Here is a 54,998-nt window from a genome sequence, read left to right on the forward strand (position 1 = left end):
TTGCTCACACAAAAAAACCGCTCATCTCAGAGCGGTTTTTTTTGGCCTGCATTTCTACAGGCCCCAGCGTACCAAAAGGCCGATTCAGCCGATCAGTCCACCTTCTCGAACTTCAAATCCCACACCCCATGCCCCAGCCGCTCGCCGCGGCGTTCGAACTTGGTGATCGGGCGCTCTTCGGGGCGCGGTACGTAGGTACCGTCTGCTGCGCGGTTGCGGTAGCCCGGAGCAGCGCTCATCACTTCCAGCATGTACTCGGCATACGGCTCCCAGTCGGTGGCCATGTGGAACACGCCACCGGGCTTGAGCTTGCGCCGTACCAGCTCGGCGAACTCCAGCTGCACGATACGGCGCTTGTGGTGGCGCGCCTTGTGCCAAGGGTCGGGGAAGAACAGCATCAGGCGGTCGAGGCTGTTGTCGGCCACGCAGCGGTTCAACACTTCGATGGCATCGCAGTCATACACCCGCAGGTTCTTCAAACCCTGGGTCAGCACACCATTGAGCAGCGCACCAACACCGGGGCGGTGTACTTCCACACCAATGAAGTCCTGCTCCGGCGCGGCGGCGGCCATTTCCAGCAGGGAATGCCCCATACCGAAGCCGATCTCCAGGGTACGCGGCGCACAACGGCCGAATACCTGGTCGTAGTCCACCGGGCTGTCGGCCAACGGCAGGATGTACAGCGGGCCGCCTTGGTCCAGGCCGCGTTGCTGGCCTTCGGTCATACGCCCGGCACGCATCACGAAACTCTTGATGCGGCGGTGTGGGCGCTGGTCGCCGTCGGCGGCGATCGGCGTATCTTGCGAATCAGTCATCTGGGGCTCTTACTTGATCAGACCATCCAGCGGCGAAGAGGCGCTGGCATAGAGTTTTTTCGGCATCCGGCCGGCCAGGTAGGCCATGCGACCGGCGACGATGGCGTGCTTCATGGCTTCGGCCATCAACACCGGCTGCTGGGCGTGGGCAATGGCCGAGTTCATCAGCACCGCCTCGCAGCCCATTTCCATGGCGATGGTGGCGTCGGAAGCGGTGCCCACGCCGGCATCGACCAGCACCGGGACTTTCGATTCTTCCAGGATGATCTGCAGGTTGTACGGGTTGCAGATACCCAGGCCCGTGCCGATCAGGCCGGCCAACGGCATCACCGCGATGCAGCCCGCCTCAGCCAGCTGGCGGGCTATGATCGGGTCATCGCTGGTGTAGACCATCACGTCGAAACCATCCTTGACCAGCACTTCGGCGGCCTTGAGGGTTTCGATCACGTTGGGGAACAGGGTCTTCTGGTCCGCCAGCACTTCGAGCTTGACCAAGGTCCGCGACTCGTGGGACTTGTAGCCTTCCAGCAGCTCGCGGGCCAGGCGGCAGGTACGCACGGCCTCGGTGGCGTCGAAGCAGCCTGCGGTATTGGGCAGGATGGTGTACTTGTCGGGCGACAACACGTCGAGCAGGTTCGGCTCACCCGCGTTCTGGCCAAGGTTGGTCCGGCGCACGGCCACGGTGACGATCTCGGCACCCGAGGCCTCGGTGGCCAGGCGGGTCTCTTCCATGTCACGGTATTTGCCGGTGCCGACCAGCAGGCGCGACTGGAACGTGCGCCCGGCCAGAATGAAGGGCTTGTCGCTGCGAACGTTGCTCATCGTTGTTCCTCGGGAAAAGGTTGCAGGGCTTGCTTGTGAACCACCAGGCTGCTGTCAGCCGCCACCGATCGCGTGGACCACTTCGACCTGGTCGCCGTCGTTCAGCAGGGTGCTCTCGTGCTGGCTACGCGGCACGATATCCAGGTTCAGTTCCACGGCAATGCGGCGCCCACTGAGCTCCAGGCGCGTCAGCAGGGCTGCAACGCTCTCGCCGGCAGGCAGTTCGTAAGGTTCACCGTTCAGTTGAATGCGCATGCGCACGGCCACCATTATTCTTTGGGGCCCGCATTCTAGCGCCGAACCGCCCCGCAACCCAAGGGCGGTACGCGCCATGAGTCGCGATTGTGGACCAGCTGGTCAGCCCAGCCGCCAGGCCGCCAACCCAAGGCATAGCCAGCCGGCCAGGAAACACAGGCCGCCAATCGGGGTGATGATGCCCAGCTTGGTCAGGCCGCTGAGGGCCAGCAGGTACAGGCTGCCGGAGAACAGCGCGATACCCGCCGCAAACAGCCCACCGGCCCAGCCCACCAGGCGCCCAGGCAGGTGCGCCGAGAGCACGGCAACCGCAAGAATCGCCAGCGCATGCACCAGTTGGTAGGTCACGCCGGTGTGGAACACCGCCAGGTAGTCGGCCGTCAGCCGGTTTTTCAGGCCGTGGGCGGCGAAGGCACCCAGTGCGACTCCGGTAAAGCCGAAAAAGGCGGCAAGCATCAGGAAGCTGCGAAGCATGGGACGACTCCTTGGATCGGGTCTGTATAATGGCCCCTTCCACCCGTACGGCCAAGCCATCGTCATGCTGCCATCCCTTATTCGCCGCCTCTTCCGTGCCCTGCTCTGGTTCGCTGCCGGCAGCATCGTGCTGGTGCTGGTGTTCCGCTGGGTGCCCCCGCCCGGCACGGCGCTGATGGTCGAGCGCAAGGTGCAATCCTGGGTCAATGGCGAACCCATCGACCTGCAGCGCGAATGGGAGCCGTGGCAGAACATTTCCGATGAACTCAAGGTCGCGGTCATTGCCGGCGAGGACCAGAAATTTGCCAGCCACTGGGGCTTCGACATCCCGGCAATCCAGGCTGCGCTGGCCTACAACGAACGCGGTGGCAGCATCCGTGGCGCCAGCACCCTGACCCAGCAAGTGGCCAAGAACCTGTTCCTGTGGTCGGGGCGCAGCTGGTTCCGCAAAGGGCTGGAAGCCTGGTTCACGGCACTGATCGAACTGCTCTGGTCCAAGGAACGCATTCTCGAGGTTTACCTAAACAGCGCCGAGTGGGGCAAAGGCGTATTCGGGGCTCAGGCGGCGGCGCGCTATCACTTTGGTGTCGATGCCAGCCAGCTCACCCGCCAGCAGGCAGCGCAACTGGCCGCAGTATTGCCCAGCCCGATCAAGTGGAGTGCCAGCCGGCCGAGCGCCTACGTGGCAAGCCGTGCCGGGTGGATTCGCCGGCAAATGAGCCAGCTGGGTGGCCCCAGCTACCTAATGCAGCTCGACTCATCCAGAAAGCTTTGAATGCAGTGCCGACACAAATGAAAAAGCCGCTCGCTCCGTCGGAGCCAGCGGCTTTTCTGTACAACAAAGGCCCGATCAGGCTGCGATCAGTGCCTTGACCTTGTTCATCGCATTCTTCTCCAGCTGGCGAATCCGCTCAGCCGAAACGCTGTACTTGTCTGCCAGCTCATGCAGGGTGGCCTTCTCTTCAGCCAACCAGCGCTGGTAGAGAATGTCGCGGCTGCGCTCGTCCAGCCCTTGCAGCGCTTCGTGCAGGTTGCTGGTGGAGTTGTCGCTCCAGTCGGCATCCTCCAGTTGCACCGCCGGGTCGTACCGGTGGTCTTCCAGGTAATGCGCAGGGGACTGGAACGCGCTGTCGTCGTCAGCTTCCGCTGCCGGGTCGAACGCCATGTCCTGCCCGCTGAGGCGGCTTTCCATCTCGCGCACTTCACGCGGCTCGACGCCAAGGCTCTCCGCCACGCGTTGCACTTCGTCGTTGTTCAACCAGGCCAGGCGCTTCTTCTGGCTGCGCAGGTTGAAGAACAGCTTACGCTGGGCCTTGGTGGTGGCCACCTTGACGATGCGCCAGTTGCGCAGGATGAACTCGTGGATCTCGGCCTTGATCCAGTGCACGGCGAACGACACCAGGCGCACGCCCATTTCAGGGTTGAAGCGTTTGACGGCCTTCATCAGGCCAACGTTGCCTTCCTGAATCAGGTCAGCCTGGGCCAGCCCATAGCCAGCATAGCTACGGGCGATATGTACGACGAAACGCAGGTGGGCCATCACCATTTGACGAGCGGCCTCGACATCCTGCTGATAATAGAGACGCTCGCCCAGATCACGCTCCTGCTCGACCGTCAGCAGCGGGATGCTGTTGACCGTGTGCACATAGGCTTCCAGGTTTGCACCGGGTACCAAGGCATAGGCAGGTTGCAACGATGTGGTCATTCAAGAACCTCCGACTTACTAGACTCGCGCTTTTTGGGCGCTGCCAACATTGACCTGGGACGACGGTACAAGTTCCATCGTGAACAAAATGTCAATGCTGGCCTGTAAAAACTATCGCGGTGCCAGCTCGTTCAAGTGGCGGGCGACTGCAATCCATGCACCGATATACCCCAACAACACCGCTCCGATCAAGAGCGACAGCCCGTCGGACCCCGGCACGCCGCCCAGGGCGAAGTCACTGCCGTATAGCCCGGAAAGCCCTACCACCGCCTCGTTCAGCCAGTTCAGGCCAAACGCCAGGATCCCCCACGCCAGCAGCCCTGCACCCAGGCCATACAATGCGCCCATGTACAGGAAAGGCCGCCGTACGTAGGCGTCAGTGCCGCCGACCAGCTTGATCACTTCGATCTCGATGCGGCGGTTTTCGATATGTAGACGAATTGTGTTACCGATTACTAACAGCAGCGCGGAAATAAGCATCACCGCCAGACCGAAGACGAACCGGTCACCCAGCTTGAGGATCGCCGCCAGCCGCTCGACCCAGACCAGGTCCAGTTGCGCCACATCTACCCGCGGCAGCTCCGCAAGGCGCTGACGCAAGGCTTCAAGCGCGGGCTTGTCGACCTCGGTCGGGGTGACTACCACCACACCTGGCAGCGGGTTTTCCGGCAGTTCGCGCAAGGCCTCGCCCAGGCCGGACTGCTGCTGGAATTCCTCCAGCGCCTGCTCGCGGCTGACATACTGCGCGTCTGCCACGCCGGGCATGCCCTTGATCTCGTCACGCAGCGCCTCGCCATCACGGCTGCCGGCATCCAGCTTGAGGTACAGCGAAATCTGCGCCGCGCGCTGCCACGAACCGCCCAATTGCTCGACGTTCTTCAGCAACAACGACAGCCCCATCGGCATGCTCAGCGCGACGGCCATTACCAGGCAGGTGAAGAAGCTGCCGATCGGCTGCTTGCCCAGCCGGCGCAGGCTGTCAGCCAGGCTGGCACGGTGGCTTTCCAGCCAGGCATGCAACAACGTGCGCAAATCCGGGCCGTCATCGTCTTCGCCGCGTTTTTTCTTCGCCGGCTGCGGGTCGGCTGGCTTCGGCGCAACGCGCTCGGAAACCTTTGGCGTACGTGTAGTGCTCATTGCCCGGCCTCCCCATCGCCGATCAAGCGGCCGCGCTGCAAGGTCAGCATGCGGTGGCGCATGCGCGCAATCAGTGCCAGGTCGTGACTGGCGATCAAAACCGTAGTACCCAGGCGATTGATGTCCTCGAATACCCCCATGATCTCTGCGGCCAGCCGCGGGTCGAGGTTACCGGTGGGTTCATCGGCCAACAGCAGCGCTGGCTGGTGGACGATCGCCCGGGCAATCCCGACCCGCTGCTGCTGCCCGGTGGACAGGTCAGCCGGGAACAGCTCGCCCTTGTCGGCCAGGGACACGCGCTCCAGGGCGGAATCGACGCGCTTGGCGATCTCGGCCTTGGACAAGCCCAGAATCTGCAGCGGCAGGGCAATGTTGTTGAACACCGTGCGGTCGAACAACAGCTGGTGGTTCTGGAACACCACGCCGATCTGCCGGCGCAGGAACGGGATCTGGGCGTTACTTATCTGGCCCAGGTCCTGCCCGGCCAGCATCAGCTTGCCGCTGGTCGGGCGCTCCATGGCCAGCAGCAGGCGCAGCAAGGTGCTCTTGCCGGCCCCCGAGTGGCCGGTGACGAACAGGAATTCGCCCCGGCGCGCCCGGAAACTCAGCTCATGCAAACCGACATGACCATTGGGATAGCGCTTGGCAACCTGTTCGAATCGGATCATGGTCAGTCTCGCTCGGCGAACAGAGCCTTGACGAAAGGCTCCGCTTCGAAGGTGCGCAGGTCGTCGATGCCTTCGCCGACACCGATGAAGCGGATCGGCAACTTGAACTGCTTGGCCAAGGCGAAGATCACCCCGCCCTTGGCGGTGCCATCGAGCTTGGTCAGGGCCAGGCCGGTCAATTCGACACTCTGGTTGAAGTACTTGGCCTGACTGATGGCGTTCTGCCCGGTACCGGCGTCGAGCACCAGCAGCACCTCGTGCGGCGCCTCGGCGTCGAGCTTGCCGATCACCCGGCGCACCTTCTTCAGCTCCTCCATCAGGTTGTCCTTGGTGTGCAGGCGGCCGGCGGTGTCGGCGATCAGCACGTCCACGCCGCGGGCCTTGGCGGCCTGCACGGCGTCGAAAATGACCGATGCGGAGTCGGCGCCGGTGTGCTGGGCGATGACCGGAATCTGGTTACGCTCACCCCACACCTGCAACTGCTCGACCGCTGCGGCGCGGAAGGTATCGCCGGCGGCCAGCATCACCTTCTTGCCTTCCTGTTGCAGTTTTTTCGCCAGTTTGCCGATGGTGGTGGTCTTGCCGGCGCCGTTCACGCCTACCACCAGGATCACGTAGGGTTTGTTCTGCGCCTGCACTTTCAATGGCTGCTCGACCGGACGCAACAATGCCGCCAGCTCTTCCTGCAGCGACTTGTAAAGAGCGTCGGCATCGGCCAGTTGCTTGCGGGCGACTTTCTGGGTCAGGTTCTGGACGATGGTCGAGGTGGCCTCCACGCCCACATCGGCGGTCAGCAGGCGCGTTTCGATCTCGTCGAGCAAGTCGTCGTCGATGACTTTCTTGCCCAGGAACAGGCTGGCCATCCCCTCGCCAATGGAGGCGCTGGTCTTCGACAGGCCCTGCTTGAGGCGGGCAAAGAAGCCAGGCTTGGCCTGTTCGGCCGGCGCCGCCGGCGGCTCTGGCGCGACCTCGACGGCTGTAGCGGCCACGGCCGGTGGGGCCACCACCTCAGGTGCCGGGCGCTCGGGGATTACCGGTGGCGCTTTGGGTTCCAGGTCCGGCACCAGCGCTACCGGCTCTTCAGCCACCGGCAGTACCAGGTTGCTGACCGGCGCAGGCTCGGTAGGGGCGACGTCCACCAAAGCGGCCGGCACCGGCGCAGGTGCGACGGGTTGCGGAGCGGGCGCTACCGGCGGCGGGGAAACCAGCGGCTCGGGTTCAGCGACCGGCAACGGCTGCGCAGCGACCGGCGCCGGCGCTTCGGCTGCCGGGGCAGGCGCGAGCGCGTCAGGCTGCGGCGTTTCAGCAGCGGGGGCCTCGACCGGAGCGGCTACAGGTTGCTCGACAGCGGGGGCTTCACTGGCGGGAACGCCAGCGTCCACAGGTTGTTGCGGCTTCTTGCGAAACCAGCTGAACAGGCCTTTCTTTTCACCAGCCTCGGCCGGCGCTTTCTTGTCGTCGTTGGAACCAAACATGGAAGACGGCTATCTCAGGGTAGCGATGCGCCAGCTACGGCGGATCGGGAATTCTCTCTACGCAGAACAGACTATCTTGAAGCCGGCTGGTTCATGCGCAATGTTTTGTCTTAGTGTCCTGTGGGCCAGAACGGCGACAGGCATGGTCGCCAGGCAACCGGATCAGTATCCTAGCACCTCCTGGCCCGTCGACGCTAAACCCAGCGGGCCGCCGAACAGGTTAAACACCGTATGAATGCTCTAGCCCGCCGCGCCGCTGGCCTGTTGCTCGGCACGCTCTGCCTGCCGCTCGCGGCCTTCGCCGCCGATGTGCAACCCACCCACGAATTCATCCTCGACAACGGCCTCAAGGTCGTGGTTCGCGAAGACCACCGCGCCCCGGTGGTGGTCTCGCAGATCTGGTACAAGGTCGGTTCCAGCTACGAAACCCCGGGCCAGACCGGCCTGTCGCACGCCCTGGAGCACATGATGTTCAAGGGGAGCGCCAAGCTCGGCCCCGGCGAAGCCTCACGCGTGCTGCGCGACCTGGGGGCTGAAGAGAATGCCTTCACCAGCGACGACTACACCGCCTATTACCAGGTGCTGGCGCGTGACCGCCTGCCCGTAGCCCTGGAACTGGAGGCCGACCGCCTGGCCAGCCTGCGCTTGCCAGCCGACGAATTCAGCAAGGAAATCGAGGTCATCAAGGAAGAGCGCCGCCTGCGTACCGACGATCAGCCCACTGCAAAGGCCTTCGAGCTGTTCCGCGCCATGGCCTACCCTGCCAGCGGCTACCATACCCCGACCATCGGCTGGATGGCCGACCTGGAGCGCATGAAGGTCGAGGAACTGCGCCACTGGTACGAGTCCTGGTATGCCCCCAACAATGCCACCCTGGTGGTGGTCGGCGATGTCACCCCCGACGAGGTCAAAGGCCTGGCGCAGAAGTACTTCGGCAGCATCCCGAAGCGCACCGTGCCACCGGCCAAGCTGCCACTGGAACTCGCAGAACCCGGCCAGCGCCAGCTGACCCTGCACGTGCGCACCCAACTGCCGAGCCTGATCTACGGTTTCAACGTGCCCGGCCTGGCCACTGCCAAGGACCCCCGCACCGTACACGCCCTGCGCCTGATCTCGGCGCTGCTCGACGGCGGCTACAGCGCCCGCATGCCGGCGCGCCTGGAGCGTGGCCAGGAGCTGGTGGCCGGTGCTTCGTCCAGCTACAACGCCTTTACCCGTGGCGACAGCCTGTTCCTGATTTCGGCCACGCCGAACGTTCAGAAGCAGAAAACCCTGGCCGACGTCGAGAAGGGCGTGTGGCAACTGCTGGACGAACTCAAAACCACCCCGCCCAGCGCCGAAGAACTGGAGCGCGTACGCGCCCAGGTTATCGCCGGCCTGGTCTATGACCGCGACTCCATCAGCAGCCAGGCCACCACCATTGGCCAACTGGAAACCGTCGGCCTGTCCTGGAAGCTGATCGACAGCGAACTGGACGAGCTCAAGCGCGTTACCCCGCAGGACGTCCAGAACGCCGCGCGCACCTATTTCACCCGCGAACGCCTGAGCGTTGCCCATGTACTGCCCGAGGAGTCCGCTCATGAGTGATCGTCGCGCACCACGCCCAACCCTGTTGGCCACCGGTATCCGCGCCCTGGCGCTGGCAGCGGTGCTGGCTGCCCCGGCCCTGGCCGACAACGCCGCCAAGGCCGACAACACTGCGGCCCGGCCGGCCAACACCCTGCAGTCGCTGGCCGAGCTGGACGGCAAGGCGCCGAGCCGGCGCCAGCTGAACATCCAGCACTGGAACACCGCCGAAGGGGCCCGGGTGCTGTTCGTCGAGGCGCGCGAGCTGCCGATGTTCGACCTGCGCGTGACCTTTGCCGCCGGCAGCAGCCAGGACGGCGGCACGCCAGGCCTGGCTGCCTTGACCAACGCCATGCTCAACGAAGGCGTGGCCGGCAAGGACGTGACCGCCATCGCCGAAGGCTTCGAGAGCCTGGGTGCAGACTTTGGCAACGGCTCCTACCGTGACATGGCCGTGGCCTCGTTGCGCAGCCTCAGCGCCAAGGACAAGCGCGAGCCGGCGCTCAAGCTGTTCACCGAGGTCGCCGGCAAGCCGAGCTTCCCTGAAGACGCGCTCAAGCGCATCAAGAACCAGATGCTGGCCGGCTTCGAGTACGAGAAGCAGAACCCTGGCAAAATCGCTGGCAAAGCGCTGTTCGCCAACCTCTATGGCGACCACCCCTACGCCCACCCCAGCGACGGCACTGCCGAAAGCATCAACGGCATCGGCCTGGCCCAACTGCGTGCTTTCCATGCCAAGGCCTACACCGGTGGCAACGCCGTGATCGCCCTGGTCGGCGACCTCAGCCGCGCCGAAGCCGAAGCCATCGCCGCCCAGGTGTCCGCCGGGCTACCCAAAGGCCCGGCGCTGCCCGCGCCGGCGCAGCCGGCCGAAGCCAAGCCCGGCCTGACCCACATCGATTTCCCGTCCAAGCAGACCCACCTGATGCTGGCCGAGCTTGGTATCGACCGCCAGGACCCGGACTGGCCTGCACTGTCGCTGGGTAACCAGATCCTCGGCGGCGGTGCTTTCGGTACCCGGCTGATGAGCGAGGTGCGGGAAAAACGCGGCCTGACGTACGGCGTTTACTCGGTATTCAGCCCGATGCAGGTGCGCGGCCCGTTCATGATCAACCTGCAAACTCGTGCCGAACTCAGCGAGGGCACGCTCAAGCTGGTGCAGGGCATTCTGGCCGATTACCTCAAGACCGGCCCCACCCAGCAGGAGCTGGACGATGCCAAGCGCGAACTGGCCGGCAGCTTCCCGCTGTCCAATGCCAGCAATGCCAGCATCGTCGGCCAGCTGGGCGCCATCGGCTTCTACAATTTGCCGCTGACCTGGCTGGAGGACTTCATGCAGCAGTCCCAGGCCCTCACTGTCGAGCAGGTCAAGGCCGCCATGAACAAACACCTGTCAGCCGATAAACTGGTGATCGTCACCGTTGGCCCGAAAGTGCCACAGAAACCGCTGCCAGCACCCACTGACAAGCCCTCCGAGCAGCCGCTCGGGGTACCGGAGCACTAATGCCAAGATCCACCCCTCCCGCCCGCCCACAAACCGGGCAAAGCAAGGGCCAGGGCCACCTGCGCATCATCGCCGGCGAGTGGCGTAGCCGTCGCCTGGCGGTGCCGGAAGGTGAAGGCCTGCGGCCAACGCCCGACCGTGTGCGCGAAACCGTCTTCAACTGGCTGGCGCCCTATATCGAGGGCGCTCGGGTACTGGACGCCTTCACCGGCAGTGGCGCCCTTGTGCTCGAAGCCCTGTCCCGCGGCGCCGAAGACGCCGTGGCACTGGACAGCAACCCGGCGGCCATCGCCAACCTGAAAAACAACCTGGAAATCCTCCGCTGCCCGCGCGGGCAAATCCTGCAAACCGATGCCCTGCGCTACTTGCAGAACCCGGCCAAGCAGCAGTTCGACGTGGTGTTCCTCGACCCGCCATTCCACCAGGATCTGCTGGCCAACACCTGCAACCTGCTGGAGCAGCACCAGTGGCTCAGCGAGCAAGCCTGGGTCTACACCGAGAGCGAAGCAGCGCCATCGGCCCTGCAACTGCCCGGCAACTGGCGTTTGCATCGCGAGAAAAAAACCGGCCAGGTGTATTACGCGCTGTGGCAGCGGGGCTAACTATGTAGCGCTGCCTGCGGCGCCATTTCGCTGAAGCTGTTGCGGTTCACCCAACCGGAGCACTTCAGCGATGACTTCACCTGCGCCCGTCACCCTCGACCAGGTCTCGGCAGGATTGGCATCTGTGGTTTCAGCCGCCCCCTTGCCACTGCAGCACTTCACCCTGAGCAACGGTTTGTCCGTCTACCTGCGGCCAGACCACACCAGCCAGCTTGCCGCCGTGCAACTCTGGTATCACGTGGGTTCCAGCCATGAGCCCGCGGGCCACAGCAACCTGTCCCACCTCCTGGAACACCTGATTTTCGAAGGCAGCAGCAAACTTGCCGCCGGCCAGTACTCGCGAGTGATCGCCCGCCTGGGCGGCAACGCCAATGCCAGCACCCATGAAGAGGCGACGGCGTACGAGATAACGCTGCCGGTCGCTCGCCTGCCAATCGCGTTGGAGATCATGGCCGATGCCATGAACAGCGCAACCTTCGGCCAGGCAGAACTGGACCGGGAAAAGAAAGCCGTCGAGGACGAAAGGCGTCTCAAGTTCGACAACCACCCAGACCAACAGGCTTACGACCTTCACCTGGCGCTGGCCCATGGCGGCAATGCCTATGGGCAACCGAGCTTCGGTTCCCTGGCCGACCTTGCCGATATTGGACTGGAAACGCTGCGAACCTGGTATGCAACCTGGTACCGGCCCAACAACGCCACGCTGGTGGTGGTTGGCGGCATCGACCTGGCAACCCTGCGCACCCAGGTGGAGCAGTACTTCGCCAGCCTGCCGAACGCGCCAGTGCCGCAGCGCCCCGTACCACGGCAAGACCAGCCGTTGCAGGCGCGCACGCAAACCGTGAGCCTGCCCGGGTTACGCGAAGGTCTGTTCATGTCGTTCAACGTACCGAGCAGAGCCACCGCACCGGATGCAGCCACCGCCCCTGCCCTCAAGTTGATCCGCGAGGTGCTGGCCGAGGGTTTCAGCGCCAGGCTCTACAGTGACCTGGTACGGGACAAACGCCTGCTTACCGGCATCAGCATCACCTATGAGCCCCTGCTGCGGGGTGACACCCTGCTGACCCTGTCAGCGTACGTGAACAGTACGAACAGCACGCCAGAAGAGGCTGCACAAGCCGTTTGCCGACACCTGGAAGAACTGCGCATTAGCGCAGTGCCCCCCGCCGAGCTCGAACGCGCGAAACTGCGCATGCTTGCACGCCGCATGTTCGAAGACAGCCAGGTGCTCCAAGCCGAGCGAATCGGCGAGGCCGCCGCTGCCGGCATCGCCGCCGCGGTCATTGACCAAGAAATCCAGATCATCCGCGACCTCGACAGCCAACAGATACAGCAGGTGGCACTTGCCTACCTGGGGCGCGAGCGGTTGACCACCAGCTACCTTCAGCCAGGAGCAACAGCATGATCCAGGTACTCCCCCCGGCCCATTTGCCGCTGACCTGCAACGGCCCGGCTGACGACACCGCCTTGGCGGCCATGGCCAACCTGCACTCGGCCCGGGGTATCGACCTTGGCCACATCCCCGACCTGCAAGCCCACCCTGAGCACTGGCAAACGGCAGAAGGCACCCGCGTCAGCTTCCTCGCACGCCACGACCGGCCCACGTTCGACCTGGCGTTACGCTTTCGCGCAGGCAGCGTACTCGACGGCGCCCACCCTGGGCTGGCGGCACTTGTGCTGTACAGCCTCGACCAAGGTACCGGGCAACTCGACGCCACGCGGTTCGCCGAGGAAGTGGCCGGTTTTGGCGCCATATTGGGCAGAAGGATCAGCGACGACAGCGCGCTTGTCACGCTACGCGCCCTGAGCCTGCCGGCACTGCGCGACAGTGTGATGCAATTGCTGACCGAGATGCTGGCCCGCCCGGCATTGCGAGCGGGCGATGTGGCCAAAATAGGCGAACGGCTCGTATTCAGCCAGGCCAGGTATGGCAACCATCCGCTCCTGCGGATTACCAAGGCGGCCACCGCGCATATTTTCAGCGGCCACCCCTACGCGTCCACCCTGACGGCCCAAACCATCGCCAGCATTGACGATGACCAGATCCGGGCGTTTCACCAGCAGGCGTATTCGGCCAACAACCTCGACATCGGCCTGGTGGGCAACCTGACCCGAGAGGAAGCACGGCAGCTTGTCGACGACCTGGTACGGGCCCTGCCGCAAGGCTGGGCGGCGCAACGCACGCCATCGGTTCCCGACTACCAGGCATTGGACCTGAATCTCGCTGCGGCCAGCAGTACCACCCAAGCAACGCTCACCCTTGCAACGAACGTATCGGCCCAGGATCCGGTATTCCCAGCCCTGTATCTGCTCAACGCAATCCTGGGCAGTAGCTATGAGTCGCGCCTTACCCAGGAATTGCGCACCCTGCGCAACCTCACCTACGCCATCTCCTGCGACCTGAGGCCGCTGGATGCCGCCAGCCAGTTGCAGATCCACTGGGATATCGCCCCCCAGTACCGGGATGCCTCTGGCGCGCTGGTGTCGGCGATTCTGGCATGCCTGCGTGAACACGGCCCCAGCCAGGCCGAATGCGACATGGCGGTCAACCAGATCGCCGGTAAACTGCACGACAGCCTGGCAGACAACGCGAGAATGGCCCAGGCCTTGGCCACCTACAGCCACCAGGGCTTGGCGCCAGACCACCTGGGCACCTTCCTCGCTAGACTGTCGGCGCTTACGCCTGCCAATCTGCGTGAAGCGGCGCAAGTCTGGTTGCAGGCCCCACAGGTATTCGTCACCAGCGGCCCGGTTACCGAGCAGTTGCCTTTACCCAAACCGACCGCGCTCGACCAATAGCGCAGGTACAAAGGCGCTGTTTCGTGGCACTCTAGGCCGGCACATCACGAGTCGCCCAGCATGCCTAGCCTCAGCGCCCCTTTCCGTCCGGCCATCGGCCTGTCCAACCCGCATCTGCAAACATTGTGGGGCCCCCTGTGGCGCAAGCTGCCAGCGCTTGCGCGCAACCGCGAGCGCCTGTGGCTGGCTGATGGCGACTTCATCGACCTGGACTGGCATGGCCCGCACCAGCCGCAGGCGCCGCTGGTACTGGTGTTGCACGGGCTGACCGGTTCCTCTGACTCACCCTATGTGAAGGGCTTGCAGCAAACCCTGCAAGCGCGGGGCTGGGCCAGCGTGGCGGTGAACTGGCGCGGCTGCTCGGGCGAACCCAACCTGTTGCCCCGAAGCTATCACTCCGGCGCCAGCGAAGACCTGGCGGAAATCATCGGCCACGTGCGCGCCCAGCGCCCACTGGCACCGCTGTATGCGGTGGGTTATTCGCTGGGCGGCAATGTGTTGTTGAAGTACCTGGGTGAAAGCGGCGTCGCCAGCCAGCTGGAGGCTGCGGTAGCAGTCTCGGTACCGTTTCGGCTGGACCACTGCGCAGACCGCATCGGCCAGGGATTCTCCAAGGTGTACCAGGCGCACTTCATGCGCGAAATGCTGGCGTATGTACAACTCAAGCAGCGGCACTTCCATGCCCAGGGCCAGCATGACCGGTTGGCCGAACTCGAACGCCTGGGCCAGCTGAGCAACCTGCGCACATTCTGGGAGTTCGACGGCAAGGTCACGGCCCCCCTGAACGGTTTTCGCGATGTACACGACTACTATCGCCGCTCATCGAGCCACTTCTTTCTTGGCCAGAACCGCACGCCAACGCTGATCATTCAGTCCAGTGACGACCCGTTCGTGTCCAGCCACAGCTTGCCGACCGCGCGGGAACTGGCCCCGCAGACCCGTTTCGAGCTGCACCGCCGCGGCGGCCATGTGGGCTTTGTCGATGGCAGCCTGCGCAGGCCCGGGTACTACCTGGAACGGCGGATTCCGCAGTGGCTGGTGGAGGGCCAGTAACGCGCTCCATGCCAGACGTACCTAGTCGCCAGTGGCCACCCCATGCTCCGGATCAGTGATCCACTCACTCCACGACCCGGCATACAGCTTGCCCAGCGGGTAACCTGCCAGCGCCAGCGCAAACAGGTTGTGACACGCCGTCACCCCCGAGCCGCAATAAGACACCACGTGCTCCGGTGCCCGCCCGGCCAGCTTTTCGGCAAAGCGCTGCCTGAGCTGATCGGCCGGCAAAAAGCGCCCGTCAGGCCCCAAGTTGTCAGTAAACGCCGCGCACTGCGCGCCGGGGATATGCCCTGCCACCGGGTCGATGGGCTCCGCCTCGCCGCGAAAGCGCGGCAACGCTCGCGCATCGAGCAGGGTCAGGTCCGCGTTGCCCAGGCGCTTGGCCAGGTGGTCGGCATCGATCAGCAGCGCGGGGTCTGGCTCGCCGCTGAATGTGCCTTGGCGCTTGGATGCAGGGTCCAGGCTCAGGGGCAGGTGCGCTGCATGCCAGGCCTTCAGGCCACCGTCGAGAATGGCCACGCCGCTGCGCTTGCCCAACCAGACCAGCAGCCACCAGGCACGGGCAGCAAAGGCGCCGGGGCCGTCGTCGTACAGCACCACTTCGCTGTCGTTGTCCACACCCCACTCACGCAAGCGCTCGACCAGCCGCTGAGCATCGGGCAACGGGTGGCGCCCGGTACGCCCCTTGCTCACCGGCCCGCTGAGATCGCGGTCGAGGTCGGCAAAATGTGCACCGGCTATGTGCCCTTGCGCATAGCTGCGTTGGCCATAGTCGACATCTTCAAGGGCAAAGCGGCAGTCGAGGATCACCGATTTGGGCGAGCCCAGACGCTCGGCCAATTGTTGCGGGGTGATCAATTGCGCAAGGGGCATGACAATCTCCTGATCAATGACACAAAGCAATGACACTGGCGCCCCGGGCTACAGCTCCAGGGCCTGGTGGAACGGTACCTGAAATTCCTGGCACAGCGCGTCCACCGCGTGGCGGGCACTGTCGGTGACGAAACCCAGCTCCAGCACCAGTACCTGGTAGACGCCGCGCATGAAGGCTTCTTCACCCAGGTGCGCGGAGTGCTCGCGGGTGGTGCTGAGAAAACGTACCCACGAGGTCAGCACGATCCAGGCGTTGATGGTCAGCGATTCGATCTGCGCCGGCGCCATGGCCAGGATGCCAGCCTCGACAAAGCCGCGATAGATCGCCTGGCCCTGGCGCAGGCAGCGCTCGGAAAAACGCCGGTAGCGCGCGGCCAGTTCGGCATCGCTGTCCAGCAGATGCTCCAGGTCGCGGTGCAGGAAGCGGTAGTTCCACATCGCCGCCAATAGCGCCTTGAGGTAGAACCGCTTGTCATCCACGGTCGCCGCACGCCCTTGCGGCGGGCGCAGGAAACTGTCCACCAATTCTTCGTACTGGCTGAACAACACCGCGATGATCGCCTGCTTGTTAGGGAAGTGGTAATACAGGTTGCCAGGCGAAATTTCCATGTGTGCGGCAATGTGGTTGGTACTGACGCTTCTCTCGCCCTGCTGGTTGAACAGCTCCAGGCTGTTCTGCACGATGCGCTCTCGGGTCTTCATGCGCGGGGCCATGCTCAAGCTCCCAGTCTGCAGGCTTTGATGAAGGTTTATCTTACGGCGATTCACCCGGCTGATACACCGGTCTGTGCAAGGGTAATACTCGCGCCAAAGCAAAAGTTAGAGTATAGACTCTATAAACCTGAAGCTCAGCCAGGAGACTGCCGTGACCTCGCCCATCGCCCTGCCTAACGTGCACGCTCTGGAGGCAACATTCAGCGCCCAGCGCCAGGCGTTCGCCGGCAACCCTCTGCCACCGGCAACACAACGGCGGCAGTGGCTGAAAAGCTTGCGCGAGGCCCTGCTGGCCAACCAGCAGCAGCTGATCGCAGCAATCGATGCCGACTTCAGCGGGCGCAGCGCCGATGAAACGTTGCTGGCCGAGCTACTGCCCTCGGTGCAGGGCATACGTCATGCCGAGCGCCACCTGCAACGCTGGATGCGCCCATCCAGGCGGGCCGTGGGGCTGGCATTCCAGCCTGCCAGCGCGCGGGTGCTTTACCAGCCGCTAGGCGTTGTAGGCATCATCGTGCCGTGGAATTACCCGTTGTTTCTCGCCATCGGCCCGCTCACCTGTGCCCTGGCCGCTGGCAACCGGGTCATGCTCAAGCTCAGCGAGGCCACCCCGGCTACTGGCCAAGCCCTACAAGCCCTGCTGCAACGGGTGTTTCCGGAAGACCTGGTCAGTGTAGTGCTTGGCGAGGTCGAGGTCGGCCAGGCGTTCGCTCGCCTGCCGTTCGATCATTTGCTGTTCACCGGTGCCACCAGCATAGGCCGCCAGGTCATGCTGGCGGCCGCGCAAAACCTAACGCCGGTGACCCTGGAACTGGGCGGCAAATCCCCGGCCATCGTATCGGCCAGCGTACCGTTGAAAACAGCCGCCGAGCGCATCGCCTTCGGCAAGACGCTCAACGCCGGCCAGACCTGCGTCGCCCCCGACTACGTGCTGGTGCCGCGCGAGCGCCTGAATGCTTTCGCCGATGCCTACGGCACCGCCGTACGGCGCATGTACCCTCGCATTGCCGACAACCCTGACTACAGCGCCATCATCAATCCCCGGCAACTGGCACGCCTTGAGCACTTGCTGCAGGACGCGCGCGGCAAAGGTGCGCAGGTGACCGACCTGTACGCCCACGAGAAACGCCAGGGGCGGCGCCTGCCGCCACACGTGCTGACCAAGGTGAACGACACCATGCAGGTCATGCAGGACGAAATATTCGGCCCGCTGCTGCCGCTGGTGCCCTACGACACGCTCGATGACGCACTGGCCTACATCAACCAGCGCCCGCGGCCCTTGGCGTTGTACTACTTCGGCTACGACGGCGGCGAACAGCAACAGGTGTTGCAACACAGCCATTCCGGCGGGGTATGCCTGAACGATACCTTGCTGCATGTGGCTCAGGACGACCTGCCGTTCGGTGGCATAGGCCCCTCGGGCATGGGGCACTATCACGGCCATGAAGGCTTCCTGACCTTCAGCAAGGCCAAGGCGGTACTGGCCAAGCAACGCTTCAACGCCGCACGGCTGATTTACCCGCCTTACGGCAAAGCCCTGCAGCGCCTGGTCTACAAGTTGTTCATCCGCTGAGGCCCGGGCCATGCACCGTCGCGACCTGCTACGTTTCAGCGTTGCCGCAAGCACCTTCCTGGCCGGTGCCAGCCTGGTGGGCTGCAGCGCACAAACGGCCGCGCCGGGGTTTCAGGCGCTGCGCCACGATGACCTGCCACTGTTGCGCGCGCTGATACCGGTGGTGCTCAGCGGCACGCTGGCCACCGATACGCTGGTACTGCGCAGCCTCGATTACAAGCTGGCAGCGCTGTCGCCGGAGATGCTCAAACTCACCCGGCAATTGTTCGACGTGCTCAGCCTGCCGCTGACCCGCGGCCCACTGACCGGCATCTGGGGTGCCTGGGCCCAGGCCGCGCCCGCCCAGGTCGAGGCTTTCCTGCAGCGCTGGCAGGGCAGCTCGCTGAACCTGCTGCGCATGGGCCATGCCTCGCTGCTGCAACTGCTGCAAATGGCCTGGTACGAGCGCCCCGAGTCCTGGGCCGCCTGCGGTTACCCCGGCCCACCGAAAATCTGAACACGACAAGAGCATCGCCAATGCCTGTGCCTGACCCGTTTCGCCAAGGCCTCGACCGCGGGTGGAACACCCACGACGCCTCACGCCTGGAACACGACCTGCAACTGCACGCCGATATCGCCGTGATCGGCAGCGGTGCCGGCGGCGCCACCAGCGCACAGCTGCTCAGCGCCGCGGGCTTCAAGGTATTGCTGATCGAAGAAGGCCCGTTGAAGACCAGCAGCGACTTCAAGCTGCTGGAGCACGAAGCCTATGCCAGCCTCTATCAGGAGGGCCTGGGACGCATGAGCAAGGATGGCGCCATTACCATCCTGCAAGGCCGTGCCGTAGGCGGCACCACGCTGGTGAACTGGACGTCGAGCTTTCGCACCCCGCCGCAGACCCTGGCGCACTGGGCCTCGGCCCATGGCGTACAAGGGCTCGGCGAAGATGAGCTGCGCCCTTGGTTCGAGCGCATGGAGCTGGAGCTGGGTATCACACCCTGGGCCATGCCACCGAATGCCAACAACGACGTGCTGCGCCGTGGCTGCGAACAACTGGGTTATCGCTGGGCAGTCATCCCGCGCAACGTGCGCGGCTGCTGGAACCTGGGTTACTGCGGCATGGGTTGCCCGGTGAATGCCAAGCAATCGATGCTGGTGACGCGCATTCCCGCCACCCTCGAACAAGGCGGCGAGCTGCTTTACCTGGCCCGGGCCGAGCGCTTCAGCCACAACGGCGAGCGCATCCAACACCTGACCTGCCAGGCCCTGGATACGCAAGGCATCCTACCGACAGGTCGGCAAGTGACAGTACACGCGCGCCATTACATCCTCGCAGGCGGCGGCATCAACAGCCCGGCCCTGCTGCTGCGCTCCAACGCCCCTGACCCGTATGGCCGCCTGGGCAAACGCACCTTCCTGCACCTAGTCAACTTCAGCGCCGCACGCTTCAACGAACGCATCGACCCCTACTACGGCGCGCCGCAGTCGATCTACAGCGACCATTTCCAGTGGCAGCACGGCACAGAGGGGCCGGTAGGCTACAAGCTTGAAGTACCGCCGCTGCACCCGGCCTTGGCCAGCACCCTGCTGGGTGGCCATGGCCAGGACAATGCCCGACGCATGGCCGAATTGCCCAACACCCATGTCATGCTGGCCTTGCTGCGCGACGGGTTTCACCCGCAAAGCCAGGGCGGCAGCCTTGAACTGCGCGGTGACGGCTCCCCCGTGCTCGATTACCCGGTCAGCGACTACCTGCGTGACGGCTTGCGGCGCGCCTACCGCAGCATGGCGCAGGTCCAGTTCGCCGCCGGCGCGGTCGAGGTAACCCCGGTGCACAGCGATGCCAGCGGCGCTGCCAGCCTGGAACAGGCCTTGGCCATGATCGACCGTCTACCGCTGGAGCCCTTCCGTGCGCGCCTGGGCAGCGCCCATGTGATGGGTGGCTGCGCCATGGGCGAAGACCCGCGCCAGGCGGTGTGCGACAGCCTGGGGCGCCATCACCAGCTGGAAAACCTGTCGGTTCACGACGGCTCGCTGTTCCCCACCAGCATCGGCGCCAACCCACAGCTGTCGGTGTATGCCATCAGCGCCAGGCTCAGTGAAGCGTTGGCTACCCGCCTGGCACACAACGCATGACAACGAATACATGCCCTGTCTATAGTGCCATCAGCCGGCCGCATGACTTGGCCGGGGCGCCGTCGCTGCGCTACCATCCGACTCCCCAACGCACTCCAGCCAGGATGACGCGATGAACCGAGTGTTGTACCCGGGTACTTTCGACCCCATTACCAGAGGCCACGGCGACCTGGTCGAGCGTGCTTCGCGCCTGTTCGACCACGTGATCATCGCAGTGGCGGCCAGCCCGAAGAAAAACCCGCTGTTCCCGCTGGAGCAACGTGTCGCGCTCGCCCGTGAGGTCACCAAGCACCTGCCCAATGTCGAAGTCATCGGCTTCTCTTCGCTGCTGGCGCATTTCGCCAAGGAACAGGGCGCCAATGTGTTGCTGCGCGGCCTGCGTGCGGTTTCCGACTTCGAATACGAGTTCCAGTTGGCGAACATGAACCGGCAACTGGCACCCGATGTGGAGAGCCTGTTCCTGACGCCTTCGGAACGCTATTCGTTCATTTCCTCGACCCTGGTCCGGGAAATCGCCGCATTGGGCGGTGATATCAGCAAATTCGTCCACCCTGCGGTGGCCGAGGCACTGACCGAGCGTTTCAAGAAACAAGCCTGACCGCCTGATTGTCGCGCCCGCGTGCACTGCGGGCGCGAATGCGGCACAATTGTGCCCATTGCGTTGAACATGCCCGGGCGCTGAGCCCCGGCCGGAGTCCCCATGTCCCTGATCATTACCGACGATTGCATCAATTGCGACGTCTGCGAACCCGAGTGCCCGAACGAGGCCATCTCCCAAGGCGAAGAGATCTACGTGATCGACCCCAACCTGTGCACCCAGTGCGTGGGTCATTACGACGAGCCGCAGTGCCAGCAGGTCTGCCCGGTCGATTGCATCCCGCTGGATGAGGCGCACCCGGAAACCGAAGAGCAATTGATGGCCAAGTACCGGCGTATTACCGGCAAGGCCTGAACCCTCAGCCCTGCGCGGTTTCTGTAGGAGCGGCCTTGCGTCGCGATGGGCCGCACAGCGGCCCCGGCGGTTTCTGCGCAAAAGCCGAAGTTTCTGCGCAAATGCTGGTTTCTGCGCAAACGCTGAAATTTTGGGGGCGCTTCGCACCCCATCGCGACACAAGGCCGCTCCTACAGGACGGCAATCACCTGTAGCCTCAGCGCTGGCAGCGTGGGCAGAACACGCTCGCCCGCTGCCCCAGTTTCACTTCGCGCAGCTCCGTACCGCATACCTTGCACGGCTGCCCAGCCCGCCCGTACACGAACAGGGTCTGCTGGAAGTACCCCGGCTGCCCGTCACCGCCGATGAAATCGCGCAAGGTGGTACCGCCCTGCTCGATCGCCGCCGCCAGTACCCGCTTGATCTCGATCGCCAGCTTCAGGTAACGCGCCCGGGAAATCCCCCCGGCCGCGCGGCGTGGATCGATGCCGGCAGCGAACAGCGCCTCGCTGGCGTAGATGTTGCCCACCCCCACCACCACCGCGTTATCCATGATGAACGGCTTGACCGCCATCGAGCGCCCACGGGACAGCTGGTACAGCCGCTCGCCGTCGAACAGGTCGGTCAGCGGCTCCGGCCCCAGGCGCAGCAGCAGCTCGTGGCGCAACGGGTCCTGGCTCCAGAGCATGGCACCAAAACGGCGAGGGTCGGTGTAGCGCAGCATCAGCCCCGACTCCAGCTCGATATCGACATGCTCATGCTTGGCCGCCGGCAAGCCCTGCTCGACCAGGCGCAAGTTGCCCGACATGCCCAGATGGCTGATCAGGGTGCCGACTTCGGCATTGATCAGCAGGTACTTGGCGCGCCGTTCGACAGTGACGATGCGCTGCCCCGACAGGCGCACATCGAGGTCTTCGGGAATGGGCCAGCGCAAGCGCCGGTCACGCACCACCACGCGGCTGACGCGCTGGCCTTCCAGGTGCGGCGCAATACCGCGCCGGGTGGTCTCTACTTCGGGTAATTCCGGCATGTGTCAGTGCCCGCCTAACTCACGAATGTTCTGCTTGAGGTTTTCGAAATCGTAATCCGACAGGCCAATGTAATCGAGCACCAGCGGGCCGACCACACGCCATTCGTGGTCGACTGCCTGATTGCCCAGCACCCGGTAAGAGGCACAGATATGCTCGGCCATCTTCAGCACCGCCAGCAGGTTTTTCAGCTGGCTCTGGGTGTTGCGCGCGGTGTCGTCGCGGAACACTGCCAGGGCATTGTGGTGGTTGGCGATGGCGGCAGTGAGGTGCTCCGGCAGGCGCCAGGACTTGGCGGTGAAGTAGCCGACCACCGAATGGTTGGTATTGAAGGCGCGGTTTTCGGTATCCACCACCCGCGTTTCGCCGCTGGCCTTGGCATAGGCTTCTTCCAGCACCTCCATGTAGTTGGGGAAGCGCTTGAGCATCAACGGCACGCCACAGTCGTGGAACAGGCCCAGGGTGTAGGCCTCGTCTGCGGGCTGGATACCGGTGCGCTTGGCCAGGGTCAGGCAGGTCATCGCCACATCCTGGGCGGTATCCCAGAAGCGGTTGAGGGTGACGATGGTCTCGTCGCTCATCTCGCCTTTGATCGACTGGGCATTGATCAGGTTGATGATCGAACGGCTGCCCAGCAGGTTCACTGCGCGCTGGATCGAACCGATCTTGTTGGACAGGCCAAAATGCGGCGAATTGACCAGCTTGAGCAGGGCGCCGGACAGGCCTGGGTCCTGGGAAATCAACTTGGCGATGGTTTCCAGGTCCGGGTCAGGCATGTACTGCTCGAACTGCAGGTCAACCATGATCTGCGGTTGCGGCGGGATGGTGATGCCTTGCAAGGCTTGCTGGATCTGTTCGGCGCTGAGTTCTTGGGACATACGTGCACACTCGTTTAGGACGAGGAATTCTAACCCAGGTGGCGGTGCCGGCGCTTTGTCGTACCTCGAACCGAAGTACCGGCCAACAGGGTATAATCCCGCTCTTTTTTCCCGGAGCGACGTCATGTCCCTGCCCAGCCTTCGCCTCAAAGCCAATGCCGACCGCCGCCTGCGCGCCGGCCACCTGTGGGTCTACAGCAACGAAGTCGATGTCAGCGCGACCCCACTGCAAGGCTTCCAGGCCGGCCAGCAGGCCATTCTCGAGGCGGCCAACGGCAAACCGTTGGGCATCGTCGCACTCAGCCCGAATAACCTGATCTGCGCACGCCTGCTGTCGCGCGACATCAAGCTGCCGCTGGACAAGTCGCTGCTGGTGCACCGCCTCAACGTCGCCCTGTCGCTGCGCGAGCGCCTGTTCGACCAGCCGTGCTACCGCTTGGTCTATGGCGATTCCGACCTGCTGCCAGGGCTGGTGGTCGACCGCTTCTTCGACATCCTCGTGGTGCAGCTGGCCTCGGCCACCATGGAAGCGCACAAGGACGACGTGATCGCTGCCCTGGTGCAAGTACTCAAACCCAGCGGCATCCTGTTCAAGAACGATTCCGCCGCCCGCGACGCCGAAGGCTTGCAGCGCTATGTCGAGACCGTCTACGGCGAGGTGCCGGACTGGGTGCCGCTGGAAGAGAACGGCGTCAAGTTCGAAGCTCCGGTGCGTGAAGGCCAGAAGACCGGCTGGTTCTACGACCACCGCATGAACCGTGCGCGCCTGGCGCCGTACGTCAAGGGCAAGCGTGTGCTCGACCTGTTCAGCTACATCGGTGGCTGGGGCGTGCAGGCCGGTGCTTTCGGCGCCAGCGAAGTGTTCTGCGTCGATGCCTCGGGCTTTGCCCTGGATGGCGTGGAGCGTAACGCCGCGCTGAACGGCATCAGCGAAAAGCTGACTTGCATCGAAGGCGATGTGTTCGAAGCCCTGCGCGAACTGAAGGCTGCCGAAGAACGCTTCGACGTGATCATTGCCGACCCACCCGCTTTCATCAAGCGCAAGAAAGACCTGAAGAACGGCGAGGCCGCCTACCGCCGGCTGAACGAACAGGCCATGCGCATGCTGAGCAAGGACGGCATCCTGGTCAGCGCCTCGTGCTCCATGCACCTGCCCGAGGACGACCTGCACAACATTCTGCTGACCAGCGCCCGCCACCTGGACCGCAACCTGCAGCTGCTCGAGCGCGGCGGCCAGGGCCCCGACCACCCGGTGCACCCGGCCATTGCCGAAACCCGCTACATCAAGAGCATCACCTGCCGGTTGCTGCCCAACAGCTGATCAGTGAGGGCCGGGGGCATGATGCCCCCAGGCTCGTATCAGATATCCAGGACCTGCGTCGCGATCCCGAAATAAACCAGTACCCCCGCCGCATCGGCAATCGAAGTGATCAGTGGCCCACTGGCCGTTGCCGGGTCCAGCTTGAAACGGCTGAGCAGAAACGGCAGGCTCATGCCGATCATGCTGCCGACCAGCACGATCACCACCATGCTGCTGGCTACAATCAGCGCAATCTGTGGCCCGCCGCGCAGTACCCCCAGCGACGCCACGGCAACGGCCATGGTTGCCCCCAATGCCAAAGCCACGCCGAACTCACGCCCGAGCATGCGCCACCAATCGCGCATGCCCACCTCACCCGTGGCTAGCCCCCGCACCATCAACGTCGCAGACTGGGCGCCGGCATTGCCGCCGCTGTCTACCAACAACGGCAGGAAGAACACCAAGGCAATGTTCGCAGCGATGGTCTCTTCAAAGGCCGCAATGCCTGCACCGGAAAACAGGTTGCCAAATACCAGCACCACCAGCCACAGCACGCGCTTGCGGTAAAGCAGCCCGAGGGTTGCGTCCCGAAGATTGCCAATGTGGTTGGTGATCGAAGCGCCTTTGTGGAAGTCTTCGGTCGCCTCGCGCCGCTGCGCCTCAAGGGCTGCGTGGGCGTCCGGCTGAAGGAGGTTCTTGTCGATTTGCTGTTGCATGCAATTCTCCAGGCGCCGACCCAGGCGCCTGGGACTTCAGCCTCGCGAGCTCAAGCCTTCGGCGGCCCTGGCGGCGACGCGCTCAGTGCCAGATAGCAGGTTCGTGATGAACCGGTTACTGGGAAGGTCCATTGAGGGATATCTCGTGATACCGCACATGCGGCGGCCGAATGATAGCCAGGCGGGGTAGGCCGGTCAGCCCCTTCGGCACCCTTTCAGAAGCGTCCTACAAACATCGACCGTTTAGGCCAAAGCCACCGTCCAGACACATCGCCATTCCCTCGCCGCGCCAGCGGTGTAGAATCGGCCTATTCATCGCCAGTCATCCCCGGCGGGTTTATGAGCTCTGGCCAAGCACGCGGCGATCCCGTGGTGTCTTCGGCCTCATCCGTGCCAGTGGCAACCGGCCTGCGGCGCAAAGGACCACAGAAGCTCACTTCCCTTTACGTGACCTGATTCAGCCGCCAGGAGTGTTTCATGCCTGATTACCGTTCCAAGACTTCCACCCAGGGCCGCAACATGGCCGGCGCCCGTGCCCTGTGGCGCGCCACCGGCATGAAGGACGAAGACTTCAAGAAACCGATCATCGCCATCGCCAACTCGTTCACCCAGTTCGTCCCCGGCCACGTGCACCTGAAGGACCTGGGCCAGCTGGTCGCGCGCGAAATCGAACGCGCCGGTGGCGTAGCCAAGGAATTCAACACCATCGCGGTCGACGACGGCATCGCCATGGGCCACGACGGCATGCTGTACTCGCTGCCCAGCCGCGAGATCATTGCCGACGCCGTGGAATACATGGTCAACGCCCACTGCGCCGATGCCATTGTGTGCATCTCCAACTGCGACAAGATCACCCCTGGCATGCTGATGGCCGCCCTGCGCCTGAACATCCCGGTGATCTTCGTCTCGGGCGGCCCGATGGAAGCCGGCAAGACCAAGCTGGCCAGCCACGGCCTGGACCTGGTCGACGCCATGGTCATCGCCGCCGACTCCAGCGCATCCGACGAGAAAGTCGCCGAGTACGAGCGCAGCGCCTGCCCGACCTGCGGTTCGTGCTCCGGCATGTTCACCGCCAACTCGATGAACTGCCTGACCGAAGCCCTGGGCCTGGCCCTGCCGGGCAACGGCTCGACCCTGGCCACCCACTCGGACCGCGAGCAGCTGTTCCTGACGGCCGGGCGCACCATCGTCGAACTGTGCAAACGCTACTACGGCGAGAACGACGAATCGGTACTGCCACGCAGCATCGCCAACTTCAAGGCGTTCGAGAACGCCATGATGCTCGACATCGCCATGGGCGGCTCGACCAATACCATCCTGCACCTGCTGGCCGCTGCTCAGGAAGGCGAGGTAGCCTTCGACCTGCGCGACATCGACCGCCTGTCGCGCAAAGTGCCGCAGCTGTGCAAAGTGGCGCCCAACATCCAGAAGTACCACATGGAAGACGTGCACCGCGCTGGCGGCATCTTCAGCATCCTCGGTTCGCTGGCCCGTGGCGGCCTGCTGCACACCGACCTGCCGACCGTGCACAGCCGCAGCATGGAAGAAGCCATCGCCAAATGGGACATCACCCAGACTGACGACGAAGCCGTGCACACCTTCTTCAAGGCCGGCCCTGCCGGGATCCCGACCCAGACCGCATTCAGCCAGTCGACCCGCTGGGAAACCCTCGATGACGACCGCGAGAACGGCTGCATCCGCAGCTTCGAGCACGCCTATTCGCAAGAAGGCGGCCTGGCCGTGCTGTACGGCAACATCGCGCTGGATGGTTGCGTGGTGAAGACCGCCGGTGTCGACGAGTCGATCCACGTGTTTGAAGGTACCGCGAAGATCTTCGAAAGCCAGGACAGTGCCGTGCGCGGCATCCTCGCCGACGAAGTGAAGGCCGGCGACATCGTGATCATCCGCTACGAAGGCCCGAAAGGTGGCCCGGGCATGCAGGAAATGCTCTACCCGACCTCGTACCTGAAGTCCAAAGGCCTAGGCAAGGCCTGCGCCCTGCTGACCGACGGCCGCTTCTCGGGTGGCACCTCGGGCCTTTCCATCGGCCACGCTTCGCCGGAGGCTGCTGCAGGCGGCGCTATCGGCCTGGTGCGCGACGGTGACAAGGTACTGATCGACATCCCCAACCGTTCGATCAACCTGCTCGTCAGTGATGAAGAGCTGGCTGCGCGCCGTGTAGAGCAGGACAAGAAAGGCTGGAAACCGGCTGAAGTCCGCCCGCGCAAGGTGACCACCGCACTGAAGGCTTATGCGTTGCTGGCCACCAGTGCCGACAAGGGTGCTGTACGTAACAAGGCGATGCTCGAAGGGCTGTAAGGCTTCGATAGCATGAATGGAAAACCGGCGCATTGTGCGCCGGTTTTTTTATGCCTGCACCGGGCTCTTCGCGGGCTCGCCCGCTCCCACAGGGACCGCACAGCATCTGAAAGTCATGCAATGCAAGTGGGAGCGGGCGAGCCCGCGAAGAGGCCGGCCCACTCTACACAAGCCTTACTGGATCTGCTCCGGCGTCACAACCACCCAGTTCTTGTCCGCCGTCACCGGCAACCCTTCTTTGGCCTGCGCCGCTGCATGTTTGGCAATCATGCCGTTCAACTGGTCCATGTACTTGGCCTTGCGGTTGATCCACAGGTGGATACCGCCCTTGCCGACGTCTACCCCATGAAACTGCATGTAGCCATCACTGGTTGGCGTGTCGCCGCCCACCAGCACCGGCTTCTTCCACTCATCGATGTAAGTAAGGATCGCCGCCTGCTTGCCCGCCATCCAGGTGGCCGGGGTCCACAGGTACGGGGTCAGTTCCAGCCCTTCGTTGGCTTTGGCGTCGTAGTGCCCGGCACTGATCTGCTTGCGCGCGGTGGTCAACTGGCCATTGGCGCGGTCCTTGAGCAACAGGCTCACGCCAATCACATTCTGCGGCTTCACGTTGTAGCCGTATTTGGGGTCCGAGGCCACCATGCGCACCAACTCTTCAGAGGCGGCCGAAATCACATAGACCTCGATGCCGTTTTCCATCAGCTTGTTGTACAGCTCGGCCTGGCCCTTGAATACCTTGGGCGGCTGCACGTCGATCGCCTTCACCTGGTCGCCATCGTAATAGGTGCTGGGAATCGGCTGGGTCGAAGCCATCAGTTCGTCCACCTGCACCTTCAACGCCTTGAGGGTGAAGCCGGAAAACACCTGGGCGACCCACGGGTAGCACACCATGTCGTCGATTTCGCACAACCGGTAGTAGTAGCTGAACAGGCTTTCCTTGTGCTCGGCGGTGTCCTTGAACGGTATCAGCTTCAGCGACGGGTCGAGCTTGTCACGGCTCAGCAACCCTTTGTTTTCCATGAACGGCAGCAAGGCTTCTTCCAGGTCATAGCGGTAACTGGTGTTGTCCATGTCGAACACCGCATAGTTACCTTTGTTGGCATTGGCAGCGATCATGCTGTCGAGCTGCCTGGCCGCCTCGGCAGGCCAGTGCTTGAGCTCGGTGGCGAAGGTTTCGATACTGAACAGCAGGGACAAGCCGATAGCGGCAGCTTTCACGGCGACTTTCATGTACGAATCTCCTGAAATGATCTACCAACGCTAGTGCAACCCGACCGATGGGCGGCAGTCCACACCGACGTTCAGGCAGCAGTAAACGCCGTGTTCATTGCAATTTGCGACATAGCGTTATTCCATAAACGACTATGCACATTCCATTTGGGTATAAAGTCGTTTGTTTTCAGGCTGTTAGCATTTCCGTTCGCAATCGCTCACAGAGGCGATGCCACCTTTTGCTTTCTCTGCTGGAGCTTCAATGAATCTGCCGCTGTCACTCAACCTGCTGGCATTCCTGGCCCTGTTGCTGGGCCTGGCACAAACCCGCCGCACCGACTGGAGCCTGGCCAAGAAGGTCTTGCTGGGCCTGGCGCTGGGGGTACTCTTCGGTCTGGCTCTACACACCGTGTATGGCGCCGGTCACCCCGTGCTCAAGGCCACCATCACCTGGCTCGACCTGGTGGGCAATGGCTATGTGGGCCTCTTGCAGATGATCGTCATGCCACTGATCTTCGCCTCGATCCTCAGTGCCGTGGCGCGCCTGCACAACGCATCGTCGCTGGGCCGTATCAGCGTGCTGAGTATTGGCACCCTGCTGCTGACCACAGCCATTGCCGCGTTGATCGGCATCGTGCTGACCAACCTGTTCGGCCTCAGCGCCGAAGGCCTCGTGGCCGGCGCCCAGGAGAGCGCCCGCATGCAGGTTATCCACAGCGACTATGCGGGCAAGGTCGCCGACCTCAATATCCCGCAGTTGCTGTTGTCGTTCATCCCCAGCAACCCGGTAGGCGACCTGGCGCGGGCCAAGCCGACGTCGATCATCAGCGTGGTGATTTTCGCCGTGTTCGTCGGCCTGGCCGCCCTGCAACTGATCAAGGACGACGCGGAGAAAGGCGCACGTGCGCTGTCGGCCATCGACACCCTGCAAGCCTGGGTCATGCGCCTGGTGCGGGTGGTGATGAAACTGACCCCATATGGCGTGCTGGCCCTGATGACCAAGGTGGTAGCCAGTTCGAACATGGAAGACATCCTCAAGCTGGGCAGCTTCGTGGTGGTGTCCTACCTGGGCCTGGCCGTGATGTTCGTGGTTCACGGCATCATCCTGGCCGCCACCGGCGTCAGCCCGCTGCGTTTCTTCCGCAAGGTGTGGCCGGTGCTCACCTTCGCCTTCACCAGCCGTTCCAGCGCAGCCAGCATTCCGCTGAACATCGAAGCGCAAACCCGCCGCCTGGGTGTGCCGCAGTCGATCGCCAGCTTCAGCGCCTCGTTCGGCACCACCATCGGCCAGAACGGCTGTGCGGGGCTCTACCCCGCCATGCTGGCGGTCATGGTCGCGCCTGCGGTTGGCATCGATACCTTCGACCCGCTGTGGATCGCCACCCTGGTGGCCATCGTCACGCTGAGTTCGGCGGGGGTTGCCGGCGTGGGCGGCGGCGCCACCTTCGCCGCGCTGATCGTGTTGCCGGCCATGGGCTTGCCGGTGGAACTGGTGGCGTTGCTGATTTCGGTCGAGCCGCTGATCGACATGGGCCGTACCGCGTTGAACGTGAATGGCTCGATGACCGCGGGCGTGGTCACCAGCCAGTTGCTGAAAGAGACCGACAAGAACGTGCTGGCCGACGATGAACACGCCGAGCTGAGCCATACCTGACAGATTGCTGCGGCCCCTGTGGGAGCAACTGTCTTGTATTGCCTGGGCTGGCCTCATCGCCGGCAAGCCAGCTCCCACAGGTACCGGGCAGATCTCAAGCTTTGCATCGTCTCGGTGGGCGCTGGCTTGCCGGCGATGGGCCGCAACGCGGCCCCCAGAAATCTCAAACCCTGTCCCAAACCTCGAAGTGATACCCAGGCTTGCCTTCTTCACCCTGTGCCTCGCTCGACACCAGCTTCCACTGCCCCTGGTCGAACTCGGGAAACCAGGCATCCCCCTCTGGCGCTAATTCCACCCGCGTCAGGTACATGCGGCTGACCAGCCCTTTCTCCAGCGCCTGCCCATAGAGCTGCGCCCCGCCAATCAGCATCAGCTCATCGACGCCTTTTTCGCGCGCCCACTGTTCGGCCCGCACCAGCGCCTGCTCCAGCGAGCCGAAGACTTCGGCGCCCTGCAGCTGCAGCCCAGGCTGCCGGCTGACCACGATATTCAACCGCCCGGGCAGCGGCCGGCCCAGTGAGTCCCAGGTCTTGCGCCCCATGATGATCGGCTTGCCCAGGGTAGTGGCCTTGAAGTACTTGAAATCCCCCGGCAGATGCCAGGGCATGGAGTTGTCGATGCCGATCACACGGTTCTCGGCGTGAGCCGCGATCAGGCTAAGGGGGAGTGATGTATTCATGCCAGCGAGGATAGCACCGGGCGTGTGGGTTATGCTTCTGCCCTGACCTGTGCAATGGAAGACCTTGTGACCGCACCGACTCCACTGGACAAACGCTGGCTGACCGAAGCGGTCCGCCTGCGCGAAGAACACGCCGGCCTGCTGGAAGACCAGGCCGCCAACCGTCATGCGCGCCAGCGCGGTGGCGACCTGGCGACGCGCATCGAAAGCCGGGCGCTGTTCCTGGCCGAACGCGACGGCATGGCCACTGCCCTGCGCCACTGGAAGCAGGGGGCACGCCTGGCGTTGCTGGCCCTGCTGCTGCTAGCCGTGCTCAGCGGCGCAGGCCTGGCCCTGGCGGCGCTTGGCGACGGCCAGCGCCCGGTCAACGTATTCTGGGCGTTGGGCAGCCTGCTGGGGCTGAACCTGCTGACGCTGCTGGGCTGGGCCATTGGTTTTGCCCTCAGTGGCGAACACGGGGCGGGGTTGGGCCGTTTGTGGCTATGGCTGAGTGAGCGCTTCGCCCGCGACGCCAAGGCCGCGCACCTGGCCCCGGCACTGCTGGTACTGCTGCAGCGCCAGCGCCTCAACCGCTGGCTGCTGGGCCTGCTGGTACACAGCCTGTGGCTGCTGGCGATGCTCTGCGCACTGGGCATGCTGCTGGCTCTACTGGCCACCCGTCGCTATGGCTTCGTGTGGGAAACCACCCTGCTCGCTGCCGACCCGTTCATCCAACTTACCCAGGCGCTGGGCGCGCTGCCTTCGCTGCTGGGCTTTACCGTGCCCGACGAGGCCATGATCCGCGCCAGTGGCGACAGCCAGCCGGCCCTCGATGTGGCGCGCCAGGCCTGGGCCAGCTGGCTGCTCGGCGTGGTGCTGGTATACGGCCTGCTGCCGCGCGCGCTGCTGGCCGGGTTGTGCCTGTGGCGCTGGCGCCAGGGTCGTCAGCGCCTGACCCTGGACCTGAGCCTGCCGGGTTACGCCCAACTGCGCGAAGCGCTGATGCCGCGCAGCGAGCGCATCGGCGTGCAGGACGCGGCCCCCGAAGCGTTGCCAGGGTTCGCCGCCGAGCAGTTGCAAAGCGCCAGCAGCGGCGCCCTGCTGGTGGGCCTGGAACTGGACGACCAGCGGCCCTGGCCACCCCGCCTGCCCCCAAGCGTGACCGATGCCGGCGTGCTCGACAGCCGCGAGTCGCGCAACCGCCTGCTCGAGCAACTCAGCCGCTTTGCGCCGGCACGCCTGGCCATCGCCTGTGACCCGCGCCGTTCCCCCGACCGTGGCAGCCTGGCGCTGCTCGCCGACCTGGCACGCAATGCTGGCGCCACAAGGGTCTGGCTGCTGCAGGCAGCACCCGGCCAGGCGCTGGACGCTCGGCGCCTGGGCGACTGGCATGAAGCCCTCGAGCGGCTGGGCCTGCCCTATGCCGACACCTCACCGCTGACCTGGCTGGAGCATGGCCATGACTGAGCCGCTGAAATTGGCCGTGGTCGGCCACACCAACGTTGGCAAGACCTCGCTGCTGCGCACCCTGACCCGCGACGTGAGCTTCGGCGAGGTGTCCCACCGCCCCAGCACCACTCGCCATGTCGAAGGCGCGCGGCTGTCGGTGGACGGCGAACCGTTACTGGAGCTTTACGACACGCCAGGGTTGGAGGACGCCATCGCCTTGCTCGACTACCTGGAGCGGCTGGAGCGCCCGGGCGAGCGCCTGGACGGCCCTGCCCGCCTCGAGCGTTTCCTGCAAGGCAGCGAAGCGCGCCAGCGTTTCGAGCAGGAAGCCAAGGTGCTGCGCCAATTGCTGGCCAGCGACGCCGGCTTGTATGTGATCGATGCGCGCGAGCCAGTGCTGGCCAAGTACCGCGACGAACTGGAGGTGCTGGCCAGTTGCGGCAAGCCACTGTTGCCAGTGCTCAACTTTGTCGCCAGCCACCAACACCGCGAGGCGCAATGGCGCGAAGCCCTTGCCCGGCTTGGCCTTCACGCGTTGGTACGGTTCGACAGCGTAGCCCCACCCGAGGACGGCGAACGCCGCCTGTACGAAAGCCTGGCCCTGCTGCTGGAAAGCGCCCGCCCGGCCTTGCAACGGCTGATCGACGACCAGCAGGCCCAACGCCTGGCCCGCCAGCACAGCGGCAAGCGCCTGATTGCCGAACTGCTGCTGGACTGTGCTGCCTGCCGGCGCAGCGTCGACGCCGAACCGGCGGCCGAAGCCCGGGCCATCGAAGCGCTGCGCCAGGATATTCGTCAGCGTGAGCAACGGTGTGTCGAAGCCCTGCTCAAGCTGTATGCCTTCCGCCGCGACGATGCCCACGCCAGCGACCTGCCGCTGCTGGATGGGCGTTGGGGGGATGACCTGTTCAACCCCGAAACCTTGAAGCTGCTGGGCGTACGCCTGGGCAGCGGCGTAGCCGCCGGCGCAGCGGCAGGTGCCGGGGTCGACTTGCTGGTTGGCGGGCTTACCCTGGGGGCAGCGGCACTGGCAGGGGCGCTGGCCGGCGGTGCGCTGCAGACGGCGCGCAACTATGGTGCGCGCTTGCTGGGCAAACTCAAGGGCAAGCGCGAGTTGACCGTGGACGATACCGTGTTGCGCTTGCTGGCCTTGCGTCAGCAGCAGTTGATGGTGGCCCTGGATAACCGCGGGCATGCAGCGCAGGACAGCATCAGGCTGGGTGAGCTGGATGAAAAGGCCTGGCGTGAGGGCAAGCTGCCAGAGGCACTTGTCAGGGCGCGGGCGCATCCACAGTGGTCCACCCTGAACCCGGGGGCGAAGCTGAACCAGGCCGAGCGCCAGGAACAGCTGGAGGCGCTGGTGTCTCAGTTTTGAACGGGCGGCGAACCTGAACCGCCCCATACGCACCAGGCAGGCCTTTACTTGCGCAGCAGGCGCAAACCGTTGAACACCACCAGAAGGCTCACGCCCATGTCGGCAAATACCGCCATCCACAGGGTGGCCATGCCGGCAAAGGTGATCGCCAGGAATATGGCCTTGATACCCAGCGCCAGGACGATGTTCTGCAGCAGGATCGCCCCGCTTTGCCGCGACAGCCGAACGAAGGCCGGGATTTTCCGCAAGTCATCGTCCATCAGCGCCACATCGGCGGTTTCGATGGCGGTATCGGTGCCGGCCGCGGCCATGGCGAAACCGATCTCGGCACGGGCCAGTGCCGGCGCATCGTTGATGCCGTCACCGACCATACCCACCCGGTGGCCCTGGGCGTACAAGGCTTCAATGCTTTGCAGTTTGTCGGCCGGCAGCAGGTTGCCCTCGGCGCGGTCGATGCCTACCACGGCGGCAATGGCCTGCGCGGTGTGCGGGTTGTCACCGGTCAGCATCACCGTCTTGATGCCCAGCTCATGCAGTTCGGCGATCGCCTGACGGCTGCTTTCCTTGACTGTGTCGGCCACTGCAAACAGCGCCAGCGGGCCGCTGCGGTCGAGTAGCAGGACCACGGTCTTGCCCTGGCGCTCCAGCCCATCCAGGCGGGCCTCCAACTCTGGCGAACACAGCCCCAGCTCCTCGACCAGGCGGTGATTGCCCAAGTGGTAGACCTGGCCGTCGATGGTGCCACGCACGCCCCGCCCGGCCAGGGCGGCAAAGTCATCGACCTCGCTCAAGGCCAAGCCTTGCTGCCTGCCGAACTGGGCGATGGCTCGCGACACCGGGTGGTCCGAACGCTCGCCCAGGCTGGCGGCCAAGGCCTGGGCGCGGCCTTCGAACAGCGGCGCCAGCACCTCGGCGTCGGTCTGGGCAGGTTTGCCATGGGTGATGGTGCCGGTTTTGTCCAGGGCCAGGAAGTCCAGGTGGCGGCCGCCTTCCAGGTAGATGCCCCCCTTGACCAGAATACCCTTGCGCGCAGCGGCGGCCAGGCCACTGACGATGGTCACCGGGGTGGAGATCACCAGGGCGCACGGGCACGCCACCACCAGCAGCACCAAGGCGCGGTACACCCAATCGAACCAGGCACTTGCCATGAACAGCGGCGGCACCACCGCCACGGCCAAGGCGATGGCGAACACTACCGGCGTGTAGATGCGCGAGAAGCGGTCGACGAAGCGCTGGGTCGGCGCCCGTGCCCCTTGCGCCTGCTCCACAGCCTTGATGATCCGGGCCAGGGTCGATTGCCCGGCAGTAGCGGTCACGCGAAACTCCAGCGCCCCTGCCTGGTTGATGGTGCCGGCAAACAACTTGTCGCCGACCGCCTTCTCCACGGGCAGGCTTTCACCGGTGATCGGCGCCTGATCGACGCTGGATTGCCCACTGAGCACTTCACCGTCCAGGCCAATGCGCTCGCCAGGGCGCACCCGCACCTGTGCACCGATGGCTACCTCGCGCACTGGCACTTCACGCCACTGGCCATCGGCCTGCTGCACCGTCGCCATGTCCGGCGTCAGTTGCATCAGGCCGCGGATGGCATTGCGCGCACGGTCTAGCGAGCGGGCCTCGATCAGCTCGGCGATGGTGAACAGCACCATCACCATGGCTGCCTCCGGCCACTGCCCGATCAATACCGCACCCGTGACGGCGATGCTCATCAGGGCGTTGATGTTGAGGTTGAGGTTCTTCAGGGCAATCCAGCCCTTTTTGTAGGTGCCCAAACCGCAGCCGAGTATGGCTGCGAGTGCCAGCGCGGCCACCACCCACTCCGGTGCAAGCGCAGAGAAGTGCACGATTTCCGCGGCGATTGCCGCAGTACCCGCCAACGCCAGCGGCCACCAACGGGTTTTCGCCGGTGCCGATGCGCTGGCGCTGCCGTCGTCTTCAACGCCCAGCGGCTCGGCTTTCATGCCCAGGCTGTCGATAGCCCGCTCGATTTCGGCGGTACCACCCAAGGTGTGGCGCACGCCAAGCACGCGGTTGATCAGGTTGAATTCCAATTGCTCGACGCCAGCCAGCTTGCCGAGCTTGTCCTGGATCAAGGTCTGCTCGGTGGGGCAGTCCATGGCCTCGATGCGGAAGCGGCTGAGGCGCGCGTGGCCACTGGCCTGCTCGCTCAACTGCACCAGCGCCGGCGCAGCTTCGGCACTGCAGCAGCTGTGCCCATGGGCAGCATGGCCATGGTCGTCTTCGCCATGGGCATGATCGTGGCGGTGACCGTGCTTGTGATCGTGGCTGACAGGCTGGTTCATGGGGGGTCCTTAAAGTGAGCCTGTTGCCAAGTGAACACCCTGTAGCCACTATAGGGTCAAGCCATTAGCGGGGAATTTGGTAATGAAGATCGGTGAACTGGCCAAAGCCACTGACTGTGCGGTAGAAACCATCCGCTATTACGAGCGGGAAAACCTGCTACCCGCACCTGCGCGCAGCGACGGCAACTACCGCCTCTACACCCAGGCGCATGTCGAGCGGCTGACGTTCATTCGCAATTGCCGCACGCTGGACATGACCCTCGATGAAATCCGCAGCCTGCTAAGCCTGCGCGACAGCCCGGGTGACGCGTGCGGCAGCGTCAACGCGCTGATCGACGAGCATATCGAGCATGTGCAGGCGCGCATCGACGGGCTGGTAGCGTTGCAGGCGCAGTTGGTGGAATTGCGCCTTCGCTGCAGCGCACAGGGGGCAGAATGCGCGATCTTGCAGCAACTGGAGACCAATGGTGCGGTAACGGTGCCAGAGACCGAGCGCTCGCACGTGGGCCGCAGCCACGGGCATTGAGGAACACGATCTCCCGTAGGAGCGGCTTCAGCCGCGAACACCGGCAAAGCCGGTGCCAGCCACCGCGTCGCCTGCTTCGCGGGCACGCCCGCTCCCGCTGGTTAGGGTGCTGGCTTCAAGCTCACGCTGCAGATGTACGAGTGGCCTTGTGTCGCGAAAGGGGCGCAAAGCGCCCCCGGCCATCCCAGGACCTACACCGCCATCGGCGCTGTCATCGGCGCATGGTGCTCATAGCCTTCCAGCCAGAAATCACTCGGCTCGATCTTCTCCAGCCACTCGGGCTCGTACTTGCCCGTTTCGGCAAACGCCGGCACCCGGTCACTGATCACCAGCTTCGGCGCTTCCAGCGGCTCGCGCTTGAGCTGCTCGTTAAGCATGTCCAGGTGGTTTTCATAGACGTGGGCATCGCCGATAAAGTAGGTGAACCAGCGCGGGGTGTACCCGGTCAGGCGGCCGAACAGGGCCAGCAGCGCCGCACCTTCGGTAAGGTTGAACGGTGTACCCAGACCCAGGTCGTTGGAACGGATGTAAAGCGTCAGGGAGATTTCCCTGGTCTCGACATTCGGGTGGAACTGGTACAGCAGGTGGCACGGCGGCAGCGCCATCTCGTCCAGCTGCGCGCAGTTCCAGCCGTGGAACAGGATGCGCCGGCTGCCCGGGTCGTTGGCGATGGTGTCCAGGCACTGGCGCACCTGATCGATAGCCTTGTACAGGATGACGAAGGAGACACCGTCTTCCTCGTCCTGAGCAATACGGCGGAAGCCCGCCTGCTCGGCCATGGCGATAGCGGCGGGGTTGCCCAGCGGGATGCGCTTGTAGCCAGGCCACTGGCGCCACTGCACGCCATATATTTCACCAAGGTCATCATGGCCCTGGCGGAACGGGTTGGCCAACCACTGGGCGTTTTCGTTGGCATTCTGGTCCCACACCTTGCAGCCCAGCTCGCGGAACTCACCGGCGTTCTTCACGCCGCGCAGGAAGCCGACCATCTCGCCGATCGCCGACTTGAACGCCAGCTTGCGCGTGGTAATGGCCGGGAAGCCCTTCTGCAGGTCGAAACGCAGCATCGCACCCGGCAGGCTGATGGTGCGGATGCCGGTGCGGTTGCCCTGCAGCGTGCCGTTTTCGATAACGTCGCGGACCAGGTCCAGATACTGTTTCATGGCTTACCTGTAGCAGATACGGCAGGGGGATCGCCCCTGCCGTGGGATTAATCAGGCGGGATTCGCCGTGGGCTTGCGATTATAAGCCCACCAGATCAGGCCGAGGCCAGCAAGGATCATCGGCACGCAGAGAATCTGACCCATGGTCAGCCAGCCCCACGCCAGATAGCCCAGCTGGGCGTCCGGTACGCGAACGAACTCGACGATGAAACGGAAAATGCCGTAGAACAGCGCGAACATCCCGGACACGGCCATGGTCGGCCGCGGCTTGCGCGAGAACAGCCAGAGGATCACGAACAGAGCCACGCCTTCCAGCGCAAATTGATAGAGCTGCGACGGGTGGCGCGGCAGTTGCGCGGGGTCGCTGAAGGGCGGGAAGATCATCGCCCACGGCACGTCGGTCGGCTTGCCCCACAATTCGGCGTTGATGAAGTTGCCGATACGCCCGGCGCCCAGCCCGATCGGCACCAGCGGCGCGACAAAGTCCATCAGCTCGAAGAACGACTTGTTGTTGCGCTTGCCGAACCACAGGGCTGCCAGCATCACCCCAATGAAGCCGCCGTGGAACGACATGCCACCCTTCCACACCTCGAAGATCAAGGTCGGGTTGGCCAGGTAGGCGTGCAGGTCGTAGAACAGCACGTAGCCCAGGCGGCCACCGACGATTACCCCCATCGACAACCAGAACACCAGGTCGGAGAGCTTTTCACGGGTCCAGGTCGGGTCGAAACGGTTCAGCCTACGCGAGGCCAGCAACCAGGCGCCACCGATGCCGATCAGGTACATCAGGCCGTACCAGTGAATTTTCAGCGGGCCAATGGCCACGGCCACGGGGTCTATCTGCGGGTAAGGCAGCATGGAACTTCCTCTCGATTCAAATCAAAAAGCTGAGACCAACACAGAACAGCAGGGCTGCGAACAGGCGTTTCAACAGGCGCGGCGACAGCTTGTGCGCCAGGCGCGCGCCAAAGCGGGCGAAAAACATGCTGGTCACGGCAATGCCGACCAGCGCCGGCAGGTACACGTAACCCAGGCTGTGGGGCGGCAAGTGCTGCTCATGCCAACCTAGCAGCATGAAGCTCAAGGCACTGGCCATGGCGATCGGCAGGCCGCAGGCAGAAGATGTGGCCACTGCCTGTTGCATGGGCAGGCTGCGCGAGGTCAGGAAAGGCACGGTCAGCGAGCCACCCCCAATGCCGAAAATGGCCGAGGCCCAACCGATCACCCCACCCGCGCCAACCAGCACAGGCTTACCAGGCACACCATGGCTGGCCTTGGGCTTGAGGTCCAGGGCCATTTGCGCGGCGATGACCAGTGCGAAGACACCAATGATCTTTTGCAGGAGCGGGCCCTGGATCAGCGAGGCGGTCTTGGCGCCGACACCGGCCCCCAGGAGGATGCCCAGGGTCATCCAGGCGAATATCGGCCATTGCACCGCACCCTTGCGGTGGTGTTCGAGCACGGCATTGATCGAGGTGAACACGATGGTCGCCAACGAAGTACCCACCGCCAAGTGGGTCAGTACCGAGGCGTCAAAACCCTGCAGGGTGAAGCTGAACACCAGCACCGGCACGATGATGATGCCGCCGCCCACGCCGAACAGCCCCGCCAGCACGCCGGCACAGGCGCCCAACAGCAGATAGAGCACGAATTCCATTCGGCATCCCCGAGAAATCAATCCGGCATGGTAACGGAAGCCGGGTTCGAGGCTCTAGTGAAGTCTGTGTCAGGATGGATCCTGCCCGCAGCTGTGGGTACAGTGACAAAAAACACAGAGGCCTGACCGATGTGCCTGATCGTATTCGCCTGGCGGCCGGGACACGCCCTGCCGCTGATCGTCGCGGCCAACCGCGACGAATTCTACGCCCGCCCTACCCAGGCCCTGGCGGCCTGGGAGGATGCGCCCGGGGTGCATGCCGGGCGGGACCTGGAGGCCGGTGGCACCTGGCTGGGCGTGGGTCCACAGGGGCGCTTTGCGGCGCTGACCAATATCCGTGACCCGCGGCGGGCGCAGGGGCCCCGCTCGCGCGGCGAGCTGGTGGCGGGGTATCTACGGGGTGAGCTGGGGGTTGAGGCTTACCTGGACGAGGTGGCCAGCCGTAGCGGGCAGTATTCGGGGTTCAACCTGCTGGTGGGTGATGGGCGCCAGCTGGGTTACCTGCATGGCCCAGACGTGGCGCCGCGCCTGCTGGAAGCCGGGGTGTACGGGCTGTCCAATGCCAGGCTGGATACCCCATGGCCGAAACTGGTGAAGGCCCGAAGCGGGCTGCAGAGCTTGCTGGAAAGGCCGGAGCCGCCACAGTTGCTGGCGCTGCTGGCCGATGGCGAGCCTGCAACTGATGGGGAGCTACCGGACACAGGCGTGGGCATGGCGACCGAGAAGCTGCTGTCGAGTGTGTTTATTACCAGCCAGAGTTATGGGACACGCGCGAGTACTGTGCTGATTGTGGATGATCAGGGCAGAAGACGCCTGATCGAGCGTAGTTTCGGGCCGCTTGGTGGACACCTGGGGGAAGTTGAGCTGTCGGTCTGAACAGCGCCTTCGTGGGAGCGGGCGTGCCCGCGAAGAGGCCCGAACAGGCACCCCCCCCTTACAGGGTTTTATTGGCCCCAGGCCCGATCATCCGCGCCAGCCCCAGGTTTTTCAGCGCCAGCTGCAACGAGCTGTGGATAACCTGCGGGTTGTCGTGGCTCAAGGCTTCGACCAGCAGCTCCTTGGCCTTGCCCATGTTCACCTGGCGCAGCATCCACTTCACCTTGGGCAGGTTGGTGGCGTTCATCGACAGGCTGTCGAAGCCCATCGCCATCAACAGGATCGCTGCCGCGGGGTCACCCGCCATCTCGCCGCAGATGCTGACCGGCTTGCCCTCGCCATGGGCATCACGCACCACGGTGTTCAGCGCCTGTAGCACCGCCGGGTGCAAGTAGTCGTACAGGTCGGCGACCCGTGGGTTGTTGCGGTCCACGGCCAGCAGGTACTGGGTAAGGTCGTTGGAACCGACCGACAGGAAATCAACCTGCCGCGCCAACTCCTTGGTCTGGTACACCGCCGCAGGGATCTCCACCATGACGCCAACCGGCGGCATCGGCACGTCGGTGCCTTCGTCGCGCACCTCGCCCCAGGCCCGGTGAATCAGGTGCAGCGCTTCTTCCAGCTCGTGAATACCGGAAATCATCGGCAGCAGGATGCGCAGGTTGTTCAGGCCCTCGCTGGCTTTGAGCATGGCGCGGGTCTGCACCAGGAAGATTTCCGGGTGGTCGAGGGTCACCCGAATGCCGCGCCAGCCAAGGAACGGGTTGTCTTCCTTGATCGGGAAATACGACAGCGCCTTGTCACCACCAATGTCGAGGGTGCGCATGGTCACCGGCAGCGGGTGGAAGGCCGCCAACTGCTCACGGTAGATAGCCAGCTGCTCTTTTTCGCTGGGGAAGCGCTGGTTGATCATGAACGGCACTTCGGTGCGGTACAGGCCCACCCCTTCGGCACCGCGCTGCTGGGCCCGGGCCACATCGGCCAGCAAGCCGGTATTGACCCACAACGGCATGCGGTGGCCGTCGGGGGTGATGCAGGGCAGCTCGCGCAGGGCATCCAGGCCCTGGGCCAACTGGCGCTCTTCCTCGACCACGTCGCTGTACTGCTTGCGCAGCACTTCGCTCGGGTTGGTGAACACCTCGCCCTTGTAACCGTCGACGATCAGCTCAATGCCGTCGACCTTGGAGTACGGCAGGTCGACCAGGCCCATCACCGTTGGGATACCCATGGCACGGGCCAGGATGGCAACGTGGGAGTTGCCCGAACCCAGGACCGACACCAGGCCGACCAGCTTGCCTTCCGGCACTTCGCCGAGCATTGCCGGGGTCAGCTCTTCACTGACCAGGATGGTGTTGTCGGCGTAGACCAGCGACTGCGAGCGGGCCTCTTGCAGGTAGGCCAGCAAACGCCGGCCCAGGTCCTTCACGTCGGAGGCACGCTCGCGCAGGTAGTCGTCGTCCATCAGCTCGAAACGGTTGACGTGCTCGCCGACCACCTGGCGCAGGGCGCCCTGGGCCCACTGGCCGGTCTTGATGACCGCGGTCACCTCGCCGCCCAGCGCTGCATCTTCGAGCATCATCAGGTACACATCGAACAGGGCGCGCTCTTCCGGGCGCAGTTGCGTCGCCAGTTTGGCCGACAGCTTGCGCATGTCTTCGCGCACGCCTTCAAGGGCGTTTTCGAACAGCTTGAGCTCGGCGTCGATGTCATCGACGGCCTTGTCGGGCACCACTTCGAGGTCGGCAGGCGGCAGCATGACCACGGCACGCCCTACGGCAGCGCCTGGCGAGCCAGGCACGCCGACGAAACGCGCCTCCTGAATGCCCTTGCCCTGCCGGCCCAAGCCACGGATCGAGCCGGTGGCCTCGGCGTGGGCGATAACCCCGGCAAGCTGGGCGCTCATGGTGACCAGGAACGCTTCTTCGCCCTCGTCGAACTGGCGGCGCTCCTTCTGCTGGATGACCAGTACCCCGACCACACGGCGGTGGTGAATGATCGGTGCACCCAGGAACGAGGCGAACCGCTCTTCACCGGTTTCGGCAAAGTAGCGGTAACGCGGGTGGTCGGCGGCGTTTTCCAGGTTCAGCGGCTCTTCGCGGGTACCGACCAGGCCGACCAGGCCTTCGTTGGGCGCCATGCTGACCTTGCCGATGGAGCGTTTGTTCAGGCCTTCGGTGGCCATCAGCACGAAGCGATTGGTTTCCGGATCAAGCAGGTACACCGAGCAGACCTGGCTGCCCATGGCCTCCTTGACGCGCAAGACAATGATCCCCAACGCCGACTTGAGATCTTTGGCGGAGTTTACTTCCTGGACGATCTTGCGCAGCGTATTGAGCATGGCTCGGGGTCGAACTCCGTCGTCAGTCGCGCGTCAGAAGACGCGGTGCTAGCTCTTTCAGGGCGCGCCGGTATACCTCGCGCTTGAATGTCACAACCTGGCCCAGCGGGTACCAATAGCTCACCCAACGCCAGCCGTCGAACTCCGGCTTGCCGGTGAGGTCCATTCTTACCCGTTGTTCGTTGCTCACCAGGCGCAGCAGGAACCACTTCTGCTTCTGGCCGATGCACAGCGGCTGGCTGTGGGTCCGCACCAGGCGCTGCGGTAAACGATAACGCAACCAGCCACGGGTGCAGGCAAGAATTTCCACATCATCGCGTTCAAGGCCAACTTCTTCGTTCAGCTCGCGGTACAGGGCATCTTCCGGCGTTTCGTCAGGGTTGATTCCACCCTGGGGAAATTGCCAGGCATCCTGGTTGATCCGTCGAGCCCATAGCACCTGCCCGGCATCATTCGTGAGAATGATCCCGACATTGGGGCGAAAACCATCCGGGTCGATCACGGCAGCAACCTCGCAAACGCATGTCACCGCATTGTTCCACAAAGCTTGCGAGCGCAGCAACGCGCCCGCCACGCTTATGTGCCGCGGCGTGAAAACTCCTTGTTCGGTGAAGGCAAGGTGATGCAGGCAAGCGTTGGCCGCTGCTTAGTCAGACTGGCTTGGCGCCCATCAGCCCGGCGATGGACAGCAGGCAGACGCCACTGAACACCGCCAGCGCCAAGGTGAAGCGCAACCCTACCGGCTCGGCCTTGCGCAGCCGGTTCAGCCGCACCAGCAGCCACCACACGGCAAACGCACCAAGCGTATAGATGACGCTGGACGCCAGCACCCAGGTCTGCCCCAGCGGCCAACCGACCAGGTGCACCAGCCACCAGCCGGTGAACGGCATGCTTACCAGGCACAGCACCATTACCAGCCACACGAACACCAGCGGCCGGCGCAGCAGCTTGGCATAGGCCTGCGCATCGCCCTGGCGGCGGGCGCGCACGGTCCACACCGCCAGGCCCAGGGCACCCAGCAGCAGGAGTGCGGTGGCGATGATGTGCAGTGTTTTCAGGGTGGTCAGATGTTCCATGTGTGCGTTGTCCTTGAGCAGGCCTTAGGCCCAGCTTAGCTGCTCAGCCCAGGAACAGCTTGTAAGCCGGGTTCTCGGTTTCGTCCCAGTAGGGGTAACCAATCTTGGCCAGTGCCGCTGGCACCAGGTGACGCTCGTCTTCCGGCACCTGCAGGCCCGCCACCACACGCCCGTCTGCCGCGCCGTGGTTACGGTAGTGGAACATCGAGATATTCCAGCGCCCACCCAGCTTGTCGAGGAAATTGAACAGCGCCCCCGGCCGTTCCGGGAACTCGAAGCGCAGCACCATTTCATCGCTGGCGCCAGCCGAGTGGCCGCCGACCATATGACGAATGTGCAACTTGGCCAGCTCGTTGTCGGTCAGGTCCGTTACCGGGAAGCCCTGCTCGCTCAAGTGCTGCACCAAGGCTGCGCGCGGGTCGTTTTCCGGGTGGGTCTGCACGCCCACGAAGATATGCGCCTCGTCCGAGGTGTGCTTGCGGTAGTTGAACTCGGTGATCTGGCGTTTGCCAATCGCCTGGCAGAACGCCTTGAAGCTGCCCGGTCGTTCAGGAATGGTAACGGCGATGATCGCCTCGCGCTTTTCACCCAGTTCGGCACGCTCGGCCACATGGCGCAAGCGGTCGAAATTGACATTGGCGCCGGAGTCGATTGCCACCAGGGTCTGGCCGGTCACGCCGTACAGTTCGACATAACGCTTGATGCCCGCCACACCCAACGCGCCGGCAGGTTCGGTGATCGAGCGGGTATCGTCGTAGATATCCTTGATTGCGGCGCAGATTTCATCGGTGCTGACCGTGACCACTTCATCCACATGGTGGCGGCAGATATCGAAGGTGTGCTGGCCGATCTGCGCCACCGCCACGCCGTCGGCGAACAGCCCGACCTGCGGCAGCACCACGCGCTCACCCGCGGCCATGGCCGCCTGCAGACAGTTGGAGTCATCCGGTTCTACACCAATGACCTTGATTTCCGGACGCAGGTACTTCACGTAGGCGGCAATACCGGCGATCAGGCCACCGCCGCCCACCGGCACGAAGATCGCGTCCAGCTGGCCAGGGTGCTGGCGCAGGATTTCCATGGCCACGGTGCCCTGCCCGGCGATGGTGTGCGGGTCATCGTAAGGGTGGACATAGACCAGGCCCTTTTCATCCACCAGCTTCAGCGAGTAAGCCAGCGCCTCGGGGAACGAGTCGCCATGCAGCACCACCTTGCCGCCACGCGAGCGTACGCCTTCGACCTTGATCTCCGGGGTGGTCTTGGGCATCACGATGGTGGCCTTGATGCCCATTTCGCGCGCGGCCAGGGCCAGGCCCTGGGCGTGGTTGCCGGCCGAGGCGGTGACCACGCCGCGGGCCAGTTCTTCCGGGGTCAGCTGGGCCAGCTTGTTGTACGCCCCGCGGATCTTGAACGAGAACACCGGCTGCAGGTCTTCGCGCTTGAGCAGAATCTGGTTGCCCAGGCGCTTGCTCAGTTGCCCCGCGCTCTGCAACGGGGTTTCGACGGCAACGTCATAGACGCGCGAGGTGAGGATCTTCTTGACGTACTGTTCGAGCATCGGGAAAGCATCACTGGGCCGCGGGACAAGGGCTGGAAGTCTACCCCAGCGCTACGTCGGGCGACCACAGCAAAGCCGTGCGAGCCGTTATACTAGGCAACTTTGAAACCGCCCTGCCCCTTCCGGAGCCCGCATGACCCAGGACCAACTCAAACAGGCCGTCGCCCAGGCCGCTGTCGACTTCATTCTGCCCAAGCTGGATGAAAAGAGCGTCGTCGGCGTCGGTACCGGTTCGACCGCCAACTTCTTCATCGATGCCCTGGCTCAGCACAAGACCGCCTTCGACGGTGCCGTCGCCAGCTCCGAGGCCACTGCCCAGCGCCTGAAGGGGCATGGTATTGCGGTGTACGAACTGAACAGCGTCAGCGAGCTGGAGTTCTACGTGGACGGCGCCGATGAAAGCGACGCGCACCTGAACCTGATCAAGGGCGGCGGCGCAGCCCTGACCCGCGAGAAGATCGTTGCAGCAGTGGCCAAGACCTTCATCTGCATCGCCGATGCCAGCAAGCTGGTGCCGGTGCTCGGCGCCTTCCCACTGCCGGTCGAGGTGATCCCGATGGCCCGCAGCCACGTGGCCCGCCAACTGGTCAAGCTGGGCGGCGACCCGGTGTACCGCGAGGGTGTGGTGACCGACAACGGCAACGTGATCCTCGATGTGTACAACCTGCAGATCACCAACCCGGTAGAGCTGGAAGCACAGATCAACGCCATTGTTGGCGTGGTGACCAACGGCCTGTTCGCGGCGCGGCCGGCGGACCTGCTGTTGCTGGGTACTGCTGAAGGTGTGAAGAGCCTGACGGCCAATTAAACCGCTTCGCGGGTAAACCCGCTCCTACAGCGATCTCCACTGGCCTGGAGCCTGGCGAGCTATCTGTAAGAGCGGGTTTACCCGCGAAGGGCCCTGACACGATCAGTCAGCCGGCTGCTTGAACACATAGAACAGGTTCGGCTCACTGACCAGATAAAGGGTTCCCGCCTCATCCATCGCAATCCCCTCCGCCTGCGGTACGGTCGCCTGCAAGCCCTGGTAGCCCTTGCGCAGCGACAGGGTACTCAGCGGCCTGCCCTCGATATCCAGCTCCAGCAACAGCCGCGACTCGTCGGACAATGCCAGCAGGTGCCCACTGCGCTCATCGAACTGCAAGCTCGACAAGTCCCGCACGAACAACCGTGAATCGCGCTTGCGGTCCTGTACTACATGCACGGCATAGGGCTTTTCCGGGTTGTCGTGCGGGAAGCCATGGACCTCGTAGATCAGCATCGGGTCGCGTTCCTTGGCCACGAACAGGCGCTTGCCCGCTGAGTCGTAGGCCAGGCCTTCGAAGCCTTTGTTGCCGTTCAGGCCAATGCCCAGGCTGAGCTGCTCGGCATCGCCGGCATCGAGGAACAACGTGTCGTCGTCCAGGCGCACCCGGATCAGCCGTTGCTGACGCTCGTCGGAAATCACATAGCTGTTTGGCCCGACATACTCCACGGCCTCCGGGTCGCCGAAGCCCGTCAGCGGCACGCGGCGCAGGATGCGCCCGTCCAGCGACAGCTCGATCAACTCCGAACGGGCGTTGGTGACGGTAAACAGGGTCTTGCGGTCAGGGTCGTAGGTCAGCGCCGATATATCGTCGTTCAACCCTTCGATAGGCTGCGCTTCCAGCACCACCCGGTAGCGCTCCAGCCCCATGCTCTGCTCGGCGGGCTGCCACCAGGTCTTGAGGTTGAACCAGGCGCGCTCGTAAAGGCGGAACTCATGTCCGGCCCAGCCGAGCAGGCACAGGCAGACAACGGCTATTACAAGGGATAGACGAACAAAACCACGCATACGGGCAGACTCGGCACAAGGATGGCGAATCTAACCATGAATGACTGAAATAAAGCTTAATGCCAGCATCCGAAAAAGCGGATTGTTGGCTCAGGGTTTTCTGAAGCGATAGAACAATGCCGGCTCACTGACCATGTACAGGTTGCCCTGGTCGTCCATCGCCACCCCCTCGGCCCGCGGGATGGTGCCTTGCAGGCCGTTGAACCCGCCGAGCAAAGTCATGAAGCTGACCTGCTGCCCCTGCTGGTCCAGCTCCAGCAGCATGTTGGAGTCGGCCGACAATACCAACAGGTGGCCTGTGCGCGGGTCGACACCCAGCGCCGAGAGGTTGCGCAAGTCGAGCTGATCGCTTGGCAGCGGCTGCTTGTCGCCCTTGAGCTGGCTGCGGCCATCGGTGTTCCAGGTGTACAGCTTGGGCGGGCGCTCCTCGCCGATGACCAGGCGCTGGTGCAGCGGGTCCCAGGCGACGGCTTCGAAGCCTTTGTTGCTTTTCACCGACTGCCCCAGGTCATAGCTTTTGAAGTCGGCGTGGTTGAGCACCGCCGTGTGCCCGTCCACCTTGACCAGGGTCAGGTCATGCAGGCGCTCGTCGGTGATGGCCAGGTAACCGTCTTCCAGCACGGCAACGCCTTCCGGGTTGTTCCAGCCGTTGAGCGGGATCTTGCGCAGCACATCGCCGTCCAGGCTCAGTTCGACCAGGAACGGGTTCTTGCCCATGACCGCGAACAGCGTCCGGGTCTGCGGGTTGAACGCCACGTCCGACGCTTCGTCATCGTCCATGCCCGGCAGGGGCTTGGCATCGATGTCTACCTGGTAATCCGGCAGCCATACGCTTTCGCTGCGCTCGGCGCGGCTTTCGAAGCCTTCCTTCAGCCACAGCGCACCACGGTCATCCCAGTGCATCGCCATGGCCACGCCGTAGCCAATCACCGCCGCCACCGCCAGGCCAAAGGGCCAGCGCAGGTAGAAACGACGCTTGGGGGTTGCCGGGGCGTTGGTGGGTGATGGCATGCAGGGGTCCTGAAGCAGTGGGCGTAGATGCGCGCATTATCCGCATTGGGTGTGAAAAAAACGCCAAATCCTGCCTGGACGCGAATTCTTTGTGGGAGCAGCCTTGTGTCGCGAAAGGGGTGCGAAGCGCCCCCGGGATTCATGCGTCAAGCACCTATTGCCGGAGCCGCTCCCACAGGGCTCAGAGCACCCGGCTTTCGAAGCGGCTGACACCCGGTAGCTCCAGCACCAGCTCGTCACCGACATTGAACGGCCCCACGCCCGCCGGGGTGCCGGTGAGGATCACATCCCCCGCCAGCAGCGAAAAATGCGCGGCCATGTGCTGAATCATCGGCACGATAGGGTTGAGCATCATTGCGCTGTTGCCGTCCTGGCGTACTTCGCCGTTCACCGTCAGCCGTACCGGGATGTCGGTCACGTCCGGGAAGCTGGCAGCCGAGACGAACGGCGGCAGTACGCAGGCACCGTCGAAGCTCTTGGCCAGCTCCCATGGCAGGCCTTTTTCCTTCAGTTTGGCCTGCACGTCGCGCAGGGTCAGGTCCAGGGCCGGGGCGTAGCCGGATATGGCGTCCAGCACCTCTTCCTCGCTGGGGTGCGTGGACAGTGACTTGCCCAGCAACACGGCGATTTCTGCCTCGTAATGGACCGAACCGCGCTCGGTCGGGATCTTGAAGCCGCCTTGCGCGGCGACCACGCAACTGCCGGGTTTGATGAACAGCAGCGGTTCGCTGGGGATCGGGTTGTCCAGTTCCTTGGCGTGTTCGGCATAGTTACGGCCAATGCACACCACCTTGCCCAATGGGAAGTGGATGCGCGTGCCGTCTACATACTGGTGCTGGTAACTCATGGCCGACTCCTCTGCATGCTGCTTTTTATTCAGGAGCGAAGATCTTACCCGGATTCATGATGCCGTTAGGGTCGAACACGGCCTTTATCGCCTTCATGCAGGCAATTTCTTCGGCTGAACGGCTATAGCCCAAGTAGTCGCGCTTGGTCATGCCTACGCCGTGCTCGGCAGAGATCGAGCCGTTGTAGCGTTCGACGATCTCGAACACCCACTTGTTGACCTTGGCGCACGAGGCAAAGAACGCGTCTTTGTCCATGTGCTCGGGCTTGAGGATGTTCAGGTGCAGGTTGCCATCGCCGATATGGCCGTACCACACCACTTCGTAATCCGGGTAATGCTCGGCCACGATGGCATCGATATCGCGCAGAAACGCCGGCACCTTCGAGACCGTGACTGAAATATCGTTCTTGTACGGGGTCCAGTGCGAGATGGTTTCCGACAGGTACTCACGCAGCTTCCACAGGTTTTTCAGCTGGATTTCGCTCTGGCTCATCACCCCGTCCAGTACCCAGCCCTGCTCGACGCAATGCTCGAAGGTGGCCAGTGCCTGGTTGGCGACTGCCTCGGTGCTGGCCTCGAACTCCAGCAGCGCATAAAAGGGGCAGTCGGTGGCAAACGGCGCCGGCACATCACCACGCGCCAGGATCCTGGCCAGGCCCTTGTCCGAGAAAAATTCGAAGGCGGTGAGGTCGAGCCCGCCCTGGAAGGCGTGCAGCACCGGCATGATCGAGTCGAAGTCCGGCGTGCCCAGCACCATGGCGGTGAGGTTGCGCGGGGCGCGGTCCAGGCGCATGGTGGCCTCCACCACGAAACCCAGCGTGCCTTCGGCGCCAATGAACAGCTGGCGCAGGTCATAGCCGGTGGCGTTCTTGATCAGGTCCTTGTTCAGCTGCAGCAGCTCGCCCTTGCCCGTCACCACCTTCAGCCCGGCCACCCAATTGCGGGTCATGCCGTAGCGGATTACCTTGATGCCGCCGGCATTGGTACCGATGTTGCCGCCTATCTGGCTGGAACCGCTGGAAGCGAAGTCTACCGGGTAATACAGGCCCTGCGCTTCGGCGTAGCTTTGCAACTGCTGGGTGACCACCCCGGGCTGGCAAACCACCGTGCGGTCGAAGGCATTGAAGTCGAGAATCCGGTTCATGTTGTCGAAGGCCACCACGACTTCGCCATTGGCCGCAACGGCCCCCGCGGAGAGCCCGGTGCGCCCACCCGACGGCACCAGCGCCACCCTGTGCGCATTGGCCCAGCGGACAATGGCCTGCACCTGCTCGATGGTCTTGGGCAGCACGATGGCGCTGGGCGCCGGTGAATAGTGCTTGGTCCAGTCCTTGCCATAGGCGTCTAGGGATGCCGGGTCGGTCAGGACCTTGCCAGGGTCGACAAGGGTCATCAGTTCTTCAATTGCAGCGGGGTGGGTCATCGCTGGAACTCTCGACTTATTCATAGTCACCCTGAGCACTCTTCACCTGTCGGGATAAGCTCAGATTGTGTCGCGTATGCTAGCATAGCGCTCCCGCTGTTCATGCTAAGGCCGCCCTCGCGCCTGGCATCACCCCTCGCCATTTTTTCTCCGGGATACAGGTTTACGCAGATGAGCAAGACTTCTCTCGACAAGAGCAAGATCCGGTTCCTTCTTCTTGAAGGTGTGCACCAGAACGCGGTCGATACCCTCAAGGCCGCCGGCTACACCAACATCGAATACCTCACTGGTTCGTTGCCGGAAGCCGAGCTGAAGGAAAAGATCGCCGATGCCCACTTCATTGGCATCCGTTCGCGCACCCAGCTCACCGAAGAGATCTTTGACTGCGCCAAGAAACTGGTCGCCGTTGGCTGCTTCTGCATCGGCACCAACCAGGTGGACCTGGAAGCTGCCCGCGAGCGCGGTATCGCCGTGTTCAACGCGCCCTACTCCAACACCCGCTCGGTCGCCGAGCTGGTACTGGCCGAAGCGATCCTGCTGCTGCGTGGCATCCCAGAGAAAAACGCCTCCTGCCACCGTGGCGGCTGGATCAAGAGCGCAGCCAACTCGTTCGAGATTCGCGGCAAGAAACTCGGCATCGTCGGCTACGGCTCGATCGGTACCCAGCTGTCGGTCCTGGCCGAAAACCTGGGCATGCAGGTCTACTTCTACGACCCGCTGACCAAGCTGCCACTGGGCAACGCCGTACAGGTCACCAGCCTGCACGAACTGCTGGGCCTGGCCGACATCGTCTCGCTGCACGTGCCTGAGCTGCCCTCCACCCAGTGGATGATCGGCGAGAAGGAAATCCGCTCGATGAAGAAGGGCGCGATCCTGATCAACGCCGCGCGTGGCACCGTGGTCGAGCTGGACCACCTGGCCGCCGCCATCAAGGACAAGCACCTGATCGGCGCTGCCATCGACGTGTTCCCGGTCGAGCCACGCTCCAACGACGAAGAGTTCGAGAGCCCGCTGCGCGGCCTGGACAACGTGATCCTCACCCCGCACATCGGTGGTTCCACTGCCGAAGCCCAGGCCAACATCGGCCTGGAAGTGGCCGAGAAGCTGGTCAAGTACAGCGATAACGGTACTTCGGTGTCTTCGGTCAACTTCCCTGAGGTGGCACTGCCAGCGCACCCAGGCAAGCACCGCCTGCTGCACATTCACGAAAACATCCCGGGCGTACTCAGCGAGATCAACAAGGTATTCGCCGAGAACGGTATCAACATCTCCGGTCAGTTCCTGCAGACCAACGAGAAAGTCGGTTACGTGGTAATCGACGTAGACGCCGAGTACTCCGACCTGGCGCAAGAAAAACTTCAACAGGTCAAAGGCACCATCCGTTCCCGCGTACTGTTCTGAGTTTGCGTGCAGCATGAAAAAGGGAGGCCCTGGTGGCCTCCCTTTTTTTTGCCGGTGGAAGCGGCGTCGCCCGCTCTCACAGGATCACCGCAAACCCGAAGCTTGCGGCCCCCCCTGTGGGAGCGGGCGAGCCCGCGAAAAGCCCAACACCTATTTCACGTCGACAGTAATCTTCTTCGACTCGACGCTCGGCTTGAACGGCACGTGATACTGGTCACCCAGCACCAGTTGCAGGGTGTGCTTGCCCGGGGTCAGGGTAATGCTGGTTTCGGTCTGTGCCTTGCCAAAATGCAGCACCTGCGGCCCGGCTGGCAGTGCGGTGCCGGCCTCTGGCATCAGGCTGGTCGGCAGCGGCATGTCGGCGACGGGCTCTTTGTCCACATCCACTAGCAAGTGGTGGTGGCCGGTGTGTGGGGTCTGGTCGCCGGCAGGCTTCAGGCCCATGCCTTCAATGCCGAACTTGACGGTAAAGGTCTTGTCGACGGTGGCACCATCGGCGGGGGAAACGATGAAGACCTTGGCATCCTTGGGCGGCTCCTGGCTCTTCAGGGCGTCTGCGGCACTGGCCAACACCGACGCTCCCATCAGCAAACCGGCAACGGCAGCACGCGAAAATAGGCTGTTCATTCACTTCTCCTGTGATTCACTCATTGACCGCAGCTTGTCATCCAACAGCGGCGGTAGTTCACCTTAGTTGAAATATGCGCCAAGGTGTTCACGTTGCCTGACAGAAAAATTTAAGTCAGGGTTAAACAATGCCGAGGCGCCAAGGTCTTAGGCTGCGTTCGATCATGACGAGGAATAAAGCCATGACGAAAGTTATTCACCTGTAAAAGAAAAAGGGGCCTTCAATGCGTTCGACCATAGGGGTACTGCTGGCAGTACTGATCAGTCCATTGGCCCAGGCGGAGCTGATCGACGAAATCGCCGACCGGGGCGAACTGCGCATTGCCGTACAAGCCGACAACCCGCCTTATGCGTTCAAGCAAGACGAGCGGCTGAGCGGTTTCGATGTGGAATTTGGCCAGGACCTGGCCCGCGAACTCGACCTGCGTGCCGAATTTGTCGAGGCCCCTGCGGACGAGGTACTGCCGGGTGTGGAAAGCGGCAAGTATGATGTCGCGCTGACCCCAGCGAGCGAAGCACTCAAGAGTGACGGGCCGCTTGACGCGAGCCTGCCGTTTGGCGAGAAGAAACTGGTGATCCCGTTCCAGAAGGACAACCCGGCGTTTGAAAGTGCTTTGAACAATGCGCTGCAGCGGTTGAAGGACAGTGGCCGCACGGCCGAGCTGGAACAGAAGTGGTTCAAGGGTGTGCAGGAGACTGCGGCCGGGCAATGAGGTTTGTGCGGTCTGTGCCGCCCTCATCGCCGGCAAGCCGGCTCCCACACTCACTCCACAGCCGGCGCAGGGCTACCCCAAGGCCCGCTGCGCCTGGTCCAGCTCCAGCTCACTGAACACCTGCACCCCCGCCCGCCGCAGCAGCGCCGCTGTGACCCCTTCCCCGGCCACCTTCACGCCACTGAACGTGCCGTCATAGGTCAAGCGGTTGCCACATGAAGGGCTGCCCGACTTCAATACCGCCACACCAATGCCATGCCGCCGCACCAGTACGAGCGCCAACTGCGCGCCGGCCAGGAACTGCGCACTGACATCTTCGCCCATGACAGTGATCACCTGTGTGCTGCCGTCGAGCACCTGCCCACCTTGCCCGCCTGGTATCTCCGCGGGTGGCCGAGGGGTCGGCAACCCGCCGGCGACTTCCGGGCACAACGGCACCACGCGGCCTTCGGCCTGCCACTGCTGCAACAAGTGCGGGTGGCCGCTGGTGCGACCGTCATAGCGCACCGGTTGCCCCAGCAGGCAAGCGCTGACCAGCACCCTGGGCAAATCAGAACGGGTCATTGCCACGCCGCCGGAACCAGCCCGTCAACGACAAGCGCTCACGCCCGGCGGGCAGCACTTCGTGAGGCACCTCACCCGACAGGAACACCACCAGGCAACCTGCCAGCGGCTCGACCAGGGGCTCGGCACCGTCGGCCAGGAACATGCGCAGCTGCCCACCATCCTGCGGCTGCCAGTCTTCGTTCAGGTAAAACACCGCCGAGACCATGCGCCGATCGTCGTCACGAAAGCGGTCCAGATGCCGGCGATAAAATGCCCCGGGTGGGTACAGGGCAAAATGGCACTCGAAATCCTGCAGGCCGAGAAACAGGCCCTGGTTGATGGCCAGCCGTAACTGGTCCATGGCCGCCAGGTACTGGTCGCAAGCCTCGGCCTGGCCAGGGTCGATCCACTGGATCTGGTCGCCGCGAATGGTTTCGCGTACTTCCTGGGCATCACCGCGCCCCACCCCGGCCGGGTTGAGTTCGCCTTCGGCATAACGGCGCCGGCACTCGACCGCCAACGCGCGCGCCAGGTCCACAGGCAGAAACAGCGCCTGTTGGGACCAGCCATGGGTGGCCAGATCGTCAACGACGGCCGCGAGCATCGGGTTTTCGGGGGAAGTATGCATGGCGCGCATCATATCCATTCGCCCTGGCGGCGCACAGCGCCACTTGGCCGAGAAACACGCACATATCTCGACAAACCGGCGCCGGGCCAAGGACAATGGTCGCCTGCCGACAGGAGTCCTGAATGCGCCGTCTGTTTTCCCTGATTCTGCTGATGATCTGCACCACGCCTGTCTGGGCAGATAACCTGGATCAACTGTACAAGGCTGCCGGCTGGCCCGACCAGCGCGCCCACTTCAACGATGCCCTCACCGCCGCCCAGGCGCGCTACCGCAACAGTTTACCGCCCGCCGTGTACCAGGCGCTGGTCGACAACAGCAACCAGCGCTTCCAGGCCCAGGCGGTAGACCGTCGTGCCCAGGCAAAGCTGCGCGCCAGCCTGGCCAACCCGGCACCGGCCCTGGCGTTCTTCCAGTCGCCGCTGGGGCGCAAGGTGGTAGCCGCCGAGCTCAAGGCCACGCGCAAGGATGAACTGGCCAGAAACGCCAAGGGCTTGCCGAAAATGCAGGCCAGCGATGACCGCCTGCTGATCATTGGCCACCTGGCTCAGGCCTTGCCAGCACGCGAAGCTGGCGCCGAAGTCAGCCTGGCCATCGCCGGCGTGGCGGCCGACAGCCTCAGCTCGATGATCCCCGGCCTGTTCGGCGGCGGCCAGGCGCAAGGCCTGCTCGACGGTCAGCGCCAGCGGCTCATGGGGCAAATTGGCGAAGACCTCAACAATACGTTGCTGTACGTCTACCGCGACCTGTCCGACGCCGAACTGGAAGAGTTCGCCACCTTTGCCGAGTCGCCCGACGGCAAGGCCTACTACCAGGCGGCAC

At 63.8% G+C, this 54,998-nt stretch carries 53 protein-coding genes (1 of these 53 only partly in view); 23 read left to right on the plus strand and 30 right to left on the minus strand.

What is annotated here, in order from left to right; translation table 11 throughout:
* Window positions 1-92: 92 nt before the first annotated feature.
* From trmB to ACF8SD_RS18165, 4 genes are all read right to left on the minus strand, one after another.
* Window positions 93-815 carry a tRNA (guanosine(46)-N7)-methyltransferase TrmB gene (trmB, locus tag ACF8SD_RS18150; RefSeq protein ID WP_009684922.1) on the minus strand — a complete coding sequence of 241 codons (723 nt, stop codon included), beginning with the start codon at window positions 813-815 and terminating at the stop codon, window positions 93-95.
* Between the two features lie 9 nt (window positions 816-824).
* Window positions 825-1,637: a thiazole synthase gene (locus ACF8SD_RS18155; protein ID WP_173891428.1), complete on the minus strand. Its 813-nt coding sequence runs from the start codon at window positions 1,635-1,637 to the stop codon at window positions 825-827.
* Between the two features lie 54 nt (window positions 1,638-1,691).
* Entirely contained in the window at window positions 1,692-1,892 is a 201-nt protein-coding gene (thiS, locus tag ACF8SD_RS18160; RefSeq protein WP_009684920.1) for a sulfur carrier protein ThiS, read from the minus strand.
* Between the two features lie 102 nt (window positions 1,893-1,994).
* Window positions 1,995-2,366, minus strand: a complete 372-nt coding sequence (locus ACF8SD_RS18165) for a DUF423 domain-containing protein (protein WP_173891429.1) — start codon at window positions 2,364-2,366, stop codon at window positions 1,995-1,997.
* Between the two features lie 64 nt (window positions 2,367-2,430).
* On the opposite strand from ACF8SD_RS18165, the gene mtgA reads away from it, so the two are divergent.
* Window positions 2,431-3,141 (plus strand): monofunctional biosynthetic peptidoglycan transglycosylase, encoded by a 711-nt coding sequence (mtgA, locus tag ACF8SD_RS18170; protein ID WP_173891430.1) that lies wholly within the window; start codon window positions 2,431-2,433, stop codon window positions 3,139-3,141.
* Window positions 3,142-3,216: 75 nt separating this feature from the next.
* Here mtgA and rpoH read toward each other — a convergent pair whose 3' ends face one another.
* The 4 genes from rpoH to ftsY all read right to left on the minus strand — a co-directional run bounded on the left by rpoH (window position 3,217) and on the right by ftsY (window position 7,351).
* The gene (rpoH, locus tag ACF8SD_RS18175; protein WP_173891431.1) at window positions 3,217-4,071 is read right to left on the minus strand and encodes an RNA polymerase sigma factor RpoH; all 855 of its coding nucleotides are present in this window, start codon (window positions 4,069-4,071) and stop codon (window positions 3,217-3,219) included.
* 111 nt (window positions 4,072-4,182) lie between these two features.
* Window positions 4,183-5,208, minus strand: a complete 1,026-nt coding sequence (gene ftsX / locus ACF8SD_RS18180) for a permease-like cell division protein FtsX (RefSeq protein ID WP_173891432.1) — start codon at window positions 5,206-5,208, stop codon at window positions 4,183-4,185.
* Complete coding sequence (gene ftsE, locus ACF8SD_RS18185) at window positions 5,205-5,876, minus strand: cell division ATP-binding protein FtsE (protein WP_009684915.1); 672 nt, start codon at window positions 5,874-5,876, stop codon at window positions 5,205-5,207. Before ftsE ends, ftsX begins: the two co-directional genes overlap by 4 nt.
* A 2-nt stretch (window positions 5,877-5,878) precedes the next feature.
* On the minus strand, window positions 5,879-7,351 hold the full coding sequence (ftsY, locus tag ACF8SD_RS18190; RefSeq protein ID WP_173891433.1) for a signal recognition particle-docking protein FtsY: 1,473 nt from the start codon (window positions 7,349-7,351) through the stop codon (window positions 5,879-5,881).
* Window positions 7,352-7,582: 231 nt separating this feature from the next.
* Here ftsY and ACF8SD_RS18195 point away from each other — a divergent pair, with 231 nt between their 5' ends.
* From ACF8SD_RS18195 to ACF8SD_RS18220, 6 genes are all read left to right on the plus strand, one after another.
* A complete protein-coding gene (locus ACF8SD_RS18195; RefSeq protein ID WP_173891434.1) occupies window positions 7,583-8,938 on the plus strand; it encodes a pitrilysin family protein in 1,356 nt (451 codons plus the stop codon).
* The gene (locus ACF8SD_RS18200; RefSeq protein ID WP_110677663.1) at window positions 8,931-10,421 is read left to right on the plus strand and encodes a pitrilysin family protein; all 1,491 of its coding nucleotides are present in this window, start codon (window positions 8,931-8,933) and stop codon (window positions 10,419-10,421) included. The genes ACF8SD_RS18195 and ACF8SD_RS18200 overlap by 8 nt, the downstream gene beginning before the upstream one ends.
* Entirely contained in the window at window positions 10,421-11,023 is a 603-nt protein-coding gene (gene rsmD / locus ACF8SD_RS18205) for a 16S rRNA (guanine(966)-N(2))-methyltransferase RsmD (protein WP_197879519.1), read from the plus strand. Before ACF8SD_RS18200 ends, rsmD begins: the two co-directional genes overlap by 1 nt.
* 70 nt (window positions 11,024-11,093) lie before the next feature.
* Window positions 11,094-12,428, plus strand: a complete 1,335-nt coding sequence (locus ACF8SD_RS18210) for a M16 family metallopeptidase (RefSeq protein ID WP_392483508.1) — start codon at window positions 11,094-11,096, stop codon at window positions 12,426-12,428.
* Window positions 12,425-13,822 (plus strand): M16 family metallopeptidase, encoded by a 1,398-nt coding sequence (locus ACF8SD_RS18215; RefSeq protein ID WP_392483507.1) that lies wholly within the window; start codon window positions 12,425-12,427, stop codon window positions 13,820-13,822. The genes ACF8SD_RS18210 and ACF8SD_RS18215 overlap by 4 nt, the downstream gene beginning before the upstream one ends.
* 60 nt (window positions 13,823-13,882) lie before the next feature.
* On the plus strand, window positions 13,883-14,875 hold the full coding sequence (locus ACF8SD_RS18220; protein ID WP_392483506.1) for a hydrolase: 993 nt from the start codon (window positions 13,883-13,885) through the stop codon (window positions 14,873-14,875).
* Between the two features lie 21 nt (window positions 14,876-14,896).
* Here the strand turns inward: ACF8SD_RS18220 and ACF8SD_RS18225 are convergent, their stop codons facing one another.
* Entirely contained in the window at window positions 14,897-15,751 is an 855-nt protein-coding gene (locus tag ACF8SD_RS18225) for a sulfurtransferase (protein WP_173891439.1), read from the minus strand.
* A 48-nt stretch (window positions 15,752-15,799) separates the two neighbouring features.
* Window positions 15,800-16,465 carry a TetR/AcrR family transcriptional regulator gene (locus ACF8SD_RS18230; protein ID WP_173891440.1) on the minus strand — a complete coding sequence of 222 codons (666 nt, stop codon included), beginning with the start codon at window positions 16,463-16,465 and terminating at the stop codon, window positions 15,800-15,802.
* Between the two features lie 151 nt (window positions 16,466-16,616).
* Between ACF8SD_RS18230 and ACF8SD_RS18235 the strand changes: the two genes are divergently transcribed.
* The 5 genes from ACF8SD_RS18235 (at window position 16,617) to ACF8SD_RS18255 (ending at window position 21,105) form a co-directional block, all read left to right on the plus strand.
* Window positions 16,617-18,038: a coniferyl aldehyde dehydrogenase gene (locus tag ACF8SD_RS18235; RefSeq protein WP_173891441.1), complete on the plus strand. Its 1,422-nt coding sequence runs from the start codon at window positions 16,617-16,619 to the stop codon at window positions 18,036-18,038.
* A 10-nt stretch (window positions 18,039-18,048) separates the two neighbouring features.
* Entirely contained in the window at window positions 18,049-18,534 is a 486-nt protein-coding gene (locus tag ACF8SD_RS18240; RefSeq protein ID WP_115294992.1) for a twin-arginine translocation pathway signal protein, read from the plus strand.
* A gap of 20 nt (window positions 18,535-18,554) precedes the next feature.
* Window positions 18,555-20,153, plus strand: a complete 1,599-nt coding sequence (locus ACF8SD_RS18245; protein ID WP_392483505.1) for a GMC family oxidoreductase N-terminal domain-containing protein — start codon at window positions 18,555-18,557, stop codon at window positions 20,151-20,153.
* A gap of 112 nt (window positions 20,154-20,265) precedes the next feature.
* A complete protein-coding gene (gene coaD, locus ACF8SD_RS18250; RefSeq protein ID WP_173891443.1) occupies window positions 20,266-20,751 on the plus strand; it encodes a pantetheine-phosphate adenylyltransferase in 486 nt (161 codons plus the stop codon).
* A gap of 102 nt (window positions 20,752-20,853) precedes the next feature.
* A complete protein-coding gene (locus ACF8SD_RS18255; RefSeq protein WP_009683359.1) occupies window positions 20,854-21,105 on the plus strand; it encodes a YfhL family 4Fe-4S dicluster ferredoxin in 252 nt (83 codons plus the stop codon).
* Window positions 21,106-21,301: 196 nt separating this feature from the next.
* Here the strand turns inward: ACF8SD_RS18255 and mutM are convergent, their stop codons facing one another.
* Both mutM and ACF8SD_RS18265 read right to left on the minus strand, forming a co-directional pair.
* The gene (gene mutM, locus ACF8SD_RS18260) at window positions 21,302-22,114 is read right to left on the minus strand and encodes a bifunctional DNA-formamidopyrimidine glycosylase/DNA-(apurinic or apyrimidinic site) lyase (RefSeq protein ID WP_173891444.1); all 813 of its coding nucleotides are present in this window, start codon (window positions 22,112-22,114) and stop codon (window positions 21,302-21,304) included.
* Between the two features lie 3 nt (window positions 22,115-22,117).
* A complete protein-coding gene (locus ACF8SD_RS18265; protein WP_173891759.1) occupies window positions 22,118-22,936 on the minus strand; it encodes an HDOD domain-containing protein in 819 nt (272 codons plus the stop codon).
* A gap of 178 nt (window positions 22,937-23,114) precedes the next feature.
* Between ACF8SD_RS18265 and ACF8SD_RS18270 the strand changes: the two genes are divergently transcribed.
* Window positions 23,115-24,311 carry a class I SAM-dependent rRNA methyltransferase gene (locus tag ACF8SD_RS18270; RefSeq protein WP_054906221.1) on the plus strand — a complete coding sequence of 399 codons (1,197 nt, stop codon included), beginning with the start codon at window positions 23,115-23,117 and terminating at the stop codon, window positions 24,309-24,311.
* A 38-nt stretch (window positions 24,312-24,349) separates the two neighbouring features.
* Here the strand turns inward: ACF8SD_RS18270 and ACF8SD_RS18275 are convergent, their stop codons facing one another.
* Window positions 24,350-25,006 (minus strand): magnesium transporter, encoded by a 657-nt coding sequence (locus tag ACF8SD_RS18275; RefSeq protein ID WP_173891445.1) that lies wholly within the window; start codon window positions 25,004-25,006, stop codon window positions 24,350-24,352.
* A 477-nt stretch (window positions 25,007-25,483) separates the two neighbouring features.
* Here ACF8SD_RS18275 and ilvD point away from each other — a divergent pair, with 477 nt between their 5' ends.
* A complete protein-coding gene (gene ilvD / locus ACF8SD_RS18280; RefSeq protein WP_009683363.1) occupies window positions 25,484-27,325 on the plus strand; it encodes a dihydroxy-acid dehydratase in 1,842 nt (613 codons plus the stop codon).
* Between the two features lie 174 nt (window positions 27,326-27,499).
* Here the strand turns inward: ilvD and ACF8SD_RS18285 are convergent, their stop codons facing one another.
* On the minus strand, window positions 27,500-28,555 hold the full coding sequence (locus tag ACF8SD_RS18285) for a haloacid dehalogenase-like hydrolase (RefSeq protein ID WP_173891446.1): 1,056 nt from the start codon (window positions 28,553-28,555) through the stop codon (window positions 27,500-27,502).
* A 244-nt stretch (window positions 28,556-28,799) separates the two neighbouring features.
* On the opposite strand from ACF8SD_RS18285, the gene ACF8SD_RS18290 reads away from it, so the two are divergent.
* Window positions 28,800-30,191 (plus strand): L-cystine transporter, encoded by a 1,392-nt coding sequence (locus ACF8SD_RS18290; RefSeq protein ID WP_392483502.1) that lies wholly within the window; start codon window positions 28,800-28,802, stop codon window positions 30,189-30,191.
* Window positions 30,192-30,354: 163 nt separating this feature from the next.
* Here ACF8SD_RS18290 and ACF8SD_RS18295 read toward each other — a convergent pair whose 3' ends face one another.
* Window positions 30,355-30,870: a dihydrofolate reductase gene (locus ACF8SD_RS18295; RefSeq protein WP_029887255.1), complete on the minus strand. Its 516-nt coding sequence runs from the start codon at window positions 30,868-30,870 to the stop codon at window positions 30,355-30,357.
* A 54-nt stretch (window positions 30,871-30,924) separates the two neighbouring features.
* Between ACF8SD_RS18295 and ACF8SD_RS18300 the strand changes: the two genes are divergently transcribed.
* Together ACF8SD_RS18300 and ACF8SD_RS18305 are read left to right on the plus strand one after the other, a co-directional pair.
* A complete protein-coding gene (locus ACF8SD_RS18300) occupies window positions 30,925-32,316 on the plus strand; it encodes a DUF2868 domain-containing protein (RefSeq protein WP_392483500.1) in 1,392 nt (463 codons plus the stop codon).
* Complete coding sequence (locus ACF8SD_RS18305) at window positions 32,309-33,673, plus strand: GTPase/DUF3482 domain-containing protein (RefSeq protein ID WP_173891450.1); 1,365 nt, start codon at window positions 32,309-32,311, stop codon at window positions 33,671-33,673. Before ACF8SD_RS18300 ends, ACF8SD_RS18305 begins: the two co-directional genes overlap by 8 nt.
* Window positions 33,674-33,717: 44 nt before the next feature.
* Here the strand turns inward: ACF8SD_RS18305 and ACF8SD_RS18310 are convergent, their stop codons facing one another.
* Window positions 33,718-35,976 carry a heavy metal translocating P-type ATPase gene (locus ACF8SD_RS18310; RefSeq protein ID WP_392483498.1) on the minus strand — a complete coding sequence of 753 codons (2,259 nt, stop codon included), beginning with the start codon at window positions 35,974-35,976 and terminating at the stop codon, window positions 33,718-33,720.
* 82 nt (window positions 35,977-36,058) lie between these two features.
* On the opposite strand from ACF8SD_RS18310, the gene cadR reads away from it, so the two are divergent.
* Entirely contained in the window at window positions 36,059-36,502 is a 444-nt protein-coding gene (cadR, locus tag ACF8SD_RS18315; RefSeq protein ID WP_173891452.1) for a cadmium resistance transcriptional regulator CadR, read from the plus strand.
* A gap of 191 nt (window positions 36,503-36,693) precedes the next feature.
* On the opposite strand, the gene ACF8SD_RS18320 is transcribed toward cadR, so the two are convergent.
* From ACF8SD_RS18320 to ACF8SD_RS18330, 3 genes are read right to left on the minus strand one after another with little or no spacing between them, the layout of a single operon-like run.
* A complete protein-coding gene (locus ACF8SD_RS18320) occupies window positions 36,694-37,665 on the minus strand; it encodes a thymidylate synthase (RefSeq protein WP_392483497.1) in 972 nt (323 codons plus the stop codon).
* A gap of 51 nt (window positions 37,666-37,716) precedes the next feature.
* Window positions 37,717-38,523, minus strand: coding sequence for a prolipoprotein diacylglyceryl transferase (lgt, locus tag ACF8SD_RS18325; RefSeq protein WP_009685084.1), 807 nt, complete (start codon window positions 38,521-38,523; stop codon window positions 37,717-37,719).
* Window positions 38,524-38,539: 16 nt separating this feature from the next.
* Window positions 38,540-39,322: a sulfite exporter TauE/SafE family protein gene (locus ACF8SD_RS18330; protein ID WP_054882076.1), complete on the minus strand. Its 783-nt coding sequence runs from the start codon at window positions 39,320-39,322 to the stop codon at window positions 38,540-38,542.
* Window positions 39,323-39,451: 129 nt separating this feature from the next.
* Here ACF8SD_RS18330 and ACF8SD_RS18335 point away from each other — a divergent pair, with 129 nt between their 5' ends.
* Window positions 39,452-40,198: an NRDE family protein gene (locus tag ACF8SD_RS18335; protein ID WP_392483496.1), complete on the plus strand. Its 747-nt coding sequence runs from the start codon at window positions 39,452-39,454 to the stop codon at window positions 40,196-40,198.
* Between the two features lie 58 nt (window positions 40,199-40,256).
* Here ACF8SD_RS18335 and ptsP read toward each other — a convergent pair whose 3' ends face one another.
* From ptsP to ilvA, 4 genes are all read right to left on the minus strand, one after another.
* Window positions 40,257-42,536: a phosphoenolpyruvate--protein phosphotransferase gene (gene ptsP / locus ACF8SD_RS18340; RefSeq protein WP_009685081.1), complete on the minus strand. Its 2,280-nt coding sequence runs from the start codon at window positions 42,534-42,536 to the stop codon at window positions 40,257-40,259.
* Window positions 42,537-42,558: 22 nt separating this feature from the next.
* The gene (locus tag ACF8SD_RS18345) at window positions 42,559-43,038 is read right to left on the minus strand and encodes an RNA pyrophosphohydrolase (RefSeq protein ID WP_003249017.1); all 480 of its coding nucleotides are present in this window, start codon (window positions 43,036-43,038) and stop codon (window positions 42,559-42,561) included.
* 148 nt (window positions 43,039-43,186) lie between these two features.
* Window positions 43,187-43,612, minus strand: a complete 426-nt coding sequence (locus ACF8SD_RS18350; protein WP_009685080.1) for a DUF2269 domain-containing protein — start codon at window positions 43,610-43,612, stop codon at window positions 43,187-43,189.
* A 43-nt stretch (window positions 43,613-43,655) separates the two neighbouring features.
* A complete protein-coding gene (gene ilvA / locus ACF8SD_RS18355) occupies window positions 43,656-45,170 on the minus strand; it encodes a threonine ammonia-lyase, biosynthetic (RefSeq protein ID WP_009685079.1) in 1,515 nt (504 codons plus the stop codon).
* Between the two features lie 133 nt (window positions 45,171-45,303).
* Here ilvA and rpiA point away from each other — a divergent pair, with 133 nt between their 5' ends.
* Entirely contained in the window at window positions 45,304-45,978 is a 675-nt protein-coding gene (gene rpiA / locus ACF8SD_RS18360) for a ribose-5-phosphate isomerase RpiA (protein WP_173891478.1), read from the plus strand.
* A 102-nt stretch (window positions 45,979-46,080) separates the two neighbouring features.
* Here the strand turns inward: rpiA and ACF8SD_RS18365 are convergent, their stop codons facing one another.
* The 4 genes from ACF8SD_RS18365 to ACF8SD_RS18380 form a co-directional block, all read right to left on the minus strand.
* The gene (locus ACF8SD_RS18365; protein WP_110679523.1) at window positions 46,081-46,983 is read right to left on the minus strand and encodes an SdiA-regulated domain-containing protein; all 903 of its coding nucleotides are present in this window, start codon (window positions 46,981-46,983) and stop codon (window positions 46,081-46,083) included.
* Between the two features lie 90 nt (window positions 46,984-47,073).
* Window positions 47,074-47,994, minus strand: a complete 921-nt coding sequence (locus tag ACF8SD_RS18370) for an SdiA-regulated domain-containing protein (RefSeq protein WP_274411178.1) — start codon at window positions 47,992-47,994, stop codon at window positions 47,074-47,076.
* 181 nt (window positions 47,995-48,175) lie between these two features.
* On the minus strand, window positions 48,176-48,841 hold the full coding sequence (locus ACF8SD_RS18375; RefSeq protein ID WP_009683685.1) for a fumarylacetoacetate hydrolase family protein: 666 nt from the start codon (window positions 48,839-48,841) through the stop codon (window positions 48,176-48,178).
* Window positions 48,842-48,866: 25 nt separating this feature from the next.
* A complete protein-coding gene (locus tag ACF8SD_RS18380) occupies window positions 48,867-50,264 on the minus strand; it encodes an FAD-binding oxidoreductase (RefSeq protein WP_392483495.1) in 1,398 nt (465 codons plus the stop codon).
* A gap of 171 nt (window positions 50,265-50,435) precedes the next feature.
* Here ACF8SD_RS18380 and serA point away from each other — a divergent pair, with 171 nt between their 5' ends.
* Window positions 50,436-51,665, plus strand: a complete 1,230-nt coding sequence (gene serA, locus ACF8SD_RS18385) for a phosphoglycerate dehydrogenase (protein WP_009683687.1) — start codon at window positions 50,436-50,438, stop codon at window positions 51,663-51,665.
* Window positions 51,666-51,815: 150 nt separating this feature from the next.
* Here the strand turns inward: serA and ACF8SD_RS18390 are convergent, their stop codons facing one another.
* Window positions 51,816-52,292, minus strand: coding sequence for a DUF4399 domain-containing protein (locus ACF8SD_RS18390; RefSeq protein WP_029887614.1), 477 nt, complete (start codon window positions 52,290-52,292; stop codon window positions 51,816-51,818).
* A 224-nt stretch (window positions 52,293-52,516) separates the two neighbouring features.
* Between ACF8SD_RS18390 and ACF8SD_RS18395 the strand changes: the two genes are divergently transcribed.
* Window positions 52,517-53,005, plus strand: a complete 489-nt coding sequence (locus ACF8SD_RS18395) for a transporter substrate-binding domain-containing protein (RefSeq protein WP_054913340.1) — start codon at window positions 52,517-52,519, stop codon at window positions 53,003-53,005.
* A gap of 72 nt (window positions 53,006-53,077) precedes the next feature.
* On the opposite strand, the gene ACF8SD_RS18400 is transcribed toward ACF8SD_RS18395, so the two are convergent.
* Together ACF8SD_RS18400 and ACF8SD_RS18405 are read right to left on the minus strand one after the other, a co-directional pair.
* Window positions 53,078-53,569, minus strand: a complete 492-nt coding sequence (locus tag ACF8SD_RS18400; protein ID WP_009683690.1) for a DUF523 domain-containing protein — start codon at window positions 53,567-53,569, stop codon at window positions 53,078-53,080.
* A complete protein-coding gene (locus ACF8SD_RS18405) occupies window positions 53,556-54,188 on the minus strand; it encodes a 2OG-Fe(II) oxygenase (protein WP_054913349.1) in 633 nt (210 codons plus the stop codon). The genes ACF8SD_RS18400 and ACF8SD_RS18405 overlap by 14 nt, the downstream gene beginning before the upstream one ends.
* A 113-nt stretch (window positions 54,189-54,301) precedes the next feature.
* On the opposite strand from ACF8SD_RS18405, the gene ACF8SD_RS18410 reads away from it, so the two are divergent.
* Window positions 54,302-54,998 carry the 5' portion of a DUF2059 domain-containing protein gene (locus ACF8SD_RS18410; RefSeq protein ID WP_054913341.1) on the plus strand. It continues 56 nt past the right edge of the window, so only the first 697 of its 753 coding nucleotides appear in the window; its start codon is at window positions 54,302-54,304; its stop codon lies off the right edge, out of view.

Origin of the sequence: Pseudomonas sp. CJQ_9 (assembly GCF_043106615.1) — a bacterium.
Classification (GTDB): domain Bacteria; phylum Pseudomonadota; class Gammaproteobacteria; order Pseudomonadales; family Pseudomonadaceae; genus Aquipseudomonas; species Aquipseudomonas juntendi.

Excerpts from the sequence above, each read along its gene's own strand:
- ACF8SD_RS18370 (WP_274411178.1), bottom strand. The coding sequence starts at position 47,994 with ATGCCATCACCCACCAACGCCCCGGCAACCCCCAAGCGTCGTTTCTAC.
- ACF8SD_RS18275 (WP_173891445.1), bottom strand. The coding sequence starts at position 25,006 with ATGCAACAGCAAATCGACAAGAACCTCCTTCAGCCGGACGCCCACGCA.
- ACF8SD_RS18230 (WP_173891440.1), bottom strand. The coding sequence starts at position 16,465 with ATGGCCCCGCGCATGAAGACCCGAGAGCGCATCGTGCAGAACAGCCTG.
- ftsX (WP_173891432.1), bottom strand. The coding sequence starts at position 5,208 with ATGAGCACTACACGTACGCCAAAGGTTTCCGAGCGCGTTGCGCCGAAG.
- ACF8SD_RS18365 (WP_110679523.1), bottom strand. The coding sequence starts at position 46,983 with ATGCGTGGTTTTGTTCGTCTATCCCTTGTAATAGCCGTTGTCTGCCTG.
- ACF8SD_RS18380 (WP_392483495.1), bottom strand. The coding sequence starts at position 50,264 with ATGACCCACCCCGCTGCAATTGAAGAACTGATGACCCTTGTCGACCCT.
- ACF8SD_RS18225 (WP_173891439.1), bottom strand. The coding sequence starts at position 15,751 with ATGCCCCTTGCGCAATTGATCACCCCGCAACAATTGGCCGAGCGTCTG.
- ACF8SD_RS18405 (WP_054913349.1), bottom strand. The coding sequence starts at position 54,188 with ATGCGCGCCATGCATACTTCCCCCGAAAACCCGATGCTCGCGGCCGTC.
- rsmD (WP_197879519.1), top strand. The coding sequence starts at position 10,421 with ATGCCAAGATCCACCCCTCCCGCCCGCCCACAAACCGGGCAAAGCAAG.
- thiS (WP_009684920.1), bottom strand. The coding sequence starts at position 1,892 with ATGCGCATTCAACTGAACGGTGAACCTTACGAACTGCCTGCCGGCGAG.
- rpiA (WP_173891478.1), top strand. The coding sequence starts at position 45,304 with ATGACCCAGGACCAACTCAAACAGGCCGTCGCCCAGGCCGCTGTCGAC.
- ACF8SD_RS18400 (WP_009683690.1), bottom strand. The coding sequence starts at position 53,569 with ATGACCCGTTCTGATTTGCCCAGGGTGCTGGTCAGCGCTTGCCTGCTG.
- mutM (WP_173891444.1), bottom strand. The coding sequence starts at position 22,114 with ATGCCGGAATTACCCGAAGTAGAGACCACCCGGCGCGGTATTGCGCCG.
- ACF8SD_RS18200 (WP_110677663.1), top strand. The coding sequence starts at position 8,931 with ATGAGTGATCGTCGCGCACCACGCCCAACCCTGTTGGCCACCGGTATC.
- ptsP (WP_009685081.1), bottom strand. The coding sequence starts at position 42,536 with ATGCTCAATACGCTGCGCAAGATCGTCCAGGAAGTAAACTCCGCCAAA.
- ACF8SD_RS18305 (WP_173891450.1), top strand. The coding sequence starts at position 32,309 with ATGACTGAGCCGCTGAAATTGGCCGTGGTCGGCCACACCAACGTTGGC.
- ilvD (WP_009683363.1), top strand. The coding sequence starts at position 25,484 with ATGCCTGATTACCGTTCCAAGACTTCCACCCAGGGCCGCAACATGGCC.
- trmB (WP_009684922.1), bottom strand. The coding sequence starts at position 815 with ATGACTGATTCGCAAGATACGCCGATCGCCGCCGACGGCGACCAGCGC.
- ACF8SD_RS18195 (WP_173891434.1), top strand. The coding sequence starts at position 7,583 with ATGAATGCTCTAGCCCGCCGCGCCGCTGGCCTGTTGCTCGGCACGCTC.
- ACF8SD_RS18240 (WP_115294992.1), top strand. The coding sequence starts at position 18,049 with ATGCACCGTCGCGACCTGCTACGTTTCAGCGTTGCCGCAAGCACCTTC.
- coaD (WP_173891443.1), top strand. The coding sequence starts at position 20,266 with ATGAACCGAGTGTTGTACCCGGGTACTTTCGACCCCATTACCAGAGGC.
- ACF8SD_RS18335 (WP_392483496.1), top strand. The coding sequence starts at position 39,452 with ATGTGCCTGATCGTATTCGCCTGGCGGCCGGGACACGCCCTGCCGCTG.
- ACF8SD_RS18155 (WP_173891428.1), bottom strand. The coding sequence starts at position 1,637 with ATGAGCAACGTTCGCAGCGACAAGCCCTTCATTCTGGCCGGGCGCACG.
- ACF8SD_RS18290 (WP_392483502.1), top strand. The coding sequence starts at position 28,800 with ATGAATCTGCCGCTGTCACTCAACCTGCTGGCATTCCTGGCCCTGTTG.
- ACF8SD_RS18300 (WP_392483500.1), top strand. The coding sequence starts at position 30,925 with ATGGAAGACCTTGTGACCGCACCGACTCCACTGGACAAACGCTGGCTG.
- ACF8SD_RS18395 (WP_054913340.1), top strand. The coding sequence starts at position 52,517 with ATGCGTTCGACCATAGGGGTACTGCTGGCAGTACTGATCAGTCCATTG.
- ACF8SD_RS18285 (WP_173891446.1), bottom strand. The coding sequence starts at position 28,555 with ATGAAAGTCGCCGTGAAAGCTGCCGCTATCGGCTTGTCCCTGCTGTTC.
- cadR (WP_173891452.1), top strand. The coding sequence starts at position 36,059 with ATGAAGATCGGTGAACTGGCCAAAGCCACTGACTGTGCGGTAGAAACC.
- ACF8SD_RS18220 (WP_392483506.1), top strand. The coding sequence starts at position 13,883 with ATGCCTAGCCTCAGCGCCCCTTTCCGTCCGGCCATCGGCCTGTCCAAC.
- ACF8SD_RS18320 (WP_392483497.1), bottom strand. The coding sequence starts at position 37,665 with ATGAAACAGTATCTGGACCTGGTCCGCGACGTTATCGAAAACGGCACG.
- ACF8SD_RS18330 (WP_054882076.1), bottom strand. The coding sequence starts at position 39,322 with ATGGAATTCGTGCTCTATCTGCTGTTGGGCGCCTGTGCCGGCGTGCTG.
- ftsE (WP_009684915.1), bottom strand. The coding sequence starts at position 5,876 with ATGATCCGATTCGAACAGGTTGCCAAGCGCTATCCCAATGGTCATGTC.
- ACF8SD_RS18350 (WP_009685080.1), bottom strand. The coding sequence starts at position 43,612 with ATGGAACATCTGACCACCCTGAAAACACTGCACATCATCGCCACCGCA.
- ACF8SD_RS18295 (WP_029887255.1), bottom strand. The coding sequence starts at position 30,870 with ATGAATACATCACTCCCCCTTAGCCTGATCGCGGCTCACGCCGAGAAC.
- serA (WP_009683687.1), top strand. The coding sequence starts at position 50,436 with ATGAGCAAGACTTCTCTCGACAAGAGCAAGATCCGGTTCCTTCTTCTT.
- ACF8SD_RS18210 (WP_392483508.1), top strand. The coding sequence starts at position 11,094 with ATGACTTCACCTGCGCCCGTCACCCTCGACCAGGTCTCGGCAGGATTG.
- ilvA (WP_009685079.1), bottom strand. The coding sequence starts at position 45,170 with ATGCTCGAACAGTACGTCAAGAAGATCCTCACCTCGCGCGTCTATGAC.
- ACF8SD_RS18375 (WP_009683685.1), bottom strand. The coding sequence starts at position 48,841 with ATGAGTTACCAGCACCAGTATGTAGACGGCACGCGCATCCACTTCCCA.
- ACF8SD_RS18390 (WP_029887614.1), bottom strand. The coding sequence starts at position 52,292 with ATGAACAGCCTATTTTCGCGTGCTGCCGTTGCCGGTTTGCTGATGGGA.
- ACF8SD_RS18165 (WP_173891429.1), bottom strand. The coding sequence starts at position 2,366 with ATGCTTCGCAGCTTCCTGATGCTTGCCGCCTTTTTCGGCTTTACCGGA.
- rpoH (WP_173891431.1), bottom strand. The coding sequence starts at position 4,071 with ATGACCACATCGTTGCAACCTGCCTATGCCTTGGTACCCGGTGCAAAC.
- ACF8SD_RS18215 (WP_392483507.1), top strand. The coding sequence starts at position 12,425 with ATGATCCAGGTACTCCCCCCGGCCCATTTGCCGCTGACCTGCAACGGC.
- mtgA (WP_173891430.1), top strand. The coding sequence starts at position 2,431 with ATGCTGCCATCCCTTATTCGCCGCCTCTTCCGTGCCCTGCTCTGGTTC.
- ACF8SD_RS18310 (WP_392483498.1), bottom strand. The coding sequence starts at position 35,976 with ATGAACCAGCCTGTCAGCCACGATCACAAGCACGGTCACCGCCACGAT.
- ACF8SD_RS18270 (WP_054906221.1), top strand. The coding sequence starts at position 23,115 with ATGTCCCTGCCCAGCCTTCGCCTCAAAGCCAATGCCGACCGCCGCCTG.
- lgt (WP_009685084.1), bottom strand. The coding sequence starts at position 38,523 with ATGCTGCCTTACCCGCAGATAGACCCCGTGGCCGTGGCCATTGGCCCG.
- ACF8SD_RS18245 (WP_392483505.1), top strand. The coding sequence starts at position 18,555 with ATGCCTGTGCCTGACCCGTTTCGCCAAGGCCTCGACCGCGGGTGGAAC.
- ftsY (WP_173891433.1), bottom strand. The coding sequence starts at position 7,351 with ATGTTTGGTTCCAACGACGACAAGAAAGCGCCGGCCGAGGCTGGTGAA.
- ACF8SD_RS18255 (WP_009683359.1), top strand. The coding sequence starts at position 20,854 with ATGTCCCTGATCATTACCGACGATTGCATCAATTGCGACGTCTGCGAA.